Consider the following 54672-nt stretch of genomic DNA (forward strand, 5'->3'; position numbering starts at 1 on the left):
GCTCGGCGCAATCCTGCAGCACCGCAAGGACCAGGTGAACTACGGCGTGCCGAACCTGAACGGCTTCCCGCTCAAGGCGCCGCCCAATACTGCCTATGGCTTCAACGACGACTATACCGAGCAGGACGTCATCGCCCTGCAGAGCCTGATCGAGCACAAGATCTCGCCCAACATGAGCCTTCGCAATCAGACGGAGTTCGTCTGGGTGAATACGTCCGTCCGTGAAACTTCGGGCGGCTTCGTCGGCACGCTCGGCAACGGCAACCGCTTCGTCGCGGCGGCGAACCTCACCGGCAACGTCCCGTACAGCGCCCAGCCACTCGGTAATCTCTGGGTCCGGCAGCTCAGCCGCGACCGCAACATCAACGACATCACGATCGAGAACCAGACCGAGGTCCTGTCCAGGTTCGACACCGGCTCGGTCGGCCATACCTTGCTGATGGGCGTCGACATCAACTACGAATCCTACACCAACCAGCAGATGAGCCGCACGGGCACGTGTTTCGGCAACGCGCTGCCGGCCGGTTCCGTCGGCTGCACGCCGGCGGGCTACACGGTCGGCGCCAATACGCCGGGCAATGTCGCGACGGTTTTCGGAAACTATGCGTCCTCAAACGCCTGGGGCGCGGGCTTCTACGCCAACGACACCATCCAGCTCCTTCCCGAACTGAAGGTCGTCGCCGGACTTCGATGGGATTACTACGCGGCCCAGATCGCCAATTCGATAAATCGCAACAACACGGCCGGCAATACGGCGGTCGCGGGACTGCAGCAAACCGACACGTTCCTGAGCGTCCGTGGCGGCGTCATCTACGAACCGACGCCGGCACAGTCCTACTACGTGTCGTACAGCACCTCGTTCAATCCCTCGCTCGAGCAGCTCACCTCCACGACAGGCACGCAGAACCTGCCGCCGGAGAACAACAAGGGTGTGGAAGCCGGCGTCAAGTACGAGCTGCTCGGCGGCAACCTGTCGCTCAACGGTGCGGTCTTCTCGATCATCAAGAACAACGCCCGCACAGCCAATCCCGACGGCACCTTCTCGCCGGCCGGCAACGTGCAGGTTAGCGGCGCTCGTGCCGGCTTCTCCGGAAGGATCACGCCGGAATGGCAGGTCTTCGGCGGCTACGCCTATCTGAACGGCGTCATCATCCAGGGCCTGAACTACCAGAACGGCCAGGGCAACACGACCGGCAAGGTGCCGCTCAACACGCCGAGGGACACGGCAAACCTCTGGACGACCTATACGTTCAACGAGACCTACGAGGTCGGCGGCGGCTTCTTCTATGTCGGCCAGCGCTACGCCAACAATACCAACACCGTCGTCGTGCCGGCCTACACACGCGTCGACCTGACGGCTGCCTACAAGCAGCCGGCCTACGACGTGCGGCTGAACGTCTACAACCTGTTCAACACGACCTACTACGATGGCGTCATCGCCTCGGACGGCGGCCGCGCGGTCGTCGGCTCCGGGTTGACGGGGATGATCACGCTCAATTACCGCCTGTGATCTGACGGAAGCCGCCGCCCGTCATGCTCGTCTGTGTTCCCAACGTCCTCAACGCCGCGCAGCTCGTCAGTCTGCGCGAGCGGCTGGAGCGCTCGAATGCCTGGGTCGACGGTCGCGTGACCGCCGGCTACCAGGGCGCTCCGGTGAAGTTCAACCAGCAGATCGACGAGCGGTCTGAAACGGCGATCGCGTGCCAGCGCATCGTGGGCGCGGCGCTGGAGGTCCATCCGGTCTTCATCAGTGCAGTGCTGCCGAACGAGATCTACCCGCCTATGTTCAATCGCTACGGCGAGGGGATGAAGTTCGGGGCGCATGTCGACGGCAGCGTGCGCATCAACCCGCATACCGGCCGCAAGCTCAGGACCGATGTCTCGGCCACGTTGTTCCTCAGCAATCCCGAGGACTATGACGGCGGCGAATTGCAGATCGAGGACACGTACGGCCAGCACAGTGTCAAGCTCAAGGCGGGCGACATGGTGGTCTATCCGGCGACCAGCCTGCATTCCGTGGCGCCGATCACACGCGGCGTGCGCACGGCCTGCTTCTTCTGGGCGCAGAGCCTGATTCGCGACGACATCCAGCGATCGGTGCTGCACGACATGGACAACGCCATCCAGCGCCTGAACGAGACCAATGCCGACGAGATGGCGCGCCGCTCGCTGATCGGCTGCTACCACAACCTCGTGCGGCAATGGAGCGAGACCTGATGGCTGTCGCCACAGCCGCGGGCGCGAACCGGGTCAATCGCCGGCTGACCTTCGTGCGCTGGGTCCGCAAGACGCATGGCTGGTTCGGGCTGTGGGGTGCGTTGCTCGGTCTGATGTTCGGCCTGAGCGGCATCTGGCTCAATCATCGCAGCGTGATGAAACTCGAATTGCCCGATCAGAAGCAGGTCAACGCCCAGATCGCCTTGCCCGATCCTGCGCCGGCCAACATCGCGGCGATGAGCCAGTGGCTGAAGGACACGCTGAAGATCGATCGCGGTCCCAACTTGGCGCGGGTCGAGCGGGCGCGTGCGGTACCCTGGACCGAGCGGACTCCCGGGGGCGGCGGTGCGGGCGAGGGCGCTGCCCGGCCCCTGCAACAACCCGAGCGCTGGGTGATGAACTTCGGTGGGCCCAACCATCTGGTTCAGGCCGAGTATTGGGTCGGCAACAAGTCGCTTTCGGTGCGTACCACGCAGAATGGGTTCATCGCGACCCTGGTCAACCTGCACAAGGGCACGGCCATGCCCGTACCGTGGATCCTGTTGATCGACACGTTGGCTGGCAGCATGATCTTCCTGTCGGTCAGCGGCGTGATCCTGTGGTGGGAGACCCACCGCAAGCGTGCGGTCGGCATCACGATTTTCGCGGTGGCCGTGGCCGCAACGGTGGCACTCGCCATCAGCCCGCTCGAGTTGTAGTGAGCGTTTGATGCAAGAGTCCGTGTCTTCCGTTCCGCCGGTGGCCCCCGGCCCACTTGGCCCGTCGCGCGAGCCGCTGTCGTCGACGGCGCGGGTGGCCATCGTGGTCTTCGTGATCTTCTTCCACGTCGGCGGCGGCTGGGCGCTCACCCAGTTCGAGCCGCTGCCGCTGATCGTGGGCGACGTGGCTCCGATGGAAGTGCGGATCGTCCCAGCCGACGCACCGGCCCAGCCCGAGATCGAGGACTCCGAGCCGCCGCCGCCGGTCGACCTGAAACCGCCACCGCCCGAACTGGCCACAATCGTCGAGCCGCCGCCACCCGACCTGCCGCCGCCGGAGTTTCCGCTGGCCAGGATCGACCTGCCGCCGCCGGATGAGCCCCCGCCACCGAACATTCCGCCGCCGGAGAAAAAGCCCGAGCCGAAGCCGCCTGAACCGAAGCCGGTTCAGAAGAGGCCTCCGCAGCCCGCGCGCCCGGCCGCGCCGGTCGATGCGACTCCGCAGCAGGCTGCACCTGCCGCGGCAGCCGGGCCTCGCACGGTCGACGCCTCCCAGCTTGGCTGGCTCGTGTCGCCGAAGCCGGTCTATTCGAACGCCTCACGCCGGGCCAACGAGCAGGGAACGGCCATGGTCCGTGTGCTGGTCGACGTCACCGGCCGCCCCGCCCAGGTCTCGCTCCAGTCCTCGTCGGGCTTTCCGGCGCTTGACCAATCCGCGCTCGCCGCCGTGCGCGCCGCGCAGTTCAAGCCTTACGCACCGGGCGGACTGCCGCAGGCCGTGCTGGTGGTCGTTCCGATCAAGTTCGTGTTGCAGTAGGAGAGTATCGCATGGGCGACGCATCGAGTTTGGGCTTCGGCCATTTCCTCGCGCAGGCCGACATCGTCGCGAAGGTTCTGCTGGGCGTGCTGGCGGTGATGTCGGCGATCTCGTGGTACCTGATCATCTACAAGGGGATCGGGCAGCTCATCCGGCAGGGACGCAGCCGCAGGTTCCTGAACTTCTTCTGGAGCGCGACCTCGCTCGAGGAGGTGCAGAACGAACTCAGCATCCACGGCGTGCAGGAGCCGTTCGGGCATCTCACGGCGCATTCGCTGCACGCGCAGGCGCATCACGCGAAGTTCGGTGCGGCCAAGCTCGAGGAGGCGGGCAGCGAGACCGAGTTCCTGACGCGCACCATCAAGAAGGTGCTCGACGAGGAGACGACGTCGCTGGAGAACGGCCTGACCATGCTGGCCACCATCGGCGCGACCGCGCCGTTCGTCGGCCTGTTCGGCACGGTCTGGGGCATCTATCACGCCCTGATCGCCATCGGCATGTCGGGCTCGGGCATGCTCGACAAGGTGGCCGGTCCGGTCGGCGAGGCGCTGATCATGACCGGCATCGGCCTCGCCGTCGCCCTGCCGGCGGTGATGGGCTACAACTGGCTGACCCGCTCCAACCGCGTGCTGACGGCCAGGCTCGACGCCTTCGCCTTCGAGCTGCTGACCTTCCTGTCGATGGGCCGCGCACTGCAGGCCGGCCGCAAGCCGGGCGTGCCGCTCGCGGCCGTGAACTGAGGGAGCCGGGACATGGCCTTCGGAAGCTTCGAACGCAAATCCTCGTCTTCGCCGATGGCGGAGATCAACATGGTGCCGCTGATCGACGTGGTGCTGGTGCTGCTGGTCATCTTCATCGTGACCGCGCCGCTGCTCACCAACGTGGTCAAGCTCGACCTGCCCAAGGCGACGGCCAACGCCGACCTGCAGAAACCGGAGAAGATCGAGTTCGCGATCGACGCGCAGGGCGCCCTGTACTGGGGCGGCGAGCGGCTGACCCGTGACGAAGCGCTGGAGAAGTTCGCCGAGGCCGGCCGCAAGCGGCCGCAGCCGGAGGTCTATCTCCGCGCCGACGCCACCGTGCCCTACCGCTACGTGATGGAGACGCTGGCCGATGCCTCCAAGGGCGGTCTCTCCAAGATCGCCTTCGTCAGCGAGCCGACGCGCTAGCTCCGCGAGCCGGCGAAGCTCACCGTGGCGACGCCGGCGCCGACCAGCAGGCCGCCGCCCACCTTGTTGACCACGCCGATGGCGCGCGGGTTCGAGGCCAGGCGCCGGGCACGAGAGGCGACCAGCGCGTAGCCAAAGGCATTGGCGAAGGCCAACACCAGGAAGGTCGTCTCGAAGACCAGCATCTGGGTCAGGAAGTCCGCCCTAGGGTCGAGGAAGGCGGGCAGGAAGGCCACGAAGAAGGTGATGCTCTTGGGGTTGAGCGCCGTCACCAACCAGGCATGGCCCAGCATCTTCGCGGCCGATACGGCATCGGTGCGCGGCGGGGCGTCGAGCGTGCCGCCGGCACGCCACAGCTTGATGCCGAGATAGATCAGGTACGCAGCGCCCACCCACTTCAGGATCGTGAACAGGGTGGCCGAGGTGGCGAGCAGGGCGCCGAGACCCAGCATCGAAAGCGTCATGGCCGTGAAGTCGCCCAGCGCCACGCCGACCGCCATCGGCAGGGCCGTCCGCCAACCCTGGCCCAGGGCATACGACACGACCAGCAAGACGGTGGGACCCGGGATCACCAGAAGGATGCTCGACGCCGCGGCAAAGGCGGCCCAGGTTTCAAAGGTCATGCTCACTCCTGAAGGCGAGAACCGATCAAGCCACGCGCGAAGGAAAGCGTCAGCCAGAATTTGGCCTCTTTCCATCGTCAAGATCGAGGTGTATTCGATCTTTCCGGAATTCAGATGAGCCCAGACAAACCGCGAGCCTATCACCACGGCGACCTGCGCGAGGCGCTGGTCGCGTCGGGACGCAAGCTGCTCGAGGAAAAAGGCATCCGCGGCTTCACGCTGCGCGAATGCGCCCGCCGGGCCGAGGTTTCGCATGCCGCGCCCGCGCATCATTTCGCTTCCATGGACGATCTGCTGGCCGAGTTGGTGCGGCGCGGCTTTGCCGAACTCACGGCAACCATGATCACCGAGGCCGAGCGGATCGAGGGCGAGGCGGCGGCGCGCCTGGTGGGACTGGGCGTGGGCTACATGGCCTTCGCGGCCGCCAACCCGGCGCTCTTCCAGCTCATGTTCAGTCGCGAGGCCAACCGCATCGATCTCAAGGACGGCGAAGCGGGGGCCGGTGGCGTCCGCCGCCTGCAGGCCGCCATCGTCGACGAGGCGCTGGCCGACGCTTCGGGAGAGGTCCGGCAACGTATGGCCGACTTCGCCTGGGCCTCCATGCACGGCTTCATAACCCTGGTGCTCGAAGGCGAGATCGGCGGCCGCGATTCCTCCCGGGCGCTGAAGTCGCGCGGGCTGGCGGTGCTGGCGGCGATGGCCGAGACGGTCGTGCGCGCCGCTCGATAGTCAAAGAGCGATGCGGAACAGCAGCGCCTCGGTGCCGCCATGGGCGGCGACCTTGGTGATCCGCTCGACCAGGAAGCCGCCATTGGCCGTGATGACCTTCTGCGACGGCAGATTGTCGGGATCGGTCGTCAGGTCGACATGCGGCAGCCCGTGCCGCGCGACCTCCTTCAGCATCAGGCCGAGCGCCCGGGTGGCGTAGCCGTGCCGCCGCTTCCAGGGCGCCACGGCGTAGCCGATGTGGCCCAGCACATAGGTGGGGAGTTCCGCCGTCCCCGGCTGCCAACGAAAGCCGATCGAGCCGCAGAACGCGCCGTCCCACATCCAGCGACGGTAGCCCGGCATGCGCTTTACCATCGTGCCATCGGGCAGGGTGATGTCGCCGCCTCTGGCCTCCGGGTCGTCGAGCGAGGCCACGAAAGCGGCCGGATCAGCCTGGATGCGCGCCAGCTCCTCCCGGGCCGCCTCGTCGAGTCGCACATTGTCGGGCGACCAGCCGCGGCGCAGCGCATCGGCATAGCCGTCGAGATGGGCGAGGTCGGGAACGATGAGCTGCAACGGACTATCCTTTCGGCACGGCGGGTGCTGTAGCATGGCCGATCATGAGTGCCAGCCCCATCCTCGTCCTCGACATCGACGGCGTCGTCTCGCTCGCGCAGCCGGGCTCGCCCAACCCCTGGTATGCGACCTTGAAGGAGGATTGGGGGCTCGATCACGATACCGAGCTGGCGCCCGGATTCTTTCTCAAGCCCGAATTCATGGAAGTGCTGCGGGGAAGGCTCGATCTCTACGTGGCGCTGCATGAGTATTTCGAGACGAAGGGACTGGCCGACCGGCTGGAGGAGTTCGTTTCCTACTGGTTCGAGAAGGATTCCGACATCGATCGCGGCGTCCTGGCCCAGGCCGACGCCTGGCGCAAGCGTACGGGAGGCCGGGTCTTCGCGGCGACCAACCAGGAGCATCACCGCATCGCCTACTTGCGCGACGAGCTCGGCCTCGGCGCGCATTTCGATGAGATCGTCTATTCGGCGGCGCTGGGCGTCTGCAAGCCCGATCGGGTTTTTTATACGAACGCCCAGGCGCGCATGGGGGTGACCGTCGCGCAGTCGATCCTGTTCGTCGACGACAAGGCGAGCAACGTCGACGGTGCGCGCATGGCCGGCTGGCGCGCGATGCTCTATCGCGGGCCGGAGAGCCTCGAACGGGCGCTGGCCGGCTGGGGCTGAGATTCTCCGCAGGACCGGGAGACGAGGAGCGTGCAGGCCAGCAGGTCGGCGCAGCCGCCGGCCGACAGGTTCCGTTCGACGAAGTTGCGATGCAGCGCCTGTGCCTTTTCGAACCAGCCGTTCCCGCGGCAGCCACCGTCGGCCAGGAATCCCGCCGCCGCCTGGCGCACGAAAGATCCGGCCTCAAGGCCGCCGCGATAGAGAACAGTCGTATCGTCGACCGCCGCCATCAGCGTGAACAGTGTATCGATGCTGGCGGCATTGTCGTCGAGGCCGGCCTGCCGCGCCGCCCTATAAGCGGGGATGCCCGTCTCGAACACGCTGGGGAAGGCGAGGGCCGCTTCCCGGCGTGCACCGTCGCGGCCCGTGCGGCGGCGTACCTCGGCACCATGGCTGGTTGCGCCGTCCCGCGTGGCATGGGCCTGGAGGGAAGCGCCCCACGTATCCTGCAGTACCTCGCGGACGGCGATCGGCGTCACCTCCAACCCGAGCGCCTGCGTTCGCGCGAGGGCTGCAACCATGAGGCCGACCGAGAAGATGGCGCCGCGATGGGTGTTCACGCCGCCCGTGACAGCGAGCATCCCGCGTTCGGCCTCGATCCCGAGCGGCATGAGAGCGTGTTCGAAGCGCTCGGCGGCCCGGCCGGCGGCGGCGAGGGCTGCAAAGGGCTGCAGCAGGGAATCGGCCGACCGGCACATCAGGTCGAAGTCCATGTCGTCATGGGCACCGGTATCGACGGGACTGACGAGTCCGGGCTTCGGGTAAGCCCGCAATTCGTCGCGCATTGCCGCCACGGCGGCCCGGGCGAGAGCCTGGTCTTCCGGGCTCATCGGTTCAGGCGCGCACGGGGCACGAGTTGCAGCGTATCGACCGACTTGAGCAACACCTCGTCCCGATCTTGCAGGATCTCGCGCCACTGGACCTCGCCGAGACCCGGGAAGGAGAGTTCGCCGTCGATGCGGAAGGCGAGACCCTGCTCCTCTCGGGCGAGGAACACGGCGGCATGGTTGGCGGCCTCGAGGCCGGGGACGTCGATCACCACGTCGAGGTCCGAGCCCTCGTGTACGTGGCGCTCGCCAGTCAGGGCCTGCCACATCCAGCTCCCGTAGACGCGGATGTCGAGGCCGGCGCCCATCGCGGCCGCGCGCAGGCGGTCGAAAGAGTCGGCTCGCGCCTGCGCCGCGGGGCAGCGAGCGACCTCGGCGAGGGCGGGTGGGCGCGCCTGCCGGACGATGCGGCCCGCATCCGTCCAGGCCGCGACGCGGCGGGGCCTCAGTTCGGGATGAGCCGCCTCCGTGGTGCAGAATCCCAAGCCGACAGCGGCGCCCTCGTTGCGCCGCCGCGTCACGACGAAGGGGCGCTCCGCCCCGTGCCAGGCCACTGCCCGGGCACGGTCGTCCGGGGTTTCCGTCTCGGGGACCTGCGACAGCCAGACCAGCGTGTGGCGCCGGAGACCGGTCATCGCGCCGATTCGGCGAGGACCTTCTTTCGGATGTCGAGGGCGAGCTTGCGGCCGCCGCGCTTCTTTCCGAGTTCCGCGCGATTGTCCTCGGAGGTCGCCGTAGCGATCGCCTGGGCAAGCTTGGCCTGCACGTCGTCCTTGGCCGACCAGACATCCTGGACCCCGCCCAGCAGCGCGAAGGGCGCGGCGCCGAACTCCAGCGACGGCATGGTCTTCGAGAGCTTCTGAAGCACGGCCGCCGGGATCTTCGTCACCGCCGACATGGCGGCGATGGGCATCAGGCCGACGCTGGCCGAGTCGAGCGCATAGATGCGGTCGGCGAACATGCCGTAGCACAGGAAGGCGCCGCCGACGGCCTGGCCGGTTGCAACGGTGATGAGCTTGTGGCCCTTGCGCCGGGCCAGTTCGAGGCACGACAGGAGATGGCCGAAGTAGCTGGCGAGGCCCAGCATCTCAGCGACGCGATTGGGCTCCTGTCCGGCGCTGTCGACCAGCATGATGATCGGCGTCTTGGGCTGCTTCTCGATGCACTCGATCACGTGCGCGGCGAGGCGCAGCGCGGCGGCGTTGTCGATGTAGGTGCCGTCGCAGGTGCCGATGACGCAGACCTTGCCGCCGCCGACCGTGGCGTAACCGGTCAGCACCGACTTCTCGATCGCGATGCCCTTGGAGGAGGCGCCGAACAGGCGCGCCAGGACGGCGCGGGCAGACGGCTTCTTGGGAGTGGTCTTCTTCATGGCCGGTTACTTCCCACGCTTTGCGAGGGCGGCGAATTCCGGCCCGGAGGCCAGTGACGCAGCCCGGATGTCGCGCACGCCCATGCCTTTCCAGACGGCATCGGGATCGTTGGTCGTGCCGAACTTCTTCAGCCGCTTCTCCAGGTCCTTCTGGCGCGCCTTCACGGAGGCGAGGCTGACCGCGCTCGACTTGGTCAGCAGCCTGGCGATGGCGTCGCGCACGGCTTCGGGCGAGTCGTGCGCGAGTGCGTCGGCATCGCCCAGGAGATACTTGGTCTTACCGCCGCTCGTCTTCCAGACCAGCGCGCGGTTGGCCGAGTCGTAGGCTTTCTTGCCCATCCACTTCTCGATGACAATCGGACCCGAGATACCCAGGCGCCCGTGCTCGGTCATGATCCGGTAGTCGCAGCAGGTCGACAGGATGCCGATGCCGCCGTAGGCACCGATGTCGGTGGCGATGACGGCGATGGTCGGGACCTTCAGGGCGCGGCATTCGAAGATGGCGCGCATCGTTTCGGCAATGGCGATCTCGCCGGACGAGCCTTCGTGCAGGCGCACGCCGCCGCTCTCGATGATGAGGACACAGGGCACCTTGTCGCGCGCCGCGGCCTTGAACAGGCCCGTGAGCTTGGCGCCATGTATCTCGCCGACGGCCCCGCCGACGAACTGACCGACCTGAGCTGCCAGGTAGATCTTCTTGCCGCCGATCTTGGCGTGCCCGATCACGATGCCGTCGTCGAACGACACCGGGATGCCGAGCTGGGCGAGATAGGGGCTGGTGATACGTTCCGGCGGCGGCAGCAGCTCGACGAAGGAGCCCGCATCGGCGAGGCTCGCGATGCGCTGGCGCGCGGTCTGTTCGTGGAAAAGTACGCCGCTCATTTGTCGCCCTTGGTCAGATGGTCGTAGGCCTGGCGCAGGCGGAGATTGACGAGCACGGGCGGAGCGCCCTGGTCGTTGATCGTGACCTTGGTGCCGCCGGCGGGATAGTGGTGGGCGAAGTCGGCGAGGGCCGCGAGCCACGACGCCTTGTAGCCCGGGATCGAGGTCTCGACGTGGCACTGCATCGTGTCCGTGGGCCTGCCACCGCGCTCGACCAGCACTTCGAGATTGCCGGAACCCACCACGCCGGCGAGCGCCCATGGCTTGGCCGTCTTCGAGGGCAAGGGCTTCGACGGGAAAGCCTTGGCGAACTTTTCCATGGTGACGGGTCCTACCAGTCGACGAATTGCGAGGGCGGGTCGTAGAGGCCGTTGGACCAGCGGACGAGGCCCTTGATGTCCTGCGCGGCCAGAAGGCTGCGGCTCGCCTCGGAAGGGCGCACGCCGACATCCTCGGGCAACTGGACGATGCCGCGGGCCCGAAGGTCCTCGGTCTCGCGCTTCTTGCGCTTCAGGCCGACCGGCGTGTAGCCGGCAACCGCGCGAATCGCCGCCTGGCGCTCGGCGATGGAGCGGCAGGCCGCGAGGTTCGCGATGCCTTCCTCGGTAACGACATGGGTGACGTCGTCGCCGTAGATCATCACCGGCGTAACACCATGCAGTGCCTTGCGGATGCTCGGGTCCGTCGCGTCGAGTTCCTCGACGAAGGTCGGCACGCGGCCGGCCTGGAACGTCTCGACCATCTGGACCACGAGCTTGCGGCCGGGCGGCGAGCCGGGGCCGGGGTTGGCTTCCGCGCCGGCCTTGAGCCACGCCTTCGTCGGATGGCGGCGGCCTGTCGGCTGGCAACCCATGTTGGGCGCGCCTCCGAAGCCCGTGATGCGGTTCTTGGAAACCGTCGAGGAGTTGCCGTTGATGTCGATCTGCAGCGACGCGCCGATGAACATGTCGAGTGCGTAATGGCCGGCGAGCTGGCCCATGGCGCGATTGGAATGGAAGCTACCGTCGCGGCCCGTGAAGAACACGTCCGAGCGAGCGGCGGTGTAGCGCTCCATGCCGACCTCGCCGCCGACGGCGAAGACGCTCTCGACCCAGCCGGACTCGATCGCGGGGATCATGGTCGGCAGGGGGTTGACCATCCAGTACTTGCAGATCTTGCCCTTGAGACCGAGCCGCTCGCCGTAGGTCGGCAGCAGCAGCTCGATCGCCGCGGTGTTGAAGCCGACGCCGTGGTTCAGCGACTGCACCTCGTATTTCTCGTAGATGCCGCGCAGCGCGACCATGGCCATCAGCACCTGCACGTCGGTGATGGCGGCGGGATCGCGCGTGAACAGCGCCTGCAGGTGCATCGGGTAGGGGGCTTCGACCACGAGATCGACCTGGTCAGCCGGGATGTCGATGCGGGGCAGCTTGTCGACGATCTCGTTGACCTGGGCGAAGACGATGCCGTCGGAGAAGGCCGTCGGCTCGACGATCGCGGGCGTCTCTTCGGTGTTGGCCGCGAGGAACAGGTTGCCCTTGCGGTCGGCCTGCGCGGCGGCGATCAGCGCGACCCGCGGCGTGAGGTCGATGTAATAGCGCGCGTAGAGTTCGTTGTAGGTATGGATGGCGCCGACGGGGAATTTCTTCGCCTTGACGAGGTCGGCGACGGCGCCTCCCTGCGGGCCGGCGTAGCAGAAGTCGACCTGCTTGATCATGCCCTTCTTGAAGAGCTCGATATGGGCCGGCAGCGTGATGCAGGACATCACGAGATGGATGTCGCGCAGGTCCTTCTTTTCCAGCGTTGCGAGCTGGTTGGCGAGGAAATCCGCCTGCTTCTGGTTGTCGCCTTCGAGGCAGAGGATGTCGCCGGGCTCGATGATGCGCCGGAGGATTTCGGGCACCTTGTCGGGGCTCACGAACTTGCCGCGGGCCAGCTTGCCGACGCGCTCGATCCGCTGGGCCTTGTTCTGGCGGCGCGACGCCGATTTTGCAGTGATCATGTTATCTTTTTCGTCTATCCGTTGCTGTCGGTCAATGCCCGGACCCAGCATCTGGGTCGATACTGCGGCGGACGGTTTTTGCATTCAAAGGAAGCGTGGTAGAGCGAAGTATGTTGATGTTTGAGATACCCTTCGGCACGACCGACTGGGACAGCGTCGAGCGCACCGAGCATCCGGGCGAGACCGGCAAGGCTTTCTGGCGGACCCGGACGTTCAACAACATCCGTGTGCGGATGGTCGAATACACGCCAGGCTACCTCGCCGATCACTGGTGCCAGAAGGGGCATATCCTCCTGGTGCTCGAGGGCGCGCTTTCGACGGAACTGGCCGACGGCACCACGGTGGAGCTGAAGCAGGGCCAGAGCTACCAGGTCGCCGACAACACGCTCGGCCATCGCTCGCGCACGGAAGCGGGCGCCAAACTCTTCATAGTGGACTGACATGACGGACCTGATCGGATTTATCGGCGTCGGTACGATGGGCGAACCCATGTGCCGCAACCTCGCGCGCAAGAGCGGCATGACCGTCCTGGCTGCCGATCGCGACGAGGCGCCCCTGAAGCGGCTTGCCGCCGACGGCGTGAAGGCGGCCTCGGTCGAGGAGATCGGCGATACCTGCCGCACGATTTTCCTCTCCCTGCCGGGCGGCAAGGAAGTCGAGCAGGTCTGCATGGGACCCAACGGCCTCATCTCGAAAGCCAAGCTCGGCTGGACCGTGATCGATCTCAGCACCGCACCGCCAGTGCTGGCTCGCCGGCTCTACGAGGAGTTCCAGGGCAAAGCCTCGGCCTTCGCCGATGCGCCGGTCGCGCGGACGCGACAGGCCGCGATCGATGGGACGCTCTCCATCATGGTGGGGGCCACGACGCCCACCTTCGAACGGATCGAGCCTCTGCTGCGCCACATGGCGAGCGAGGTCACGCATTGCGGCGAAGTCGGCGCCGGGCAGACCGTCAAGATCCTGAACAACATGATCCTGTTCCAGACGGTGGTGGCGCTGGCCGAGGGCCTTTCGATCGCGCGCGCAAACGGCGTGGACGGCAAGGTCCTGTTCGAGACCCTTACCAAGGGCTCGGCGGATTCCTTCGCGTTGCGCAATCACGGCATGAAGGCGCTGCTGCCGGCGGTATTTCCCGAAAGGGCCTTCTCGACGAAATACGCGCTGAAGGACCTGAGCTACGCCATCGACATGGCGGAACAGGCGAAGATTCCGGCGCTCGGCGCCGACGTTGCCCGCGAGGTGATGGAGCGCGCCGTCGAACTGGGACATGGCGAGGAATACTGGCCCGTCCTGCTCAAGGCCATCGAGGATGCGACCGGCAAGGCGTAGATCGGGAGGGGTCAGATCCGAAAACGAAAGCTGGCCCGCGTACCCTCGACGCCCGTGTCGTATTCGACCTTGGACTGGAGATTGGCCGCCATCGCCGTGACGACGCGCGTGCCCAGGCCCGTGCCCTGCGTCGTGCCGGTGCCCTTCCAGCCCACGCCGTCGTCCTCGACCGCAAGCGACACAGTGTCCTCGCCGACCTTCTGCAGGATGACGCGGATCTCGCCGCGCATGCCGGCGGGGTAGGCGTACTTGTAGGCATTGGTCAGCAGTTCGGTGACGATGACGCCGATCGACACCGCCTTGTCGGTGGGGACGCGGATGTCGGCGTCGGCATGCAGGGCCACGACGTTCTTCTTGTCGGCGGCGTCGATGGCCGCGCTCAACTCGTCGACCAGGCTCATCAGATAGGAACCCAGCTCGACGATGCGCACGTCCGACGAGGTATAGAGGCGGCGGTGGATGCCGGCGACCGCCATGATGCGCGCCTGCATTTCCTGCAGCGCGCTGCGGGCGGCTTCGTCTTGCACTGCGTTGGCCTGAAGGCGGGCGAGAGAAGCGACCAGCGCCAGCGAGTTGGCGACACGATGATTGACTTCGTGCAGCAGCAGCTCGGCGCGGTCGCGTTCCTCGCGGATGGTGCGCTGCGCTTCCTCCGCCTCGGCCTTCATCCGCTGCTGCTGCAGGGCCGACCGGATCGCCGCGCCCAGAAGCTCGCGGAAGTGTCCCTGAACGTCCTTCCAGACATAGTCGGCGGCGCCGGCCTTGAGGGCCGCGACCGCGACACGTGCGTCTTCCGAACCCGTGACATAGACCACCGGCAAGTCGACCGTGACGCGCTGGATCCGGGCCAGCACGTCGAGGCCGGTTTCGTTGGTCAGGTTGTGATCGAGTGCGATGGCGTCGAATTTCTCGGCTTCGAGAAGCTTCAGCCCTTCCTCGCCCGAGCCGACGTGATGGATCGAGATTCCGTGCGGCGCCAGCGCGCGCTCCACCAGCCGGCCGATACCCGCATCGTCGTCGATGTAGAGGACCCGGACCTGCTCCATCGTCACTCGGTTGCCGGAACCTGCATCACGGACAGGAAGAGACCGAGTTGCTGGATGGCATTGGCGAAGCTCTCGTAGTTCACCGGCTTGGTGATATAGACGTTGGCGCCGAGATCGTAGCAGCGCTTGATCTCGCGCTGGTCATCGGTCGTCGTGAGCACGATGACAGGCGAACGCTTGAGGTGCGGGTTCGACTTGACCTTCGCCAGGATGTCGACGCCCGTCATGTCGGGGAGGTTGAGGTCCAGCAGGATCAGCAGCGAGCGCGCGCTGCTTTCCTCGCCGCTGCCGTCGGCGCCCAGCAGATAGGTGAGCGCGGACGTGCCGTCCCTGAAGGCGACGATCTCGTTGTTGACTCCGGCGCGACGGATGTTGCGCTCGATCAGTCTTGCATGGCCTTCGTCGTCTTCGACCATGACGATGGAAACGGGCTTCGCGTTCATTCGCCGCCTCTGCCTTGTCTCGAGTTGTCGTTGAGCCTCAGCCGCCGAGGCAAATCTATCCGAAAGGTTGTGCCTCGACCAAGTTCGGACTGCACGGTGATGTCGCCGCCCAGCCGTCGCACGAGGGCGCGGACATGCGCAAGCCCGATGCCCTCGCCGGGACGGTCCTGTGCGCCGGCCCGCCGGAACAGTTCGAAGATGCGCTCGTGGTCCTGCTGGGCGATGCCACGGCCGTTGTCGGTGATGTCTATGTGCACGCGCCGCGCCGTTTCGCCGGCCGTGATGATGATTCGTCCCGGGCGATCGCGCGCCAGATACTTCACGGCATTGTCGACGACATTGCCGACAACCTGCTCAAGGGCCAGCCGGTCGGTCACCAGTGCGGGGGCAGTGGACGGTACGGAGATTTCCGCGCCGACTTCTTCCGTTTGATGTCGAACACTGGCGGCGGCGTTCTCGAACAAGCTGACCAGATTGATCGATTCGGCGTGCAGTTCGCGCCGGCCCTCCCGGGACAGTTTGAGGATGGCGTTGATCAGCCCGTCCATCTTGCTGGTGGAGGCGCGAATGAACCGGAGTGCCTCGGGAATGTCCTCATCCGTGGCCAGTTTCGCTTTGGCGGTCAGGCTGGCATCGCCGGCCACGTAGGGGCCGACGGTCTTCATGGCGGCCTCCAGTTCGCTGGTGAATCCCATGATGTTCACCAGCGGCGACCGCAGGTCGTGGCTGACAATGTAGGCGAAGCGCTGGATTTCCTCGTTGGCACGAGTCAACGCCTCGGTGCGCTCGACCACCCGCTCTTCGAGATTGGCATTCACGCCCTGGAGTTCGACGCGGGCGGCCATCAGCTCACGCGTGTACTGCACGACCGTCCACGAGGCGCCGGCGGCGAAGAGCAGGATCAGTAAGCTGCCGGCCGCGGTCACCCAGGTCAGCAATTCGGCGCCGTCGTTCACCTCCTGCAGCCGCAGCGTTACGCGGCCCTCGGCATTGGCATTGAGAAGGCCAAGCTGCACCCGCGCACGCTCCATCAGCAGGCGACCGCGATCTGAAAGCACGATTTCCATGGCAGCGTCGCGGCGCCCGTTCTTGGCCATTTCGATGGTTTGGTTCAGCTCGGCCATTTTCTGGTCGAGGACGCCCGCGATATCGTTGAGGACGGCCAGCTGCCGGGCGTCGTTGGCCAGCAGCGTACGCAACGAGGCGATGTCGCTGCGCAATCGAGGCTGCGCGCGTTCGAAGGGACCGAGATAGCGCGGCTCTCCCGTCAGCAGGAAACCGCGCTGACCCGTCTCGGCGTCCAGCGTGGCCGCCAGCAGGCTCGTCGCAAGTGAACGGATCTGCCGCTCGACGACAGCCGTTTCGGCATGCTGCGCCGTACGCACAGAGAGCCATCCGGAAGCAGCCACGATCGCCAGCAGGGCGAGCACGCCCGCAGCAAGGAAGGCGATCGTGCGGCGTGCGAATGCTGAACTGAACAGGGGCATGGACTGAACGAAACTCGCAGGGACGGTGTGGACGCGCGCGGGCGTTCAGGTATCGATGCAATAATACGAAAAGAGTGGTTTCAGTCCATGTGCATCGCTCGTCGCGGGCGGTCAGCGCTGGTCGATATCACCGTCGCTCAGTAATCCCGCCCGCAGATCGGCTTCCATCGGGGCATCGAGATGGAAGACGCGTTGTGTGGCGAAACCGGGGAAGCCGTCCGTTGGTTCGGTCTGCGCAAGTGTGGCGAAGGCTGCCGCGTCGGTTTCGGTCTCGAAGGCACAGAGGATCTCGGGGAAGCCGGCGACGCGCGACACCGTCAGGGCGAAGGCGCCGTTCAATGCCACGCCGCCGATGACTCTGTTCAGGAGTTCGCGCAGGCCGCGCAGGCGCCGGCTGCCGATTTCGTCGGCGCCGACGTCGACCGCCACAGCAACCACGAGGTGTCCGTTGGGGAAACTCTTGAGAAAAGATGGCCAGGACAGACTGCTCATGCCGGTCGCAACGCCGGTGTTGCGCAATCGCTGCCTCACAGGCGCGTGTGCGGTCGAATTCGATGATATGGTCTGCCGCCTGTACGAGAGACATTTGGGAGAGGCGGGATGGCGCGTATCGCAGTCGGTGGTTTTCAGCACGAGACGAACACTTTTGCGCCGCAGCAGGCGACCTGGGAGGAATTCGTTCGCGCCGATGCGTGGCCGCCGCTGCTGCGCGGCGCGGAGATGATCCCCGGCGTGGAAGGGTTCAATATTCCCATCGCCGGCGCGGTGAAGAAGCTGGCCGAACTCGGCCATGAGATTGTGCCGCTGGCCTGGGCCGCCGCAGCACCGGCCTCCTACGTGACGGAAGATGCCTTCGAGAAGATGTGGGCGCTGTTCGACGAGGACCTGCGCAAGCTCGGGCCGTTCGACGCGATCTACCTCGACCTGCATGGCGCGATGGTCGCGGAGAACACCGAGGACGGCGAGGGCGAACTGTTGAAGCGCATCCGCGGCATCGTCGGCGACGAGTTGCCGGTCGTGGCGAGCCTCGACTATCACGCCAACCTCACGCCCGACATGGCGAAGCTCGCCACGGCACTGGTCGGGTATCGAACCTATCCCCACATCGACATGGCTGTGACGGGCAAGCGCGCCATCGAGCTCCTGGACAAGCTGCTGCGCGAGAAGCGGCCGGTCTATCGCGCCTACCGCCAGCTCGACTTTCTTATTCCGCTGGTCTGGCAGTGCACCTTCATCGAGCCGGCCAAGGGTATCTTCGACCTCGTGGGCGAACTGGAGGCGGGCGAGAAGAGCCACAACCAGGGCATCGTGAGCGTCACGCACACGCCGGGCTTCCCGCCGGCTGACATCGCCCAGTGCGGTCCCGCGCTGGTCGTCTACGGCCACGACAAGGAAGCGGTCGAGGCCGCAGCCGACAAGCTCGCCGCGACGGTGAAGGCGCAGGAGAAGGCGTTCGACGGCGAACTGCTCGACCCCGACCAGGCCGCGCTGCGCGCCATCGAACTGTCGAAGAAGGCGAGCAGACCGATCGTGCTCGCCGACGTGCAGGACAATCCCGGCGCCGGTGGCACCTCCGACACGGTCGGTCTGCTGGCGGCCCTGATGCGCCACAAGGCCAAGGGCGCGGTCATCGGCATGATCGTCGACGAGGGCGCGGCGAAGGCCGCGGTCGAGACGGGTGAGGGCAACATCATGCGTCGGGGCATCGGCGCGGTGGTCGGCTATGGCGGCGAGAAACCGGTCGAGGCCGACTGGCGCGTGGTGAAAATCGGCAGCGGCGTCTTCACCGGCACGGGCCCGTTCTACGGGGGCGCCAAGTTCCAGATCGGACCGATGGCTCTCGTCACCGACGAAGCCTCCGGCGTGTCGGCCGTGCTGGCCTGCAAGCGCGTGCAGGCGGCCGACCAGGAGATGTTCCGCGCCGTCGGGGTCGAACCCTCGACGGTGCCGATCCTCGGGCTGAAGTCGACGGTGCACTTCCGGGCCGACTTCCAACCCATCGCCGAGACGATCCTGGTCGTGCAGTCGACCGGCGCACACATAACCGACCCGGTGGACATGCCCTACAAGCACCTGCGCAAGGGGATTCGCCTCAAGCCGATGGGACCGGTCTGGCAGGGCGTCTGACCGCCACCCGGTGGCTCAGTCGTTCGCGAAAGCGGGCCTCAGTGCCCACACCATCGGTACCGTGGTGAGGGCAACGCAGGCGACGGCGACGAGGGCCGTCGTCAGGCCAATCACGTCACCCAGCAGGCCGAACAACAGCGGGCCCGTCGCACCGGCCACGGAACCACCCGTATAGAAGACCGCAAAAGCCTTGGTGCGCCGCTCCGGGCTGACGAACTCCGGGATCGTGCCGTAGAGCACCGACGAGGTGCCGTTGAGCATCAGCCCGACGGCCGGCAGCAAAAGCAGAGCGTAGTCGAGCGGCAGCGGCAGGGCCGCGAGGATGAGCAGCGTCGTCGCGATCTCGGTCAGCAGGACAGAGGGCACGACGCCGAGCTTCTGGCCGACCCAGCCCATCACCAGCTTGCCGGCCGCGCCGCCCGCGAAGAGCAGCGACAGGCCGAGGCCGATGGTCGGCAGATCGGCGCCCTTGTTGCGCAGCAGGAACGGCACGAAGATCAGGAAGCCGGTGCGCACCAGGTCGTCGGCGATGTGGATCGAGAAGAGCAGCCAGTAGGCCCACGGCCGATCCTGGCCCGCGACCGCCTTCGACGGTTCGGCCTTGCCGTGCATCACGATGGGCTTCAGCGAGGCGAGGATGATGCCGGAGCCGACGACGGCGAGGGCGGCCATCGCGACGAGTGCCTGCTGCCAGCCGAGGGACGCGGCAACCAGCGCGAAGAGGGCCGGCAGCAGGACCTTCCCGACGTCGCCCGTGAAATTGTAGGTGCCGAGCGCGGTGCGCGAGCGGGGGCCGTGATAGGCGGCGGCCACGAGGCTGGAGCCGATCGGATGCTGGGTACTGGCGCCGAGGCCCGCCAGAATAAGTCCCGCGATCACGCCGTAAAGCGAGCCGCTCATCCCCGCGAGCGCGTAGCCGCCGGCAATCAGCAGCGTGCCGAGGGCGAGGATACGCACGCCGCCGAAGCGCTCGGCCAGCAGGCCCGATGGGATCTGGCCCGTGGCCATGGCCCCGGAGTAGCAGGTCTTGAGCGCACCGATGGCGCCGTAGCTCAGCCCGAACTGCGATTGCAGCAGCGGATAGAGCACATTGAGCAGATCGGTGAAGCCGTCATGCAGGGCATGGGCGCCGCCGCAGACGGTGAGGGTGCGGCGGGCGGTGGCGGTCGGTGAGGAGACAGCGATTGTCATCTCGCTGTCACAATACTACCGGCCTGGGATGCGGGCGAACCAAAAGGCGATCTGCTGCTGGAAATCGCGCTCGGCGAATGCAGTGTCTGTGATGATCGACGGCTTGCCATTGCGGGCGTAGCGCACGCTCTGCAAACGCTTGAAGGCCGTGTCGGCCGAATGCAGCACCAGCACGTCGCCCTGGCGGCGCTGGAAGACGAGCTCGTGGATCTTGCGGATGTTCACCAGGTTCACGACGTAGCGGCCGTCGGGCCCGTCGTCGGCGAGCTGGCGCACCGGGATGTCGCGGCCCTGGTTGGTGATGTCCATCAGCGCAAAGGCTTCCGGCGCCGTCATGTTGTCCTTGCCGGTGGTCTGAATGAGCCAGACCAGCTTGTCGCCGCGCGGCGAGAGCGTGTGCCGGGGAGACGAGGGCGGCGGGGCACAGGCGGCGAGCGGCAGGAGAGACGCCGAGACCAGGAAACCACGGCGCGTCGATGAGAACTGGCTCAAACCTTTTCCTTCTCCATGTCGATCTCGATGGGAGCGATCTCCGCCAGCGCGCCGTTGCGGATCGCACGGAAGAAGCAGTTGTGGCGGCCGGTGTGGCAGGCGACCCCGGTCTGGTCGACCAGCGCCAGCAGCGTGTCGCCGTCGCAATCGATCCGCAGTTCGACCAGCGTCTGGATGTGGCCCGACGTGTCGCCCTTGCGCCAGGGCGCCTTGCGCGAGCGCGACCAGTAGCATGCACGACCCGTGCGCATCGTCTCCGCGACGGCGTCGCGATCCATCCAGGCCATCATCAGGATTTCGCCCGTGTCGTGCTGCTGGGCGATCGCGGGCACGAGGCCCTGCGCGTCGAACTTGATGACGGCAAGGGCGGCGTCGATTTCGGGCTGCTGGTAGGTCGTCTGGGTCGTCATAGGGGCACCGCTGCGGGGTGGGGGCGAGCCTTGGCCTCCGGAAGGAACGGCGCGTATAATCGTCGGGTATTCGGTTGGCAAATCGGAGCCCCGTGAAGAAACAGGCCAAAGCGGCGCCCGCCGGGCACGCCCACGATCACGAGCATTGCGTCGAGGACGCCATCGCCGCGGCCGAGAAACTGTGCGCGGCCAAGGATCTCAGGTTCACGCCGCTGCGCCGCCGGGTGCTCGAACTCGTCTGGTCGAGCCACAAGCCGGTCGGCGCCTATGCATTGCTCGACAGCCTGCGCAACGAGGATCTCGGCTCGGCACCGCCGACCGTCTATCGCGCGCTCGACTTCCTGATCGAGAACGGGCTGATCCATCGCATCGAGCGCATGAACGCCTTCGTCGGCTGCAGCCACCCGGGCGAGGCCCATCGCGGCTTCTTCCTGATCTGCGCCGAGTGCGGCAATGCCGAGGAGATGGAAGGCGAGGGCGTCTCTGCAACCATCGCCGCCGCCGCCTCGAGCCGCGGCTTCACCGCGCGCGAGATGACGCTCGAAGTGACCGGCGTCTGCGCCGAGTGCCAGAAGGCCGCTTAGCGGCCTCCCCAGCAAGAGGTTGGTTTGTCGTGCGTGCTGTGACCCGCCGAGAGCGGATCAGGCGTTGTGCGCCCGGTTGAGGCGCTCGAAACCTTCGGCCAGATCCGTCTTCAGGTCTTCGACGTCTTCCAGGCCGATATGCACGCGCAGCAGCTGCTTGCCCTCGGGCCACGGCACGGCGGTGCGGTACTGGTCGGGATGGGCCGGGATCATGAGGCTCTCGTAGCCGCCCCAGCTTGCGCCCATGCCGAAGATGTCCATGCCGTCGAGCATGGCGGCGACCGCCGGGCGCTTGATGCCGTCGCGCAGCGTGAACGAGAACAGGCCCGACGAGCCTTTGAACTGCTTCTTCCAGTTCTCGTGGCCGGGGCAGTCCGGCAGGGCCGGGTGCAGCACCTTGTCGACCTCGGGCCGGGTCTTCAGCCAGTTGGCGATCTCGAGGCCGCTCTTCTCATGGTGGCGCAGGCGCACGCCCATCGTGCGGAGGCCGCGCAGGGCGAGGTAGCAGTCATCGGGCGCGGCGTGGAAGCCGAACGACTGGCAGGCCGTCTTTGCGATCTCGAACATCTCGCGCGTGGCACAGGAGATGATGCCCATCATCGCGTCGGAGTGACCGACGATGTACTTGGTTCCGGCGTGGATGGAGATATCGCAGCCGTGGTCGAACGGCTTGAAGTAGAGCGGCGTCGCCCAGGTATTATCGATCATGACGGCCGCGCCGGCCTTTTTGGCGACGGCGGCCATGCCGTCGACGTCCTGTACCTCGAAGGTCTGCGAGCCCGGCGCCTCGAGATAGACGACCTTGGTGTTGGGCCGCATCAGCTTGGCGAGGCCTTCGCCGCCGATCATCGGATCGAAGTAGGTGGTCTCGACTCCGAAGCCCTTCAGCGTGGTGTTGGCGAAGCGGCGCGCCGGACCGTAGGCATTGTCGGTCACCAGCATGTGGTCGCCGGTCTTCAGGAAGCCCACGATGGCGCCGGTGACGGCGGCCAGCCCCGACTGCACGGCGATGGAACGATGCGCGCCCTCGATGGCGGCGACGGCGTCTTCCAGCGCCTTCTGCGTCGGCGTGCCGTTGCGTCCATAGCCGTATCCCTCGAACGGGATTCGGTTCTCGAACTTGTCCATCGTCGGCGAGAGGATCGTCGACGCGTGATAGACGGGCGGATTGACGATGCCGAAGTTGTTGTCGGGATCGCGGCCGGAGACGGCCAAAACGGTGTCGGGTCGGGTATAAGTTTTCTTAGAGGTCATGAATCAATTATGGCACAGGCTTCGAGCCGGCGGCCAGTGATAGACCTCAGGGGCCCGTCACGATCGGCGTGTCGGCGCGTCCACCCCATTCGGTCCAGGAGCCGTCATAGACCGCGGCCTCGGGCGCGCCGGTGAGATAAAGGCCGAGCGCGATCACGCAGGCGGTGACGCCGGAGCCGCAGCTCGCCGTGACCTTCTTCGACGGATCGATGCCGGAGGCGGCGATGCGCGCGGCGAGCTTGTCGGCGGGCAGCACCGTGCCGGTCGCCGGATCGAGCAGCTCGTTGTAGGGCAGGTTGAAGGCGCCCGGCATGTGGCCGCCGCGCAGGCCGGCGCGTGGTTCGGGAACCTCACCGCGAAAGCGGTTGGCCGCGCGGGCATCGACGATCTGCTCGCGCTTGCTGTCGATCAGGCCGAACACGTCGTCGACCGAGCGGACCAAGGCGTTGTTGAGGCGGGCCGTGAAGTGGCGCTCGCGCGGCGGCGTCGGATCGTCTGTGACGGGCCGTCCCTCGTTCATCCACTTGGGCAGGCCGCCGTTGAGGATCGCCACGTCCTTGTAGCCCATGGCGCGGAACATCCACCAGACGCGGCAGGCGCCGGTCATCGGCGTGGTGTCGTAGATCACGATCTTGTTGCCGTCGCCCAGGCCAAGCCTGCGGACGCGGGAGGAGAATTTGTCGGGCGGCGGCAGCATGTGCGGCAGTGGGCTCGTCGTGTCCGCGATCTCGTCGATGTCGAAGAACACGGCGCCGGGAATGTGCTGCTGCGCGAATTCGGCCTTGGGATCGCGCTTCTGCGCTGGCAGGTAGAAGGAGCCGTCGACGACACGCACGTCGGGCGCATCGAGGCGGGCGGCCAGCCATTCGGTGCTGACGAGGGCGTCGGGCCTTGCGTATTCCATCGGGTGTTCCTCTTCGTCTCTTATCGGCGTCGCTCAAGGATCCCTCGCTGTGCTCGGGATGACACCGGTTTTTCGATCAGCGCAGCGCGCAAAATCCACCAACCGTGTCATCCTGAGCGAAGCGAAGGATCCTTGTTCTTTCGATCAGGCCAGCGCGATGATGAAGCGCCGGTTCATCTTTCCCTTGTTCTCGATCTTGGTGCATTCGATGCGGCCGATCTCGCCGGTCCGCGCGACATGGGTGCCGCCGCAGGCCTGCAGGTCGACGCCCTCGATCGAGAGCAGCCGCACGCGGCCCGCGCCCATCGGCGGTCGCACGCTCATCGTCTTCACCAGCTCAGGCCGTGCCGTCAGCTCCTCGTCGGTGATCCATTGCGGCGTCACCGGTCGGTCGAGCGCGATCAGCTTGTTGACCTCCTCGGTAACCCACTCCTTGGTCGGCACCTCGCCGTCGAGGTTGAAGTCGAGGCGGCTCTTGTCGGCGCCGACCTGGCCACCGGTGACGCTTCCCTTGATGACGGAAGACATCACATGCATCGCGGTGTGCATGCGCATGTGCAGGTAGCGACGCTCCCAGTCGAGCGTGGTGTGAACTTTTGTGCCGACCTCGGGCCGCGGCGCATCGGGCGCCAGCACATGCAGCACGTCGCCGCCATCGGCCTTCACCGTGTCGACGATTTTCGCCTCGCCGCCGTCCCAGCGCAGGATGCCGGTATCGCCGGGCTGTCCACCGCCGGTGGGATAGAAAATCGAGCGATCGAGTCGCACGCCGCGCTCCTCGGCTGCCGTCACGATGGCGTCGGCTTCGCGAATGTAGGAGTCTTGCCTGAAGAGTTCTTCGACCATGACGGGGATTTAGGCTTTCGCCAGCCGCGCCGCAACTTCCTGGTCGGTCGGCATCGCCGGCGCCGCGCCGAGTCTTTCGACGGAGCAAGAGGCGGCGGCGCTCGCGAAGCGTGCCGCCTCCGTCGGCGTGCGGCCGGCCGCCAGTTGCGAGGCGAGGGCGCCTACGAAGCAGTCGCCGGCACCGGTCGTGTCGGTGACCTTGGTCGGGAAGGCGGAGATGGTATCGACGCCCGTCGCCGTTACGACGACGGCGCCGCGCTCGCCCAGCGTCGCAATGACGGCGCGCGCGCCGCGGTCGCGCAGGACGCCGCAGGCGGCGGCGACGCTCTCCGGCGAACTCGACGCATCGAGCCTCGTGCCCGTCGCCTGTGAGAGCTCGATCTCGTTCAGGACGGCAACATCGACCGACTGCAGAAGATCGGCCGGATGTTCGACGAAGGGCGCGAGGTTGAGGACGGTACGCGCGCCGGCCTCGCGGGCGCGGGCGAGGATTTCCCACGTCGCGGCGACCGGCGTCTCGAACTGGGCGACCCAAACTTCGTCGCGTTGCGGCTCGTGATTCAGCATGGAGGCGTCGAAATGCATGTTGGCGCCCGAGGCGACGGTGATCGAATTGTCCCCGTCGGCCACCTGAATCAACGCGACGCCTGTTGCCGGGCCGTCGACCTCGATTACGCCCGTGCTGTCGACGTCATTGTCGGCCAGAAAACCGCGAAGACTGTTGGCGAAAGCGTCGTTGCCGACGGTGCCGACCATTGCCGTCGGAACTCCGAGGCGTGCACTGGCGATCGCCTGGTTCAGGCCCTTGCCGCCGGGCAGGAACGAGACCTCCGCGCCCACGATCGTCTCGCCACGCTCCGGCAGCCGTGCACTCTGCACGACGACATCCATGTTGAGGCTGCCGCAGACGACGACCCTGCTCATCGGTGAAGCCTCACTGCATCCAGCGCGGCAGCGGCAGGTTCTTTTCGCGCAAGAAAGCAGGATTGAAGAGCTTCGACTGGTAGCGGCTACCGCCGTCGCACAGGATGGTGACGACGGTCTTGCCCGGCCCCAGCTCGCGCGCGAGGCGCATGGCGCCCACGATGTTGATGGCGGTCGAGCCCCCCAGCACCAGCCCCTCATGCTCGATCAGGTCGAACAGGACGGGCAGGGCTTCCTCGTCGGTGATCTGGTAGGCCATGTCGATCTGCGTGCCTTCGAGGTTCGCCGTGACGCGACCCTGGCCGATGCCCTCGGTGACCGAATTGCCTTCGGCCTTCAGCTCGCCCTTGGTGTGCCAGTTGAACAGGGCCGAACCCATCGGATCGCTGAGCGCGATCTTGACGTCGGGATTGCGCTCCTTCAGCGCGCGCGAGATTCCGGCCAGGGTGCCGCCGCTGCCGACGGAGCAGGTGAAGCCGTCGACCTTGCCCTCGGTCTGGTTCCAGATTTCGGGGCCGGTCGTCCGGTAGTGACCGTCGCGGTTGGCGGTGTTGTCGAACTGGTTGGCCCAGACCGCGCCGGCCGGTTCCTTGGCCGCCAGTTCCTCGGCGAGCCTGCCCGAGAAACGGACATAGTTGTTCGGATTGGAATAGGGCGCTGCCGGGACGAGTCGGAGGTCGGCGCCGCACAGGCGCAGCATGTCCTTCTTCTCCTGGCTCTGCGTCTCCGGCATCACGATGACCGAGCGGTAGCCGCGTGCGTTGGCCACCAGCGCGATGCCGATGCCCGTATTGCCGGCCGTGCCTTCGACAATGACGCCGCCCGGCCTGAGCCTGCCGCTCTTTTCCGCGTCTTCGATGATGGCGAGCGCCGCGCGGTCCTTTACGGAGCCGCCCGGATTGAGGAATTCCGCCTTGCCGTAGATGTTGCAGCCGGTTGCCTCGGAGGCTGCGCGCAGCTTGATCAGCGGCGTGTTGCCGATGCTATCGATGAAACCCGAACGGACGTTCATGAACTGCTCACCTTGCCTGACCCTGCGCGCTTCCCGGGCGCGACGGTAGACAGGGAGCAGGGGGCCACGCAACCCGCGCTTTGGCGTTCTACCGCCAGCGGTCTCGCATCTCGTCGCGATGCAGGGCGAGCCACTGCAAACCCATGACTGCAACGGCGTTGTCGATCTCACCACGGTCGAGCAGGGCGCGCGCTTCGGCGAATGGCATGGCCTTCACGAGGATGTTCTCGTTTTCCGATTCCAGTCCGAAGATACCACCGGCACCGGTCGCATCGACACGTCCCACGAAGCTGGTGCAGGTCTCGGAGCTGGCACCGGGACTGAGCAGCACACTGTGCATGGGAAAGAGATCGAGCATCTGCAGGGACGCTTCCTCCGCCGCTTCGCGACGGGCTACGTCCGCAGGCGTTTCGCCCTCCTCGATGATGCCGGCGACGATCTCCCAACTCCAGGGATGGCGATCGGCGACGAAGGAGCCGGCACGGAACTGCCGGATCAGGACGACCTCGTCGCGGATCGGATCGTAGGGCAGCACGGCCGCGGCCTGACCGCGCTCGAAGACCTCGCGCTTGATCTCGCCGCTCTGGCCTCCCTGGTACAGGCTGTGCCGGAAAAGGTAGCGCGCGATGCGGAAATAGCCCTGGAAGGCCACGGTGCGCTCGATCAGTTCGGCCTTTTCGCCGGACAGGGGAACGGACGGCATGATGCACTCCACAAGCAAAAAGGGCCGTCCTCTTTCGAGAACGGCCCCAATTGGCTCCGGAGGTAGGAATCGAACCTACGGCCAGGCGATTAACAGTCGCCTGCTCTACCGCTGAGCTACTCCGGAATAAACTCGGTGCGACGGCGGTACGTCGGCCGCGAAGGCGCGGTCTTGTGACAGAGCGTGTCGGCTCATGCAAGACCTGTCGCTTGTGCATTCGTGGAGGCCCGGGCCGGAGTCGAACCGGCCTGGAAGGATTTGCAGTCCTCTGCATAGCCGCTTTGCTACCGGGCCGCACGAAAGCGCGCGGTGCTATACTCACGGTGTGACGGACCGGTCAAGCCGGGCGCGACGGAGAGACCTTTGACGCTGTCGTCCGCTGCCGCCTATATAGCGACCGCTACATCTAGGGGGCAGGCTATGACGGATTTCGCGCTCGCGCGCCGCAACATGGTGGAAGGCCAGCTCCGGCCCAACCGGGTCAACAATGCCGGATTGCTGGCGATCCTGGCCGACCTTCCGCGGGAGCGCTTCCTGCCGGAGGCGCTGCGCTCGGTCGCCTATGCCGACGATGACGTGCCCCTGGGCAATGGCCGTTTCATGATGGAACCGATGGTGCTGGCCCGCCTGATCCAGATCCTGCAGCCGCAGGCCGAGGACAAGGCGATGGTCGTGGCCGCCGGGCTGGGCTATGGCGCGGCGATCCTCGCGCGCCTGACCAAGTCGGTTGCCGCCGTCGAGACCGACGCCGCGATGGCCGCCGCCGCCCGGCAGACCCTGAGCGATCTCGGCCTTTCGGGCATCGAACAGGTGGCCGGTCAGGCCGAGCAGGGCGCCCCGGCCGATGCGCCCTACGATGTCATCCTGATCGAGGGGGCGGTCCGTGAAGTGCCGAAAGCCATCTCCGACCAGTTGGCCGAGGGCGGCCGGTTGGCGACCGTGATCGCCGACCCGAGCGGTGCACTGGGGGTGGCACATCTGTTCGTGAAGCAGGGCGGGGTCGTGTCCGGGCGGCCGCTTTTCGACGCCGGCTCGCCGGCACTGCCCGGCTTCGCGCCTCCCGCCCGTTTCACCTTCTGAGCCGGATCCGGCATTTGCCATGCTCGGGGCTACCCATGCTGTTCCGCCTGATGTTAGGGTACCGTCTACAGATGAGGGTAGAACGATGCGTATCCGGCCCAGCTTGAAGCGCGCCCGCGCCGCGGCAGCGTGCATCCTGGCGGTCGGGCTCGGTGGGGCGTCGAGTGCGTGGTCACAGAGCCTGATCGAGGCGCTTGCGACCACCTACAACAGCAACCCCGACTTGCTGGCGAGCCGGGCCATCCTGCGCCAGACCGACGAGACGCTGTCGCAGGCGGTCGCCAACTGGCGCCCTCGCGTCACGCTGAACGTCGAGTACAACAAGGTCGAGCAGGATTCCTATTCGCAGCGCACGGCGCCGACCTTCTACGCGTTGAACGGCAGATTCACGACTCTGCAGATGGTCCAGCCGCTGTTCCGCGGCGGCAAGACGATCGCTGAGACCAAGCAGGCGCAGTCCAACATCCAGGCGCAGCGCGCCCAGCTCGCAGATACCGAGCAGAACGTCCTGCTGGCGGCCGTAACTTCCTACGCCGACCTCGTCCAGAACATCGGTATCGCCGATGCCCGCCGCAACAACGTGCGCGTGCTGGTGCAGCAGCTCGACGCGACCCGCGAGCGGTTCCGGGTCGGCGAATTGACGATCACCGACGTGTCGCAGTCCGAGGCGCGCCTCGAACTGGCCAAGGCCGATCTGGTCCAGGCCGAGACCAACGTCCGCATCGCCGAGGCGGCCTTCCAGCGCACGATCGGCAAGAAGCCGGGCCGGCTGGGCGAAATCCCGCTGATCGGCGGCCTGCCGTCGTCGGAAGAGGAAGCCATCGGCCTGGCGATGGATGCCGGCCCCCGCGCCGTCACGGCCGCCCACCGCATCACGGCCGCCAACTACGGCGTGAATTCGGCCGTCGGCGATCTGCTGCCGCAGGTCAACCTGGTGGGCGCCCTGCAGCAGCAGTTCGACCTGCAGGTCCCGAACGACAAGTATTACAACTATGCCGTCCGCGTTCAGGCGGTGATCCCGATCTTCCAGAACGGCAGCGAATGGTCGCGTATCCGTTCGGCGCGTGAGCTTGTCGGGCAGCGGCGCAACGAACTCGACAGCGCCCGCCGCGCGGTGGCCGAGAACGTCATCCGGGCCTGGAGACAGCTCGATTCTTCACGCTCGCGCGTGACGTCGTTCGAGTCGCAGGTTCGCGCCAACGAAGTCGCGCTGAACGGCGTGCGCCAGGAAGCGCTGGTCGGTTCGCGCACCACCCTCGACGTGTTGAACGCCGAGCAGGAACTGCTGAACTCGCAGGTCAACCTGATCCAGGCACGCCACGACGTGCAGGTGTCCTACTACGGCGTACTCTCGGGCATCGGCCGTCTCACCGCGCGCACGCTTGCCCTGCCGGTCGAGTATTACGACGAGGAGCGCTACTACAAGGACGTCGGCTCCCGCTGGATCGGCTGGGGCAGCAGCGGCGAATCGGGTACGGGCATCATCCCGCCGTCCACGTCCCCGGCAGGCGTCGCGGGGAGCGCCCCTGCCGGGAGCAGCGGTAAATGACCGACGCCAAGGGCGGCCCAAACAAAGAGCCGTCGATGGACGACATCCTGGCGTCCATCCGCAAGATCATTTCCGACGACGAGGCCCGTGCGCAGGGTGCGGGCCCGCGGCCGGCCGTGGTGCCACCCGTGATCGTCCCGCCCTCCATGACGTCGCCGTCGCGTACCCCCTCGAACGAGGACGTTCTCCTTCTCACCGATATCGTCGAAGAGCCGAAATCCATGTCGAACGTAGAGCCCGCGAATCCAGCGGAGATGCCGCAACCGTCGACCGAACTGGCAGCCCCGCCGAAGGCAGATGCCCTGGTCGGCGCCGGGGTGGCGGGCGTCGCCAGTTCCGCCTTCGCGCGCCTGAACCAGGCCGTGCAGGACAGCGTGCCGGCTCCAGCGGCGACCAATCCCGGCCCGTCGGTCGGCGGGCAGACCATCGAGGAGCTGGTCAAGGAAATGCTGCGCCCGATGCTGAAGGACTGGTTGGACACCAACCTCCCGCCAATGGTCGAGCGCTATGTCGAACGCGAGATCGCGCGGCTGACCCGCCGCTGACCCCAGGCGCCACCCCAAATCATCGCCACGGTGTCGCAACCGTGGCGTTTTTCGTTTAAGGCCAAGAGATGCTCGACAAGACCTACGACCCCAAGGAAATCGAGGCCCGCCGCTACCCCGAATGGGAGAACGCCGGTGCCTTTCGCGCCCATCCGGAGTCGCCGAAGCAGCCCTATTGCATCGTCATCCCGCCACCGAACGTCACGGGCAGCCTGCACATGGGCCACGCGCTCGACAACACGCTGCAGGACGTGCTGATCCGCTGGCGCCGCATGAAAGGCGACGACGTGCTGTGGCAGCCCGGTACCGACCATGCGGGCATCGCTACGCAGATGGTGGTGGTGCGAAATCTCGAGCAGGAAGGCATCGGCCTCGCGGTCGAGGGCGCAGCCAAGACGGACGCCAACAAGAAACTGCTGAACCGCGAGGAGTTCCTCGCGAAGGTCTGGGAGTGGAAGGCCTATTCCGGCGGCACGATCACAGGCCAGCTTCGCCGGCTCGGCGCCTCGTGCGACTGGAGCCGCGAGCGCTTCACCATGGACGAGGGCCTGTCGAAGGCCGTGCTCAAGGTGTTCGTCGAACTCTACAAGCAGGGCCTAATCTACAAGGACCTGCGGTTGGTCAACTGGGACCCCAAGATGCTGACCGCGATCTCCGACCTCGAGGTCGAATCGCGCGAGGTGAAGGGTCATCTCTGGTACTTCAAGTATCCGATCGAGGGCAGCCCCGACGAATTCATCGTGGTCGCCACGACGCGGCCGGAGACGATGCTGGGCGATACCGGCATCGCGGTTCATCCCGATGATCCCAAGTGGAAGCACCTGATCGGCAAGCACGCCGTGCTGCCGCTGGTGGGCCGCCGGATCGCGATCGTGGGTGACGAATATTCCGATCCGGAGAAGGGGTCAGGCGCGGTGAAGATCACGCCGGCGCACGACTTCAACGATTTCGAGGTCGGACGGCGGCACAATCTCGAGGCCATCAACATCTTCGACAAGTTCGCGAGGGTGAACGACGAGGCGCCCGAGAAGTATCGCGGCCTCGACCGGTTCGACGCCCGCAAGAAGATCGTGGCCGAGATGGAGGAGCTGGGGCTGGTCGAGAAGATCGAGCCGCACACCCATGCGGTGCCCTACGGCGACCGCGGCGGCGTGCCGGTCGAACCCTATCTCACCGAGCAATGGTACGCCGATGCCAAGAAGCTGGCCGAGGCGCCGCTGGCGGCGGCGCGCGACGGCCGCGTGAAGTTCGTGCCCGAGCGCGGGCGCGAGGATTTCTTCCGCTGGATGGAGAACATCGAGCCATGGTGCGTGTCGCGCCAGCTCTGGTGGGGCCATCAGATCCCGGCCTGGTACGGCCCGAACAAGAAGGTCTTCGTGGCATTGTCGGAGGACGAGGCCCGGGAAGAGGCGCGCGCGCATTACGGCAAGGATGTCGCGCTGGAGCGTGATCCCGACGTTCTCGACACCTGGTTCAGCTCGGCCTTGTGGCCGTTCTCGACGCTGGGCTGGCCCGACCAGACGCCGGAACTCGCGAAATACTATCCGACCAGCACGCTCGTCACCGGCTGGGACATCCTGTTCTTCTGGGTCGCCCGCATGATGATGATGGGCATGCACTTCATGAAGGACGTGCCGTTCCGCACCGTCTATCTGCACGGTCTCGTCACCGACGAGAAGGGGCAAAAGATGTCGAAGTCCAAGGGGAACGTGATCGATCCCCTGGAGCTGATCGACAAATACGGCGCCGACGCGCTGCGCTTCACCATGACATCACTCGCGGCCTCGCAGGCCGGCCGGCTGCGGCTGGCGCCGGCCCGCGTCGAGGGCGCGCGCAACTTCGCGACCAAGCTGTGGAACGCGACGCGCTTCGCCGAGATGAATGGGGCAGCCCTGCCGCCGGGCTTCGATCCGGCGACGGCGAGGCTCACCGTCAACAGGTGGATGCTGGGCGAACTGGCCCGCGCCAATCAGGCGATCGACAAGGCGCTCACCGACTTCCGGCTGAACGAGGCCGCCACGACGCTCTACGAATTCGTGTGGGGCGTGGTCTGCGACTGGTATGTCGAGCTCACCAAGCCGATCGTGCAGGGCGCGGATGGATCCGAGAAGGACGAGACGCGCGCCGTCACGGCCTTCGTGCTGCGCGAGACCGTGAAGCTCATGCACCCGGTGATGCCTTTCATCACCGAGGAGCTTTGGGACAAGCTCGGCCATCGCGCCGAGCACGGCCCGCTGATCGGCCAGCCCTGGCCCGCGCCGGCGACCGTCGATGCGGCGGCCGATGCCGAGATGGGCTGGCTGGTGAAGCTGATCTCCGACATCCGCTCGGCCCGCGCCGAACTCAACGTGCCGGCCGGCGCCAAGCTCAGGCTGCTGGTGATCGGTGGCAACGACACGACGGCAGCCCGTATCGAGACCCATCGTGCCGCCATCGAGCGGCTGGCCCGCATCGAGGGTGTCGAGGCCGCCGCGTCGGCACCCAGGGCATCGCTGCAGATCGTGGTTGGGGAGGCGACCTATGCCTTGCCGGTCGGTGAAGTGATCGATCTCAAGGCCGAAAGCGCGCGCCTGCAGAAGGAAATCAAGAAGCTCGCCGACGAGGTCGGGAAGATCGACGCCAAGCTCGCCAACGCCGCCTTCGTCGCACGAGCGCCCGAAGAGGTGGTCGAGGAACAGCGCGAGCGGCGCGCACAGGCCGAACAGACCGCCGCGCGGCTCAGCGCGGCGCTGGAACGGCTGGGCGCGTAGCGAGATCAGGCGGCGCTCCTTCGAGACGGAGCGGCTCGCAGAGCGAATGGCGAGGGTGGTGAGGAGATGATCTCCACTGCGCTATTGTGGGAATATTGATCCCCCAATGGAGGAAACGATGACCTATACCCTCGAGCAACTGAGCGCCGACATCGGGAAGGCACTCAAGGCCGATTCCGGAACCGCGGGCAAGCAGGCCGTGTGCAAGCTGGTGTCGAAGGTGCTGCTCGACGATGAGTTCGTTGCCAAGCACCTGACCGCCGAGGAATGCCGCCCGCGCAAGGTCCTGTACGAGGATCCGGAACTGGGTTTCTGCATCTGCGGGCATGTGTACGAGACGGCCGCGCACGGAGCGCCTCATGACCACGGTACCAGTTGGGCGATCTACGGGCTGGCCACCGGCGATACGGAGATGACCGATTGGCGCATCGTCAAGAAGGGCGAAGGCGGCGAGCCGACCCTGGTCGAGCCCGCCAACACCTACGTCCTGAAGCCCGGCGATAGTCACTTCTACGATGTCGGCGTCGTCCACTCGCCGAAGCGCGACGGCTTGACCAAGCTGGTGCGCATCGAGGGCGCCAATCTCGATCGCATCAAGCGCTCGAACATCAAGGCGGCCTGAGGACGGCTGCATAGAAGGAATGCCGCCGGCCTGGGCGCGGCGAAGGACCTCACGGGCGGCCAGAGCACGTTGTGGTTAACGAGAGACTCTGCGCTTCGCTCAGGATGACGCTGTGGGTAGCTGCTGTTCCGGCAGCTATCGCTTGATCTGCATCGACAGATATTTCGCCAGCCCCGTGCCATAGGGCGGCCGGAGCATGCGCAACGGCGCCAGGTCCCATTTGATCTGGTGGTAGATCGACTTGCGATGGCTGAATTCGCGGAAGCCATCGTGGCCGTGATAGGCGCCCATGCCGGCCGGGCCGATGCCGCCGAATGGCAGCTCCTCCTGCGCCACGTGCATCACCACGTCGTTGACGGTGACGCCGCCGGAGGTCGTGCCGTTCAACACCCGGTCGCGCTCCGCGTCGTCGCTGCCGAAATAGTAGAGGCCGAGCGGGCGGTCGTGGGCGTTGATGTAGTCCATCGCCTCCTGCACGTCGCGGTAGGCCTTCACCGGAAGCAGCGGCCCGAAGATCTCCTCCTGCATGACCTTCATGTCGTCGGTCGGGTTCAGGATCAGGGTCGGCGCGATGCGGCGATGCGGCTGCTGGCGCAGGTCCTCGGCCGCCGGATTGATCTCGACGAGTTCGGCGCCCTTGGCACGCGCATCGTCGAGATAGGACATGAGGCGCGCATAGTGGCGGTCGGAGACGACCGCGGTGTAGTCGGGGCTCTCGCGAATGCTCGGGAACATGCGGCCGACGGAAGCCTTGGCTTCGGCCACGAAGTCGCCGACGCGATCGGCGGGCGCCAGCACGTAATCCGGCGCGAGGCAGATCTGGCCGGCGTTGAGCGTCTTGCCGTTCATGATCCTCGCCGCGGCCACGGCCATGTCGGCGGAGCGGCCCACCACGACCGGGCTCTTGCCACCCAGCTCGAGCGTCACCGGGACGAGATTTTCGGCGGCGGCCCGCATCACATGCCGCCCGATCGAGGTCGCACCGGTGAAGATCATGTGATCGAAGGCGAGGGCGGAGAAGGCCTGACCGACCTCGGGACCGCCCGTCACCACGGCGATCTCGCTTTCGTCGAAGGCGCTGGCGAACATCTGTTTCAGGAGCTCAGACGTCGCCGGTGTCGTCTCGGACGGCTTGATCATCGCCCGGTTGCCGGCGGCAAGGACCCCGGCGAGCGGCGCGAAGGTAAGGTTCACGGGGAAGTTCCAGGGGCTGATGACACCGACCACGCCCTTGGGCTGGTGGCGGATCTCGGCCCGGGCGCCGAGGAAACCCAGGATGCGCGGTGTGGTGCGCCGCCGCTCGGTCTTCATCCAGCTTCGGACATTGTCGCGCGCATGCTTCAGCGGTCCGATCGAACTGGCGACATCGGCGAAGGCCGTCACCACGGCCGAACGCGCGCCGAAGTCGGCCGACAGCGCCGCTTCGATGTCGCGCCGCCGGTCGACCAGGAGGCCGATACAGCGGTTGAGGCGGTCGATGCGGATCTCGGCGGACGGCGCGCCGTCCTTGAGCTGGGCGTTGCGCTGTTTCGCGAGGATTTCGTTCAATCCGAAGTCTGTCATGTCGGTCACGATGCCTTCCGGAGGTCCGGCACGTAGGGTTTTCTGGTGAAATGCTCCTGCCCATCGCCGCGGGCGAAGCGCAGGCCGGCGCGGCGGATCGCGTCGTCGTCGACCGGTTCGAGCGGCACGTAGTAGCGGTCGTCGACCTTGGTGAAAGTGTCGTTGTCGACGCGATTGTAGCAGATCAGCAGCGTCCAGCGCCGGTTGGGCGAGCGGTTGGCGTCGGACCGGTGGATCGCATTGCAATGGAAGATCAGCGCGTCGCCGGCCTCCAGTTCGCAATACTCGACCGGGCATTTCTCCAGGATGTGCGCCATGCGGCTGGGATCGACCTCGTTCTGGGTCGGCGACAGCGGCGTATGGTCGATGCGGCCGAGCTTGTGCGAGCCTGTGGCGATCTGCAGGCAACCGTTCTCGCGGGTGGTGCGGTCGAGCCCGATCATGATCGAGAGCATGTCGGGGCGCAGGCAGCCATTGTAGTACCAGTAGCCATAATCCTGGTGCCATTCCCAGGCGCCGCCGACCTCGGGCTCCTTGGCGGTCAGCTTGGACTGGTAGTGATAGACCGGCCCGCCCAGCAACGCCGCCGACGTATCGACCATGCGCCGGACGCGGGCGGCGAGACCGTAGACGCTGTCGCCGGCCCGGTTCCAGAGCGCGATGCGCGTCGAGCGGCCCTCTCCATCGCGGCGGTCGAGGATGCTGTCGCGCACGGCAGGATCTTCCTCCATCGCGCGGGTCAGCAGCTTCACCTCGTCGGGCGAGAACAGGCCGCGCGCATAAGTGAAACCCTTCTCCTCGAATTCGGCGCTCTGCGCCGCGTTCAGCACGTTCGGCATGGTTTCCTCGCCTTAAGGAGAAAGGTCCTTCGCTTCGCTCAGGATGACAACTCCACCGGCAAGGACGCAGTGCGCCGATGAACAAGAAGGTGTCATCCTGAGCGAAGCAAAGGACCCTTGAATCATATGCAACCGCTTCAGACAGGGCGGAAGACGTTGCGGCCGCCCAACTCGGAGACCGAGACCTTACGCCCGAGCTGTTCGCGCGTCAGCATGTCGGCGACCAGGGCGGGATCGTCCGGTGTCATGGCGACGAAGCGGTCGCCCGAGCCGTCGAGGCGGCCCAGGATATAGCCGCGCTCCGGCGCGTCCTTGCCGTAGGTGACGCAGTACGTCTCGATCGTGCCGGTGCCCGTGGGCTTGGTTTCGACCCGGCGCTTGGGAAGGGCGTCGAGTTCGGCCTGGAACTTCTTGGGATCCTCGCGCTTCCACGCTCCCTTGGTCGGCTCGGTCGAATAGAGGCCGGCCGAATGCTTGGTGAGGTAGTTGCCGTTGGCCGTCACCATGCCGAACGAGCCGGGTTTGGCGCGTACCACGTTCATCATCTCGGCGATCGAGTGAGTGACGTAGTTGTTGCCGGGACCGCCGAAGAAGGGGAGGCCGCCGGTCACGCTGATCGGGCGCGGATCGTTCTCGGGGATGCCGATCTCGGTCATCGCGACTTCGACGGCGGAGGGGAAGCAGCTGTAGAGGTCGAAGGCGTCGACGTCGGAGACCTTCTTGCCTGCCATGTCGAGGGCGATGCGGGCGCAGCCGCGGATCGCGGGTGACGAGTCGAGCTTCTCGCGCTCGGACACGACCCAGGTGTCGGTGCCGTCGGCGCAGCCGTGCAGGAACACCCAGCGGTCCTGCGGGATGCCCCATTCGCGGGCCTTCTCGACCGAGGTGACCAGCACGGCCGCCGCCTGGTCGATGATCGCATTGGCGTTCATCAGCCGTGGATAGGGGAAACAGATCCAGCGATTGTCGGGCGAGATCGTCGACAGGGCCTCGGCGCTGTAGCCTTCGCGGCGCGTCGCCAGCGGGTTGGCTTTGGCCACGGCGGCGAGGCGCTCGAACAGGCGGCCCATCGCCTTCATGTGACGGTCGACGTCACGCTTCAGCCCGCCGCGAATGGCGTTCTCAAGCAGTGGATAGAAGTGGATGGCGGCGCGCAGCTCGTGGCGTGCCTCTTCCTCGCTGAAGCCGAAGCGCGGATCGCCGATGCGCGTCGGCTCGCCGCCGCCGGGGTCCTCGTTCCAGTCGATCTTCATGCCGGCGCGGCGGGCGTTCTGCGTGCTGCGCAGCAGCTCGGCGCCGCAGATCAAGGCCAACTCGGTCTCGCCCTTGGCGATCTGCTCGGCGAACTTGTTCACCAGGTACTGGGGCATGTTGCCGCCCGAGTGCGTGTAGAGGAGCTGTTTCGGATCGGCATGCAGCCGGTTGGCGACGCTCTTCGGCGGATTGCTCGACCGGCCGTAGGGCGAGGCGAAGCGCGGGCTGATGTCGCTGAAGAACTCCATCACGGCGATGGCGTCGACCCTGTGGCCGAGCGCATGCCCGCCGATGGCGGCCTTGGTGTCCTCCAGCGCCGCGTTGGCGGCCTCGGTGCAGAAGGCCACGCGCGAGCGCTCGCTCGACGGCTTGCCGACCGTGTCGGTGATCTGGCCGGCGCCGACCAGGATGGGGGTACGCGGATCGATCATTTGACGAGGGCCTCGATCTCGGAGGGCGTGAGGCCGGCCTGAGCCAACACGGTCTTCGTATCCTCGCCGAGGGCGGCGACCTTGGGGCCACTCTGCAACGGTGAGCCGGAGAAGCGAAAGGGCGGGGCCGGCGACTTGTAGCTGCCGCCGCCGTCCTCGATGGTGCAGAGCGAGCCGCGATGCTCGACCTGCGGGTCCTTCAATGCCTCGGTCACGGTGAGGTAGGGCGAGCAGGGCACGCCCTGCTTCTCCAGCGCGGCGACCACCTCCTTGACGCTCATCTTCTTCGACCACTCTTCGAGTTCGTCAACGAGAAGGCCCCAGTTCATTCGGCGGTTCTGGTACTTCTCGAAGCGCGGATCGGTCAGCCAGTCGCGGCGGCCGGCGGCGGTCGCCATGTCCTGGAAGGTCTTCTCGCTGGCAGTCGCCAGCATGACGTAGCCGTCGCTGGCCTCGATCGGCCCGTACATCGGGCGCGAGGGCATCTCGAAGTCGAACTGCGCGCGATTGACCTCGCCCAGCAGCATGCCGACCAGGGTTTCGAACATCGAGACGTCGATCATCTGGCCCTTGCCGGTCGCATGGCGCTGATGGACGGCGGCGAGGATCGCGCCCATCGCATAGGCGCCGCTCGCGTAGTCCGCGACGAAGATGCCGCAATTGTCGGGACGCTCGCGGCCCTGCTGGTAGAAGAGATGGGCCATGTCGTAGCCGGTCGAAGCATGGATCACCGGCGCATAGGCGGGACGGCCGGCGCCGGGGCCGGTCTGGCCGTAGCCCGAGATCGCGCAGTAGATCAGACGCGGATTGACCTTCGCCAGTTCGGCATAGTCGAGGCCCAGCCGCTTCATGACACCGGGCCGGTAGTTCTCGACCAGGATGTCGACCGTTGCGATCAGCTTCTTGATGGCGGCCACGGACTCGGGCTTCTTGAGGTCAAGAACGATGGATTTCTTGCCGGCGTTGAGCTGGCCGAACATCGTGCTGAATCCGTCGCGCTGGACCGGGCGCGAACGCATCAGGTCGCCTTCGGCCGATTCCACCTTCACGACCTCGGCGCCCATGTCGGCGAGCAGGCGGCTGCAATGCGGGCCCGCGATGGTGGTCGAGAAATCGAGGATGCGCAGGCCGTCGAGTGGCCGGGACATTTCGGTCATGTTTTCACCGGGTTACAAGGATGAGGACGACGCCGCCGACCACGAGGATGCTGCCGATCCACTCGCCGAGGGACGGCCGCTCCTTGAGGATGAGGCGGGAGGAGATGAAGGTGAAGACCAACTCGATCTGGCCGACCGCGCGCACCAGCGCCGCGTTCTCGAGGGTCATGGCCAGCGCCCAGCCGGCCGATCCCAGCACGCTGAAGATGCCGACCCAGATCGAGGACCGCCAGTTGAACCAGACCTTCGAGAGCTGCGGCCGGTCGCGCCGGAACAGGTAGAGGCCCATCAGCACGACCTGGATCGTGTTCATGCAGGCGAGCACGGTGATGCCGCGCACCATGAAGTCGCCCTCGGGCAAGAGCTTCGAAGCCTCGCGGATCGTCCCCGCGGCGATCGCGAAAATCGCTCCGGAGAGGATGCCGAACAGCGCGCCCTTGTGCGTGAGGTCGGCCAGTACGCCGCGCACGTCGGAGAACTTGCCGCGCACGCTCAGGATGGCGACGCCGCCCAGGCAGACCAGGATACCCGCCCAGGCGCCGAGCTTCAGCGGCTCTCCCGCGATGAAGGTCGCGAACAAGGCGACGAACACCGTCTCGGTCTTGGAATAGACCGTGCCGACGGCGAAGTTTCGCAGCGAGAATGCGTGGATCATCAGCGAGGTCGCCACGATCTGGGCGACCCCCGCGATGGTCACCAGCAGCAGGAAATGCAGCGAGATCGAGGGGACGTGCCGGCCGGTCACGAACACCAGGAAGGCCAGCATGCCCAGTGCCAGCGGCGCGCCGTAGAGATAGCGGACGAAGTTTGCGCCATCGACGCTCAGGATGCCGCGAATCTTCTGCTGCATCGTCGTGCGGATGTTCTGGCACAGAGCGGCAGCGACGGTGATCGGTATCCAGAGCGGCACGGCGTTTTATCTCCCTGCCGGGAGTGTATGGCGTCAATAGCCCCGCGTCTGCGGTTTAGATTTCCGCGATGCAGCAGGCAGGTGACACCCTAACGCCGAACGTCTGCCCCGACTGCATCGGAGACCGACGAGAAGCCGTCGCGGGCCAGCAGGGCCGCCAGTTCGTCCTTGATGCGACGGATGAGCGGCGGGCCCTCATAGACCATGGCCGAATAGAGCTGCACCAGGGCCGCGCCCGCCCGGATCTTGGCATAGGCATCGGCCCCGGAGCCGATTCCGCCGCAACCGATCAGGGGGAACTGGCGCTCCGTCCGTTGCGCGGTCTTGCGCAGGACTTCCGTCGACAGGGCCGTGAGCGGTGCGCCCGACAGGCCGCCGGTCTCACCCCGGCGCTGCGACCGCAGCGTGGGCGGCCGCGACAGGGTGGTGTTGCCGATGATGATGCCGTCGAGCTTGAGGTCGCGGCAGACGAAGACGATGTCGTCAAGATCGTCGTCGCTCGCGTCGGGCGCGATCTTCACGACCAGCGGCACCGGCTTGGCCGCGATCGCGTCCTGCACGCGCTTCAGCAGGCCGGCGAGTTCCATCCGACCCTGCAGATTGCGCAGGCCCGGCGTGTTGGGTGAGGAAACGTTGCAGACGAGGTAATCGGCATAGGGCGCGAGTGCCACGCAGCCGGTCACGTAGTCGGCGGCACGGTCGGTACTGTCCTTGTTGGCGCCGATATTGACGCCGACGAAGCCGCGCCGGGGGCGGGCGGCGAGGCGGGCGCGGGCGGCCTCCAGGCCGTGGCCGGGAAAGCCCATGCGGTTGATGACGCCGCGATCCTCCGGCAGCCGGAACAGACGGGGGCGCGGATTGCCTTCCTGCGGCCGCGGCGTGACGCTGCCGATTTCCACCAGACCGAAGCCCTGTGCGAGCATGGCGTCGGCCACCTCGGCATTCTTGTCGAAACCGGCGGCGAGGCCGATCGGATTGGGCAGGGAGCGGCCCCAGATCTTCGTCGTCAGAGATGGCGGATCGGCGCGCCGGTCGCCCGGCAACAGCCCGCTTTTCAGGGCACGGATCGCCAGGCCGTGCGCGGCCTCTGCGTCGAGACGGGAGAGGGCGAGATCGAGGAGCGGGTACCAGACGGCCATTGCCGTCTGGTTAGCAGAGGTTCCCTGTGGAGCGCTTGGGTGAGAGCGCGGCCCGCTAGAAGCGGCCCATACCGCCACCCTGGTTGGGCCGCAGGGACGGGGAGTCTGAGAAGATGACCATGAACAACTCGCGGAAGAGCTGGCCGATCCGCGGATCGTCGGGACCGGACGCCGGGGTCCAGGCGGTGGTCTCCGACATCGTCATGTCGTTGCGGCAATAGATGGCATAGACGTTGAAGACGCCGGGCTTGCCCGGCTTGAAACGCGTGGTGCCCCTGCAAACCGAGTCGCTATTGAGATCGTTCGCGGGGTCGAAGACCAGCATGAGCCGGTAGTCGGGACGCGGCTTCTCAGGCGGGGTCTCGTAGGTGAAGGTGAGGCGGGGCATGGGCTTTGCGGCCTGCATCATCGGCAGCAGGTCGCGGGCCACGATCGCCGGATCGGTCCCGGGGAACGGATTGCCGTGGATGACGACCTGGAAGTTCTTGCCGTCCGTCGCGGCGAAGAACTCGCGATAGTCATACTGTACCGCATAGAAGGTGCCACCGATGGTAGCGGCGTAGACGGCGGCGGGAAGGGCGGCGACCGCAAGCAGCGCGGCAGCGATCTTGGACCTGAAACGCATTGGCAAACTCCTCCGCGGATTATCCGGCTATCGTACGCCCTGGAAGGGCTCCGGGAATGTCACATTTCTGCGCGTGGCGCGTAACCCCGGCGTAAGCCGGCTCACACGTCGAGATCGCGTGCGAACTTGGCGTTATCCTGGATGAAGGCGTAGCGCTTCTCGGGCTTTCGGCCCATCAGGTCCTCGACCAGGGTCCGGGTCCGCATCTCCTCGCGCCGGTCGTCCGGGTCCGGCCCGGACGCCGTCGGCACGTCGACCTTCAGCAGCACCCGCTTGGTCGGATCCATGGTGGTCTCCCGCAGATGCACCGACTGCATCTCGCCCAGCCCCTTGAAGCGGGTGATGTCGGCCTTGCCGTTGAACACCGTGCGGACCAGCTCGTCCTTCTGCGCGTCGTCCTGCGCATATTCCGTGCGGCCACCCTTGCTCAGGCGGAACAGCGGCGGCTGGGCGAGGAACAAGTGGCCGTTCTCGATCAGCTTCGGCATCTCGCGATAGAAGAACGTCATCAGCAGCGAGGCGATGTGGGCGCCGTCGACGTCGGCGTCGGTCATGATGATGACCCGCTCGTAACGCAGGCGGTCGTTGTTGTAGTTCGCGCCGGCACCGCAACCCAGCGCCAGAATGAGATCCTGGATCTCCTGGTTCTCGCGCATCTTGTCGGAGGTGGCGCTGGCCACGTTCAGGATCTTGCCGCGCAGCGGCAGGATGGCCTGGGTCTCCCGGTTCCGTGCGGCCTTGGCCGAGCCGCCGGCCGAGTCGCCCTCGACCAGGAAGATTTCGGTACCGACGGAAGAGGAACTCGAGCAGTCGGCCAGCTTGCCCGGCAGACGAAGCTTGCGGGTGGCGGTCTTGCGCTGTTGCTCGCGATCCTGGCGGCGGCGCAGGCGCTCGTCGGCCTTGGAGATCACGTGTTCCAGCAGAACGTTACCGGCTTCCTTGTCGCCGATCAGCCAGTGCTCGAAATTGTCGCCGACGATCGTCTCGACGACCTTGGTCGCCTCGACGCTGACCAGCTTTTCCTTGGTCTGGCCCTGGAACTGCGGTTGTTCGATGAAGACCGAGACGAGGGCTAGAGAGCCCTCGATGACGTCGTCGGCCGTGATGATCGAGCCCTTGCGGTTGCCGGTCAGCTCGGCATAGCGTTTGAGGCCGCGTACCAGCGCACTGCGGAAGCCCGATTCGTGCGTGCCGCCTTCGGACGTCGGCACGGTGTTGCAGTAGGAGCGGACGAAGCCTTCCTCGTCGTTCGGCCACCACACCGCCCATTCGACCTTGCCGTTTCCTTCGCCCTTGGCCTCGCCGGCAAAAGGCTGTGGGACGACGGTGCCACGCTGGCCGATCTCGGAGGTGACATAGTCCTTGAGGCCGCCGGGGAAATGGAACGTTTCTTCCTCGGGAATCTCGCCGCTTTTCGGGAGCAGGGACTTGTCGCACTTCCATCGGATCTCGACGCCACGGAACAGGTAGGCCTTGGAGCGCACCATGCGGTAGAGGCGCTCGGGCACAAACTGCTGCTTGCCGAAGATCTCGGCGTCTGGATGGAAGGTGACTGTGGTGCCGCGACGGTTGGAAGCGGCGCCCATCGGCTTCAGTTTCGACACCGGAAGGCCGCGCGAGAAGTTCTGGGCCCAGGCCTGGCGGTCGCGGGCAACTTCGACCAGGAGGTCGTCGGACAGCGCATTGACGACCGAGATGCCGACACCGTGCAGACCGCCTGACGTGGCGTAGACCTTGCCGTTGAACTTGCCGCCGGAATGCAGCGTGGTGAGGATGACTTCGAGGGCCGACTTGTTCTTGAATTTGGGGTGCGGATCGACCGGGATGCCGCGGCCGTTGTCGCGCACCAGGATCTTGTTGCCCGGCAGCATCTCCAGCCAGATCGTGTCGGCGTGGCCGGCGACGGCCTCGTCCATCGAATTGTCCAGCACCTCGGCCACGAGATGATGCATGGCCCGTTCATCGGTGCCGCCGATATACATGCCGGGGCGCTTGCGGACGGGCTCCAGGCCCTCCAGCACCTCAATGTCCTGCGCCGTGTAGGAATTATCCTTCGGACCCGCGGCACGCTTGCCGCCGCCAGACCGATCGAACAGATCGCCGTTTCGTGCCATGCCTGCTTCTTGTCTTTCCGCGGCCGCGCGAGGGGATCGCTTGGTGACCGGTTGGGCATGGGTATGGTAGCAAAACCGCGCGAAATCAACCACATCCGGTGAGGAATCGATGTCCGAAAGTCGCCGCGATCCGATCGTAAGGACCGTTCCCCAGCCTGCCGACATGAACGGAAATGGCGACATTTTCGGCGGTTGGGTGCTGAGCCAGATGGATATCGCGGGCGGCTCGCTCGCGGCCCGGGTGGCGAAGGGGCGGGTGGCGACGGTCGCCATTACGGCCATGACCTTCGTCGAGCCGATCAAGGTGGGAGACATGGTGTCGATCTATGGAGAAGTCGTGAAGGTTGGCCGCACGTCGATAACCATCGGCCTCGAAACCGTCGTCCAGCGCCGCCATGAGGAGACCGACATCCGGGTTACGCACGGCACCTTCGTGTTCGTGGCGATCGACGGCGACGGCAATCCGCGCCCGGTGCCGCAGGACGGACCCGCCCAGGTCGCCGTCGCATGAGACGGCTGCTGGCCCCGATCGTGGCCTTGCTGGCGATGCTGGCGCCGGCCATGGCCTTCGCCCACCCGCACATCGTCGTGCAGCAGGTGGTCCGCATGATCGCCAAGGACGGCAAGTACACGCATGTCGAGATCGAATGGCGCTTCGATCCGTTCTCCAGCGAGGTCGAGATCCCGCTGATCGACGAGGACAAGAACGGCAAGTTCTCCGCCCGCGAGACCAAGCTCCTGTCTGACGAGATGATGCCGGAGCTGGGCAAGTACGGCTACCTGAGCTGGATCAACACCGGCGCCAAGGATTTCAGGCCGCCCAAGCCGCCGCAATTCTCCGCCCGCATCGATGATCCCGCGACGTTCATTCCGCCGGAATGGGATCGCAATGCCGGCGACAATGCGGGCATGCCGATGCCGCCGAACAAGCGCGCCGACGGCGCGCAGGGCCCGCGCAAGCAGGGCCCGCGCAACCTCGTCTACGTCATGCGCTTCGCACTGCCCGAACCGTCCAAGCTCGTGTCGATCGCCACGTTCGATCCCGAGGACTTCATCCGCATCGAGGTCGACAAGGCCTCGGTTCCGGCCAACTGCACGCTCGGCAAGCATCCGACCCACAAGGCCGAGTTCGTGCGCGGCTATCCCATCTTTGCCGACGTGGTGACATGCCAGCTTCCGTGAAATCCTCCGCCTTGCGCTCGCCTTTCCTGTGGCTGGGAATCGTCCTGCTGATCGCCCTGGGCGGAGCGCTGGTGTTCAGCGACAGCGTCGCAGAGTTGGCCCGTTACTCCGCCGAGTACCAGCGACGCATCAACCAGGTTCTCTCCACGTCGCTGCGGGACGTGCAGTCCGGTACGGGCTCGCTCGCTCTGTGGACCCTCGTCACCGTCTGCTTCGGCTATGGCGTCGTTCACACACTGGGACCGGGCCACGGCAAGGCCGTGGTCGTGGCTTACTTCCTCGACAGCTCGCGCCCGCGCGCCTGGATCGAGGGTATCTTCGCCGGTGGCTGGATCGCCTTCACCCACACGCTGGCGGCGCTCCTGCTGGCGGGCGCGCTCAAGCTCTCCTCCACGGTCGGCCTGTTCGGCGCGATGCGCGAGGTCCGCAACGTCGAGATCGTGTCGTACACGCTCATCCTGCTGGTGGGCCTGTGGCGGCTGTGGGCCGGAATCACGGGGCGCGTGCACGAGCACTGGCACGGCGATCATGACCATGGCCCTGAGCATGGACACGGTCACGGACATTCCCACGGCCACGACCATGCACATGGCCACGACCACGGGCATCATCATCACCACGACCATGAGCCGCCGCAGCGGACGATCGCGGGCTGGCTGCTGCTGACCGCGGCCGGCATCGCGCCCTGCGCCGGCGCCCTGGTCATCATCCTGCTGTCGATCGCGCTCGACGTGCTGTGGGCCGGCGTCGTCGGTGTCATCGCCATCGCCATCGGCATGGCGGTCACGCTGGCCGCCATCGGCATGGCCTCAATGGTGGCGCACCGGCTGATCATCGGCGACGGCCGCTCGCAGGAGATCGGGCGCTTCACCGCCATCGCCGCCTCGCTGATCGTCATCGCAACGGCCGGTACGCTGCTGCTGGGCTCGCTCGAACGCTTCTTCCGCTGAGATCGCGAGTGGCCGAGATCAAGGCGCCCAGCCGGACTTCGAGACCCCTGCTGGGCGTGCTCTTCATGTGCACGGCCTGCGCGCTGTTCCCGATCATGAACGGGCTGGTGAAGCTGCTGGCCGCCACCTACGACCCTCAGGAGATCGTCTGGTTCCGGATCATCCTGCATCTGGTGCTGGTGGCCGCGGTGTTCATGCCGCGCATGGGGCTCGGCCTGCTGCGCACGCGCCGTATCGGCACGCAATTCGTCAGCTCCGTGATGATGATGCTCTCGACCCTTTTTTTCTTCTCGGCGGTGAAATCCATACCGGTCGCGGAGGCCATCGCCGTCACCTTCGTGGCACCGCTGGCGGTCGTGCTGCTGGCCTGGCCGCTGCTGGGCGAGCGCATCACTTTCTTCCGGATGGCCGCGGTGATCGTGGGCTTCGCCGGAGTCCTGATCGTAATCCGGCCGGGCAGCGCGGTCTTTCAGTGGCAGTCGTTGCTGCTGCTCGGGAGCGCCGTCTGCTACGCGATGTACCAGATCCTGATCCGGCGTCTCGCGGGCATCGACGCGCCGGCCACCTCGATCTTCTACAGCGTGCTGCTGGGCGCGATCATCATGTCGGCCTGGCTGCCCTTCCACTGGAAGACGCCGACGGGCTGGATCGACTGGGCACTGCTCTGTTCGCTGGGGGCCCTGGGCGCGCTGGGGCATTACTGTGTCGCCAAGGCCATGACCTATGCCTCGGCGAATTTCGTGGCCCCGTTCAACTATACGCAGATGATCGGCTCGGTCATCGTGGGTTACCTAATGTTCGCCGAGGTGCCGGATTTCTACACCTGGCTCGGGACGGCCGTGGTGGTCGGCGCCGGCTTGATGGTGGGCTGGCACGGGCGCAAGCCGCAAAAGAGCTGATGGGGAGAGAGCATGCCGTATCTCGTTGCTGCCGACCTGCCGGTCGAGCCGGCTGGAATCCGCTTCCGTAGCCTGCTCGAACGGCCGCAGATCCTGCGCATGCCGGGGACGCACAATGGCATCGCGGCCCTCCAGGCGGAGCGCGCCGGGTTCGAAGCGCTCTACCTCTCTGGCGCCGCGATGTCGTCCTCCATGGGCCTGCCCGATCTCGGTGTCATCACGGTCGACGAGGTCTGCTTCTTCATCCGCCAGGTGGCGCGCTCCTCGGGCCTTCCGGTCCTGGTCGATGGCGATACCGGCTACGGAGAGGCGCTGAACGTCATGCACATGGTGCGGGCCTTCGAGGAGGCGGGCGCGGCGGCCGTCCATCTCGAGGACCAGCTCCTGCCGAAGAAGTGCGGCCACCTCAACAACAAGAAGCTGGCCGAGCCGCACGACATGGCGGCCAAGGTCGCTGCCGCTGCCAAGGCCCGCCGGAACCTCTTCGTCATCGCTCGCACCGATGCGGCGGCAAGCGAAGGCATCGATGGTGCCGTGGCGCGGGCGAAGCTCTACATGGAAGCCGGCGCCGACGCGATTTTTCCCGAGGCCCTGCACAGTGCCGAGATGTTCCGTGCTTTCGCCAAGGCGATGCCCGGCGTGAAGCTGCTGGCCAACATGACCGAGTTCGGCCGCACGCCGTTCTTCACCGCGTCGGAGTTCGAGGCGATGGGCTACAGCATGGTGATCTGGCCGGTCTCGGCCCTGCGTGCGGCGAACAAGGCGCAGGAGGGCGTCTACGCGGCCATCCAGCGCGACGGCGGCACGCAGAACGCGATCGACCGCATGCAGACGCGGCAGGAACTCTACGACACGATCCGCTACCACGAATACGAGGCGCTCGACGCATCGCTGGTGAAGACGGTGGTGCCGCAGGGCATGCCGCAGCGGGACTAATCAGCGAAGGGTCCCTCGCTTTCGCTCGGGATGACACCGGTTTTGTTGTTGCGGCTTCGTGCCAAGCGCACGGGGTCAGCTACAACAAAATTGTCATCGCGAGCGAAAGCGAGGGACCTTTCGCTTTTCTCTTACAGACCCAGCGCCGACAGGTCGGGCGCGCGCTTGTGGAAGTCGGTCGCGTCCTGCAGGGCCTTGCCGATTTTCAGCACCGTGCCCTCTGCGTAAGGCTTGCCGAGAAGCTGGATGCCGACGGGCAATCCCTTGGAGAAGCCGTTCGGCAGCGACAGGCCGCAGAGGCCGAGATAGTTGCCGGGGCGCGTCATCAGAGAAATCGCGGGAGACAGTTCGTCGACCTCGGCGACCGGAATCGCACCCGAGGCCAGCGCCGGCGTGAGCAGCGCATCGTAGGGCGCCATCCACGCGTTGAAGGCGGCACGGCGCTCGGCCATGCGGCGCAACTCCTCGGCATAGAGGGCCGGGGCGAAGGTCTTGGCGGCCATCGCGCGGCCGCGGACGCCCGCACCGATCGGCTGGTTCATGTCTTCGATCCAGCCGCGATGCAGCGACCACAGTTCCGAGGCCGAGATCGATCCCGCGCCGACGCCGAGATTGAAATACCATTCGGGAATCTTCACCGGTTCGACGATGGCGCCGAGCTGCTCCAGAGTCCGGGCCGAGGCCAGCCAGGCATCGATCACGTCGGTATTGCAGGCAGGCAGCGCCGAGGCGTCGGGCAGGGCGATGCGCATGCCCTTGATCGATCCGCCTCTGGTCGCGGCGGTGAAATCCTCGAGCGGCTGATGCAGCGTCGTCGGATCGCGCGGATCGGGCGCGGCGAGGGCGTTGAGCATGAGCGCGCAATCCTCGACCGAGCGTGTCATCGGGCCGATCGAATCGAGCGTCCACGACAGCAGCATCGTGCCGTGCAGGCTGATCCGGCCGAACGTGACTTTCAGGCCGACCAGCCCGTTGAAGGCGCAGGGGATGCGCACCGAGCCGCCGGTGTCGCTGCCGATGCCCGCGGGCGTCAGCCGCGCGGCCACGGCGACGCCGGTGCCGCTCGAGGAGCCGCCGGGCGTGCGATGGGTCTTGAGGTCCCACGGGTTCCACGGCGTGCCCATCAGCGGGTTGGTGCCCCAGCCACCGAACGCGAACTCGACCATGTGCAGCTTGCCAAGCGGGATCATGCCGGCCGCGGTAAGCCGCTCCACGGTGTTGGAGGTCTCGGTCGCGACGCGCTTCTCCCACATCTTCGAGCCGCCGGTGCCGATGCGGCCGGCGATGTCGCAGAGATCCTTGTAGGCGATGGGCAGGCCTTGCAGCGGCGGCAGCGGAAAGCCGGAGGCGCGGGCGGTGTCGGCGCCGTCGGCCAGCCCGCGCGCTTCCTCCGCATAGACCTCGTTGAAAGCGTGCAGCTTGCCGTCCGCCTTCTCGATGCGGGCCAGCAGCGCCTCGACGATCTCGCGCGAGGAGAAGCGCCTGGCCGCGAGGCCGGCGGAGAGTTCCGTCAGGGTGAGTTCATGCAGAGACATCAGTAGGTTGCCCGTCCACCAGAGAGATCGAAAACTGCGCCCGTCGCGAATGTGCAGTGAGAGGAGGCGAGCCATGCGACCATCTCGGCCACTTCCTCGACCTCGCCGAAGCGGTTCATCGGGATTTTCGAGAGCATGTAGTTGATATGCTGCTCGGTCATCTGGCTGAACAACTCCGTTTTCACGACCGCTGGCGCGACGCAGTTGACCAGCACGCCGCTCGTAGCAAGTTCCTTGCCGAGCGACTTGGTGAGGCCGATGACCCCGGCCTTCGAGGCGGAGTAGGCGGAGGCGTTCGGATTGCCTTCCTTGCCGGCCACCGAGGCGATGTTGACGATGCGACCCCAGCCGCGCTGCACCATGCCCTCGACCACGACGCGGTTGGTCAGGAACACGCCGGTCAGGTTGATGTCGATCACCTGTCGCCAGGCATCGACCGGATACTTGGCCACGGTGGTATTCGGGCCGGTGATGCCGGCGCTGGCGACGAGAATGTCGGGCGGCGCGAGCAGTTTCTCGGTCTCGGCGAGGGCCTTGGCGACCTCCGCCTCGCTGGTCACGTCGACCGCGACGGCAACGGCGCCCTTCAGCGCGGCGGCGGACTGCCTGGTGCGGTCTAGGTCTCGGTCCCACAGGGCCACGCGCCCGCCGCCGGCGGCGATTTTCGCAGCGCAGGCCAGGCCGATTCCCCGCGCGCCGCCGGTCACGATGGCGGTCCGGCCCGCGAACAACCCATCCTCCATGACATCCTCCCAAATCCTTGAATTATCTTGCGATTCCTACCATATCGGCGGGCTGGACCATCCGCTACACTGGCACTCCAGCGATCCCTCGCGTTTTCCGGGAGTTTCATGCCTTCGCCCATGCCGGCGTCCATCGACGCCACCGTCGAGCTGCTGAAGGGCGGCGACTATATCGCCGACCGCAGCCTCGCCACCGTCCTCTATCTCGCCCTCAAGCTGGGGCGGCCGTTGTTCTGCGAAGGTGAGGCGGGTGTCGGCAAGACCGAGATCGCCAAGGTCCTGGCGGAAACCCTTAAGCGGCCCTTGATCCGCCTGCAGTGCTACGAGGGGCTCGACGTCGCCTCGGCAGTGTACGAGTGGAACTATGCCCGCCAGATGATCGAGATTCGCCTGGCCGAGGCGCAGGGCGTGCACGACCGCGGCGAACTCGCCGCCGACATCTTCGACGAGCGCTTCCTGATCCGCCGTCCGCTGCTCGAGGCGCTGCAGCCGCATGTCGGCGGGGCGCCGATCCTGCTGATCGACGAGCTGGATCGCACCGACGAGCCGTTCGAGGCCTATCTGCTCGAAGTCCTCTCGGACTTCCAGGTGACGATTCCCGAACTCGGCACGATCAAGGCGGCGGAACGGCCGATCGTCATCATCACGTCGAACCGTACGCGCGAGATCCATGACGCGCTGAAGCGGCGCTGCTTCTACCACTGGGTCGACTATCCCGACCTCAAGCGCGAGCTCGAAATCCTCAAGGTCAAGGCGCCGGGCGCCAGCGAGCGTCTGTCGCGCCAGGTCGTTGGCTTCGTGCAGGAGCTGCGCAAGCTCGACCTGTTCAAGGCGCCGGGCGTCGCCGAGACGATCGACTGGTCGACGGCGCTTTCGGAACTCGACGTGCTCGACCTCGACCCGCGGACGATCAACGACACGCTCGGCGTGCTGCTCAAGTACCAGGACGACATCCAGCGCCTGCAGGGCTCGGAAGCGGCCGAAATCCTGCGCAAGGTGAAGTCCGACATCGCCGCCCAGCCGCTCGGCTGAGCGGGAGGATGGACGCGCTTCCCGATACGCCGCCGGCACCGGCCCCCGGGCCGGGGCCCCGCGGCGGCAAGCTCGCCAGCAACATCGTGCACTTCGCGCGGACCTTGCGCACGGCGGGCCTGCGCGTCGGGCCGGGGCAGATCCTGCGCGCCATCGAGGCGGTCGAGGCTGCCGGCATCCGCAACCGCGACGACTTCTACTGGACGCTTCATTCGGTCTTCGTGAACCGCCGCGACCAGCGCGAGATCTTCGATCAGGCATTCCACGTCTACTGGCGCAATCCGCGCCTGCTCGAGAAGATGATGGACATGCTTCTACCGCAGATCGGCGTGCCGGCCGAGCAGGACAAGGGCAAGCAGCTCAGCCGCCGCCTGCAGGAAGCCCTGCAGCCTGGGCAGGGCGAAGCGCCGGAGCAGTCGGAGGAGCCGCCGGAAGTCGAGGTCGAGGCGACCTTCACCGTGTCGGACCGCGAGGTCCTGCAGACGCGCGACTTCGAGCAGATGTCGCAGGCCGAGATCGACGCCGCCCTGCGCGCCATCGCCCGCCTGCGCCTGCCGGTGCCGGAGCGCCGCACCCGCCGCTACCAGTCGGCCCGCCGGGGCCCGCGCATCGACTTCCGCGCCTCCCTGCGTCGGGCCATGCGGCCGGAAGGGCTGACGGAGCTGTCACGGCGCGAACCGCGCCGCCGGCCGCCGCCGCTGGTCATCCTGTGCGACATCTCCGGCTCGATGGCCCGCTATACGCGGATGTTCCTGCATTTCATGCACGCCATCACCAACGACCGCGACCGGGTTTATTGCTTCACGTTCGGCACGCGCCTGTCGAACGTGACGCGGGCGCTGCGCAACCGCGACGTCGACGTCGCCTTGCAGAAGGCCTCGGCGCAGGTCGAGGACTGGTCGGGCGGCACGCGCATCGGCCAGGCGCTGCACGAGTTCAACAACAGGTGGTCGCGCCGCGTGCTGGGGCAGGGGGCGGTCGTTCTCCTCATCACCGACGGGCTGGATCGCGAGGGCGCGTCCGGCCTGGATGAGGAAATGGAACGCTTGCATAAGTCCTGCTCACGCATGATCTGGCTCAACCCGCTCTTGCGGTACGGCGGTTACGAGCCCAAGTCTCAAGGCAACAAGGCGATGCTGCCGCATGTCGACGAGTTCAGGCCCGTCCATAATCTGGAGAGCCTGTCGGGTCTCATCGAGGCCCTGGGATCGCGCACCGTCGGCGCCGACCGGCGCCTGGCGGGATGGCAGACCGACCTTCGCAAGGAGTAGACCATGAGCGACGCGCTGGAAGTTCTCGATCAGGTCGGCAAGTGGAAGGCCGACGGCAAGGGTGTCGCCGTCGCCACCGTGATCGTCACCTGGGGATCCTCGCCACGACCCGTAGGCAGCCAACTCGGCGTCGACGACAAGGGAAACATGGTCGGCTCGGTCTCCGGCGGCTGCATCGAAGGCGCGGTCGTCAGGGAAGCGCTCGACGCCATCAAGGACGGCAAGCCGCGGCTGCTCGATTTCGGCGTCACCGACGAGCAGGCCTGGGATGTCGGCCTCGCCTGCGGCGGCAAGGTCCAGGTCTTCGTCGAAAAGGTGAACTGATGAAGACCGAGACTCTCGCCGCGCTGCAGGAAGCTCGCGCCAACCGGCGGGCGGTGACGCTCGCCACCCGCCTCAGCGATGCCGCCGAAGCACTTGTTTATCGCGACGGCGCCAAGGGCGAACTCGCGGGTGAGGGCGCGCTCGTCGCGGCCGCGCAGCGCGCCATGGATATCGGCAAGAGCGAGACGGTCGAGATCGCGGACGACAAGATATTCCTGAACGTCTACGTGCCTCCGCCACGGCTGATCATCGTGGGTGCGGTGCATATCGCGCAGTCGCTGGCACCGATGGCGGCCATGCTCGAGTTCGACGTCACGGTCGTCGATCCGCGCGGCGCCTGGGCCACGACCCAGCGTTTCCCCGGCGTGAAAGTGATCCAGGATTGGGCGGACGAGGCCTTCCAGGCGATGGGCCTCGACGGCTCGACCGCCGTCGTGACCTTGACGCACGATCCCAAGCTCGACGATCCGGCGCTCGAATCGGCGCTGAAGTCAGACGTCTTCTATATCGGCGCGCTGGGCAGCCGGCGGACCCACGCCAAGCGCAAGGAGCGTCTGGCCGAGGTCGGGATTACCGAGGAGATGTTCGCCCGCGTCCATGGGCCGGTTGGCCTCAACATCGGCGCCAAGTCGCCGGCCGAGATCGCCGTGTCGATCCTCGGCCAGATTATCGAGGTGCGGGCGCGGCGCCTCGAAGCGCTGTCGGCGCCGAAGGTCGCGGCAGCGTGAGATTCGGCGAGACACCGATCGACGAGGCGGCCGGCGCTATCCTGGCGCACAGCCGGCGCGCTGACGGCGTCAATTTCTCGAAGGGCCGCATCCTCTCGGATGAGGATATCGCGCGCCTGAAGCAAGCCGGTGTCTCGACCGTGGTCGCCGCGCGGCTGGGCTCCGACGACGTGCACGAGGACGAGGCGGCCGCGACGGTCGCCAAGGCGCTGGCGGGCGAGGGGATCGACGTCACCGCGCCCTTCACCGGCCGCTGCAATCATTTCGCCCGCGAGGCTGGACTGGCCGTGCTCGACCAGGAGCGCATCGACGCGCTGAACGAACTGGACGAGTCCGTGACGGTCGCGACCCTGCCGCCCTTCGCCCGGGTCGAACCGCGCCAGATGGTGGCGACGGTGAAGATCATTCCCTACGGCGCGCCGAAAGCCGCCGTGGCCCGCGCCGTCGATGTCGCGAAGGCCGCGAACCGGCCGATGATCTCGGTGGCGCCGTTCCACGCGATGCGCGCGGGTCTCGTACAGACGAAGCTCCCGGGCACGCGCGACAAGGTTCTCGACAAGGCCGTGGGCACGACGACCAAGCGCCTGACCTCACTCGGCAGCACGCTGAACGGCGAGCGCCGCGTCGCTCACGATGCAAAGGCTATCGCGGGCGCCCTGGCGGAACTGAAGGCTGAGGGCTGCGACCTCTTTCTGATCGCCGGCGCGTCGGCCATCGTCGATCGAAACGATGTCGTGCCGGCCGGCATCGAGGCGGCGGGCGGCAATGTCATCCACTTCGGCATGCCGGTCGATCCCGGCAATCTGCTCCTCACGGCGGAACTGGACGGCAAACCGGTGCTCGGCCTGCCGGGCTGCGCCAAGTCGCCGAAGTACAACGGCTTCGACATGGTGCTGGAGCGGCTTGCCGCGCGCCTGCCGGTCGGCCGCGCCGAGATCGTGCGCATGGGCTCGGGCGGCCTGCTGGCGGAAATTCCCAGCCGGCCGCAGCCGCGCGACGAGACGGACTCCGAGGATACCGGTCCGCAGCAGGCGCCGCGCGTGGCGGTGTTGGTGCTGGCGGCCGGCCGCTCGACGCGCATGGGCGGGCCGAACAAGCTGCTGGCCGAAGCCGAAGGTGCGCCGCTGGTCGTCCATGCGGTGAAGGCGGCGCTTGCTTCGCAGGCGGTCGAGGTCGTCGTGGTGCTGGGCCACATGGCCGACGA

General features: G+C 66.5%; 58 protein-coding genes and 2 tRNA genes (2 of these 60 only partly in view). 27 read left to right on the forward strand and 33 right to left on the reverse strand.

Annotated features, from left to right (window positions below):
* The 6 genes in view from KQ910_RS24560 to KQ910_RS24585 are tightly spaced (at most 23 nt apart) and all read left to right on the forward strand, a layout consistent with a single transcriptional unit that may run on beyond the window.
* A protein-coding gene (locus KQ910_RS24560; RefSeq protein WP_216966282.1) for a TonB-dependent receptor crosses the window boundary here: on the forward strand, positions 1-1510 show its 3' portion. The gene continues 779 nt to the left of window position 1, outside the view; only the last 1510 of its 2289 coding nucleotides appear in the window; its start codon lies beyond the left edge, outside the window; it ends in the stop codon at positions 1508-1510.
* A gap of 23 nt (positions 1511-1533) precedes the next feature.
* Positions 1534-2217 carry a Fe2+-dependent dioxygenase gene (locus KQ910_RS24565; RefSeq protein WP_216966284.1) on the forward strand — a complete coding sequence of 228 codons (684 nt, stop codon included), beginning with the start codon at positions 1534-1536 and terminating at the stop codon, positions 2215-2217.
* Positions 2217-2915 (forward strand): PepSY-associated TM helix domain-containing protein, encoded by a 699-nt coding sequence (locus tag KQ910_RS24570; protein ID WP_216966286.1) that lies wholly within the window; start codon positions 2217-2219, stop codon positions 2913-2915. Before KQ910_RS24565 ends, KQ910_RS24570 begins: the two co-directional genes overlap by 1 nt.
* 22 nt (positions 2916-2937) lie before the next feature.
* On the forward strand, positions 2938-3732 hold the full coding sequence (locus tag KQ910_RS27110) for an energy transducer TonB (protein ID WP_216966288.1): 795 nt from the start codon (positions 2938-2940) through the stop codon (positions 3730-3732).
* An 11-nt stretch (positions 3733-3743) separates the two neighbouring features.
* On the forward strand, positions 3744-4472 hold the full coding sequence (locus KQ910_RS24580) for a MotA/TolQ/ExbB proton channel family protein (RefSeq protein ID WP_216966290.1): 729 nt from the start codon (positions 3744-3746) through the stop codon (positions 4470-4472).
* A gap of 12 nt (positions 4473-4484) precedes the next feature.
* Positions 4485-4901, forward strand: coding sequence for an ExbD/TolR family protein (locus tag KQ910_RS24585; protein ID WP_216966292.1), 417 nt, complete (start codon positions 4485-4487; stop codon positions 4899-4901).
* On the opposite strand, the gene KQ910_RS24590 is transcribed toward KQ910_RS24585, so the two are convergent.
* Positions 4898-5524 (reverse strand): LysE family translocator, encoded by a 627-nt coding sequence (locus KQ910_RS24590; protein WP_216966294.1) that lies wholly within the window; start codon positions 5522-5524, stop codon positions 4898-4900. The genes KQ910_RS24585 and KQ910_RS24590 overlap by 4 nt on opposite strands.
* Positions 5525-5638: 114 nt before the next feature.
* Here KQ910_RS24590 and KQ910_RS24595 point away from each other — a divergent pair, with 114 nt between their 5' ends.
* Positions 5639-6253 (forward strand): TetR/AcrR family transcriptional regulator, encoded by a 615-nt coding sequence (locus KQ910_RS24595; protein ID WP_216966296.1) that lies wholly within the window; start codon positions 5639-5641, stop codon positions 6251-6253.
* On the opposite strand, the gene KQ910_RS24600 is transcribed toward KQ910_RS24595, so the two are convergent.
* Positions 6254-6808: a GNAT family N-acetyltransferase gene (locus tag KQ910_RS24600; RefSeq protein WP_229600962.1), complete on the reverse strand. Its 555-nt coding sequence runs from the start codon at positions 6806-6808 to the stop codon at positions 6254-6256.
* Positions 6809-6852: 44 nt separating this feature from the next.
* Between KQ910_RS24600 and KQ910_RS24605 the strand changes: the two genes are divergently transcribed.
* Positions 6853-7476, forward strand: coding sequence for an HAD-IA family hydrolase (locus tag KQ910_RS24605; protein ID WP_216966300.1), 624 nt, complete (start codon positions 6853-6855; stop codon positions 7474-7476).
* Here KQ910_RS24605 and mdcB read toward each other — a convergent pair.
* From mdcB to mdcA, 6 genes are read right to left on the reverse strand one after another with little or no spacing between them, the layout of a single operon-like run.
* The gene (gene mdcB / locus KQ910_RS24610; RefSeq protein WP_216966302.1) at positions 7428-8306 is read right to left on the reverse strand and encodes a triphosphoribosyl-dephospho-CoA synthase MdcB; all 879 of its coding nucleotides are present in this window, start codon (positions 8304-8306) and stop codon (positions 7428-7430) included. The two genes, KQ910_RS24605 and mdcB, sit on opposite strands and share 49 nt — an antisense overlap.
* The gene (gene mdcG / locus KQ910_RS24615) at positions 8303-8938 is read right to left on the reverse strand and encodes a malonate decarboxylase holo-[acyl-carrier-protein] synthase (protein ID WP_216966304.1); all 636 of its coding nucleotides are present in this window, start codon (positions 8936-8938) and stop codon (positions 8303-8305) included. The genes mdcB and mdcG overlap by 4 nt, the downstream gene beginning before the upstream one ends.
* The gene (locus KQ910_RS24620) at positions 8935-9675 is read right to left on the reverse strand and encodes a biotin-independent malonate decarboxylase subunit gamma (protein ID WP_216966306.1); all 741 of its coding nucleotides are present in this window, start codon (positions 9673-9675) and stop codon (positions 8935-8937) included. The genes mdcG and KQ910_RS24620 overlap by 4 nt, the downstream gene beginning before the upstream one ends.
* A 6-nt stretch (positions 9676-9681) precedes the next feature.
* On the reverse strand, positions 9682-10557 hold the full coding sequence (locus KQ910_RS24625; RefSeq protein ID WP_216966308.1) for a biotin-independent malonate decarboxylase subunit beta: 876 nt from the start codon (positions 10555-10557) through the stop codon (positions 9682-9684).
* Positions 10554-10877, reverse strand: a complete 324-nt coding sequence (locus KQ910_RS24630; protein ID WP_216966310.1) for a malonate decarboxylase acyl carrier protein — start codon at positions 10875-10877, stop codon at positions 10554-10556. Before KQ910_RS24630 ends, KQ910_RS24625 begins: the two co-directional genes overlap by 4 nt.
* An 11-nt stretch (positions 10878-10888) precedes the next feature.
* Positions 10889-12538, reverse strand: a complete 1650-nt coding sequence (gene mdcA / locus KQ910_RS24635) for a malonate decarboxylase subunit alpha (RefSeq protein ID WP_216966311.1) — start codon at positions 12536-12538, stop codon at positions 10889-10891.
* Between the two features lie 110 nt (positions 12539-12648).
* Here mdcA and KQ910_RS24640 point away from each other — a divergent pair, with 110 nt between their 5' ends.
* Both KQ910_RS24640 and KQ910_RS24645 read left to right on the forward strand, forming a co-directional pair.
* Positions 12649-12978, forward strand: coding sequence for a DHCW motif cupin fold protein (locus KQ910_RS24640; protein ID WP_216966314.1), 330 nt, complete (start codon positions 12649-12651; stop codon positions 12976-12978).
* A gap of 1 nt (position 12979) precedes the next feature.
* A complete protein-coding gene (locus KQ910_RS24645) occupies positions 12980-13867 on the forward strand; it encodes an NAD(P)-dependent oxidoreductase (RefSeq protein WP_216966316.1) in 888 nt (295 codons plus the stop codon).
* Between the two features lie 11 nt (positions 13868-13878).
* On the opposite strand, the gene KQ910_RS24650 is transcribed toward KQ910_RS24645, so the two are convergent.
* The 4 genes from KQ910_RS24650 to KQ910_RS24665 all read right to left on the reverse strand — a co-directional run bounded on the left by KQ910_RS24650 (position 13879) and on the right by KQ910_RS24665 (position 17362).
* A complete protein-coding gene (locus KQ910_RS24650; RefSeq protein WP_216966317.1) occupies positions 13879-14913 on the reverse strand; it encodes a histidine kinase dimerization/phosphoacceptor domain -containing protein in 1035 nt (344 codons plus the stop codon).
* Positions 14914-14915: 2 nt separating this feature from the next.
* Positions 14916-15356 (reverse strand): response regulator, encoded by a 441-nt coding sequence (locus KQ910_RS24655; protein WP_229600963.1) that lies wholly within the window; start codon positions 15354-15356, stop codon positions 14916-14918.
* Positions 15353-16843 (reverse strand): sensor histidine kinase, encoded by a 1491-nt coding sequence (locus KQ910_RS24660; RefSeq protein WP_216966319.1) that lies wholly within the window; start codon positions 16841-16843, stop codon positions 15353-15355. Before KQ910_RS24660 ends, KQ910_RS24655 begins: the two co-directional genes overlap by 4 nt.
* Before the next feature lie 111 nt (positions 16844-16954).
* Positions 16955-17362 carry a hypothetical protein gene (locus KQ910_RS24665; RefSeq protein WP_216966321.1) on the reverse strand — a complete coding sequence of 136 codons (408 nt, stop codon included), beginning with the start codon at positions 17360-17362 and terminating at the stop codon, positions 16955-16957.
* Positions 17363-17443: 81 nt separating this feature from the next.
* On the opposite strand from KQ910_RS24665, the gene KQ910_RS24670 reads away from it, so the two are divergent.
* Positions 17444-18970, forward strand: coding sequence for a M81 family metallopeptidase (locus KQ910_RS24670; RefSeq protein ID WP_216966323.1), 1527 nt, complete (start codon positions 17444-17446; stop codon positions 18968-18970).
* Between the two features lie 15 nt (positions 18971-18985).
* On the opposite strand, the gene KQ910_RS24675 is transcribed toward KQ910_RS24670, so the two are convergent.
* Genes KQ910_RS24675 through hisI form a run of 3 tightly spaced genes read right to left on the reverse strand, consistent with a single transcriptional unit; the run spans position 18986 to position 21063 of the window.
* A complete protein-coding gene (locus tag KQ910_RS24675) occupies positions 18986-20161 on the reverse strand; it encodes an MFS transporter (RefSeq protein WP_216966325.1) in 1176 nt (391 codons plus the stop codon).
* Positions 20162-20176: 15 nt separating this feature from the next.
* On the reverse strand, positions 20177-20653 hold the full coding sequence (locus KQ910_RS24680) for a hypothetical protein (protein WP_216966328.1): 477 nt from the start codon (positions 20651-20653) through the stop codon (positions 20177-20179).
* A complete protein-coding gene (gene hisI / locus KQ910_RS24685; protein WP_216966330.1) occupies positions 20650-21063 on the reverse strand; it encodes a phosphoribosyl-AMP cyclohydrolase in 414 nt (137 codons plus the stop codon). The genes KQ910_RS24680 and hisI overlap by 4 nt, the downstream gene beginning before the upstream one ends.
* A 92-nt stretch (positions 21064-21155) precedes the next feature.
* On the opposite strand from hisI, the gene KQ910_RS24690 reads away from it, so the two are divergent.
* Positions 21156-21647, forward strand: coding sequence for a Fur family transcriptional regulator (locus KQ910_RS24690; protein ID WP_216966332.1), 492 nt, complete (start codon positions 21156-21158; stop codon positions 21645-21647).
* 57 nt (positions 21648-21704) lie between these two features.
* Here the strand turns inward: KQ910_RS24690 and metC are convergent, their stop codons facing one another.
* From metC to KQ910_RS24730, 8 genes are all read right to left on the reverse strand, one after another.
* The gene (metC, locus tag KQ910_RS24695; protein WP_216966333.1) at positions 21705-22901 is read right to left on the reverse strand and encodes a cystathionine beta-lyase; all 1197 of its coding nucleotides are present in this window, start codon (positions 22899-22901) and stop codon (positions 21705-21707) included.
* 46 nt (positions 22902-22947) lie between these two features.
* Positions 22948-23805: a 3-mercaptopyruvate sulfurtransferase gene (gene sseA, locus KQ910_RS24700; RefSeq protein WP_216966335.1), complete on the reverse strand. Its 858-nt coding sequence runs from the start codon at positions 23803-23805 to the stop codon at positions 22948-22950.
* A 144-nt stretch (positions 23806-23949) separates the two neighbouring features.
* A complete protein-coding gene (locus tag KQ910_RS24705) occupies positions 23950-24651 on the reverse strand; it encodes an alanyl-tRNA editing protein (protein WP_216966337.1) in 702 nt (233 codons plus the stop codon).
* 9 nt (positions 24652-24660) lie between these two features.
* Positions 24661-25575: a ribokinase gene (locus tag KQ910_RS24710; protein ID WP_216966339.1), complete on the reverse strand. Its 915-nt coding sequence runs from the start codon at positions 25573-25575 to the stop codon at positions 24661-24663.
* Positions 25576-25585: 10 nt separating this feature from the next.
* Positions 25586-26587 (reverse strand): cysteine synthase A, encoded by a 1002-nt coding sequence (locus tag KQ910_RS24715; RefSeq protein ID WP_216966341.1) that lies wholly within the window; start codon positions 26585-26587, stop codon positions 25586-25588.
* An 88-nt stretch (positions 26588-26675) separates the two neighbouring features.
* Positions 26676-27290, reverse strand: a complete 615-nt coding sequence (locus tag KQ910_RS24720; protein WP_216966343.1) for an NUDIX domain-containing protein — start codon at positions 27288-27290, stop codon at positions 26676-26678.
* A gap of 51 nt (positions 27291-27341) precedes the next feature.
* A tRNA-Asn gene (locus KQ910_RS24725) sits at positions 27342-27416 on the reverse strand.
* 94 nt (positions 27417-27510) lie between these two features.
* Positions 27511-27584 (reverse strand) — tRNA-Cys (locus KQ910_RS24730).
* Positions 27585-27710: 126 nt separating this feature from the next.
* On the opposite strand from KQ910_RS24730, the gene KQ910_RS24735 reads away from it, so the two are divergent.
* From KQ910_RS24735 to KQ910_RS24755, 5 genes are all read left to right on the forward strand, one after another.
* A complete protein-coding gene (locus tag KQ910_RS24735; protein ID WP_216966345.1) occupies positions 27711-28370 on the forward strand; it encodes a protein-L-isoaspartate O-methyltransferase family protein in 660 nt (219 codons plus the stop codon).
* A gap of 85 nt (positions 28371-28455) precedes the next feature.
* Positions 28456-29919 (forward strand): TolC family outer membrane protein, encoded by a 1464-nt coding sequence (locus KQ910_RS24740; protein WP_216966347.1) that lies wholly within the window; start codon positions 28456-28458, stop codon positions 29917-29919.
* Complete coding sequence (locus KQ910_RS24745) at positions 29916-30464, forward strand: DUF2497 domain-containing protein (protein WP_216966349.1); 549 nt, start codon at positions 29916-29918, stop codon at positions 30462-30464. The genes KQ910_RS24740 and KQ910_RS24745 overlap by 4 nt, the downstream gene beginning before the upstream one ends.
* Positions 30465-30532: 68 nt before the next feature.
* Complete coding sequence (locus KQ910_RS24750) at positions 30533-33214, forward strand: valine--tRNA ligase (RefSeq protein WP_216966350.1); 2682 nt, start codon at positions 30533-30535, stop codon at positions 33212-33214.
* Between the two features lie 118 nt (positions 33215-33332).
* Positions 33333-33836: a cupin domain-containing protein gene (locus KQ910_RS24755; RefSeq protein ID WP_216966352.1), complete on the forward strand. Its 504-nt coding sequence runs from the start codon at positions 33333-33335 to the stop codon at positions 33834-33836.
* A gap of 135 nt (positions 33837-33971) precedes the next feature.
* On the opposite strand, the gene KQ910_RS24760 is transcribed toward KQ910_RS24755, so the two are convergent.
* The 8 genes from KQ910_RS24760 to parE form a co-directional block, all read right to left on the reverse strand.
* Positions 33972-35399, reverse strand: a complete 1428-nt coding sequence (locus KQ910_RS24760; RefSeq protein ID WP_216966754.1) for a coniferyl aldehyde dehydrogenase — start codon at positions 35397-35399, stop codon at positions 33972-33974.
* Positions 35400-35404: 5 nt separating this feature from the next.
* Positions 35405-36238 carry a phytanoyl-CoA dioxygenase family protein gene (locus KQ910_RS24765; RefSeq protein ID WP_216966355.1) on the reverse strand — a complete coding sequence of 278 codons (834 nt, stop codon included), beginning with the start codon at positions 36236-36238 and terminating at the stop codon, positions 35405-35407.
* 137 nt (positions 36239-36375) lie between these two features.
* Positions 36376-37923, reverse strand: a complete 1548-nt coding sequence (locus KQ910_RS24770; protein ID WP_216966357.1) for an acetyl-CoA acetyltransferase — start codon at positions 37921-37923, stop codon at positions 36376-36378.
* On the reverse strand, positions 37920-39080 hold the full coding sequence (locus KQ910_RS24775; RefSeq protein ID WP_229600965.1) for a CaiB/BaiF CoA transferase family protein: 1161 nt from the start codon (positions 39078-39080) through the stop codon (positions 37920-37922). The genes KQ910_RS24770 and KQ910_RS24775 overlap by 4 nt, the downstream gene beginning before the upstream one ends.
* A 4-nt stretch (positions 39081-39084) precedes the next feature.
* On the reverse strand, positions 39085-39990 hold the full coding sequence (locus KQ910_RS27310; RefSeq protein ID WP_216966358.1) for a DMT family transporter: 906 nt from the start codon (positions 39988-39990) through the stop codon (positions 39085-39087).
* 89 nt (positions 39991-40079) lie between these two features.
* On the reverse strand, positions 40080-41129 hold the full coding sequence (locus KQ910_RS24785; RefSeq protein ID WP_216966360.1) for a quinone-dependent dihydroorotate dehydrogenase: 1050 nt from the start codon (positions 41127-41129) through the stop codon (positions 40080-40082).
* Positions 41130-41184: 55 nt separating this feature from the next.
* Entirely contained in the window at positions 41185-41754 is a 570-nt protein-coding gene (locus KQ910_RS24790; protein WP_216966362.1) for a hypothetical protein, read from the reverse strand.
* A 101-nt stretch (positions 41755-41855) separates the two neighbouring features.
* Positions 41856-43868 carry a DNA topoisomerase IV subunit B gene (gene parE / locus KQ910_RS24795; RefSeq protein ID WP_216966364.1) on the reverse strand — a complete coding sequence of 671 codons (2013 nt, stop codon included), beginning with the start codon at positions 43866-43868 and terminating at the stop codon, positions 41856-41858.
* Positions 43869-43977: 109 nt separating this feature from the next.
* Between parE and KQ910_RS24800 the strand changes: the two genes are divergently transcribed.
* From KQ910_RS24800 to prpB, 5 genes are read left to right on the forward strand one after another with little or no spacing between them, the layout of a single operon-like run.
* Complete coding sequence (locus KQ910_RS24800) at positions 43978-44379, forward strand: acyl-CoA thioesterase (protein ID WP_216966366.1); 402 nt, start codon at positions 43978-43980, stop codon at positions 44377-44379.
* Entirely contained in the window at positions 44376-45050 is a 675-nt protein-coding gene (locus KQ910_RS24805; RefSeq protein WP_216966368.1) for a DUF1007 family protein, read from the forward strand. Before KQ910_RS24800 ends, KQ910_RS24805 begins: the two co-directional genes overlap by 4 nt.
* Positions 45047-46000, forward strand: a complete 954-nt coding sequence (locus KQ910_RS24810; RefSeq protein WP_216966371.1) for a HoxN/HupN/NixA family nickel/cobalt transporter — start codon at positions 45047-45049, stop codon at positions 45998-46000. The genes KQ910_RS24805 and KQ910_RS24810 overlap by 4 nt, the downstream gene beginning before the upstream one ends.
* A gap of 8 nt (positions 46001-46008) precedes the next feature.
* Positions 46009-46899, forward strand: coding sequence for a DMT family transporter (locus tag KQ910_RS24815; RefSeq protein WP_216966373.1), 891 nt, complete (start codon positions 46009-46011; stop codon positions 46897-46899).
* 12 nt (positions 46900-46911) lie between these two features.
* Positions 46912-47835, forward strand: a complete 924-nt coding sequence (prpB, locus tag KQ910_RS24820) for a methylisocitrate lyase (RefSeq protein WP_216966375.1) — start codon at positions 46912-46914, stop codon at positions 47833-47835.
* 131 nt (positions 47836-47966) lie between these two features.
* On the opposite strand, the gene KQ910_RS24825 is transcribed toward prpB, so the two are convergent.
* A complete protein-coding gene (locus KQ910_RS24825) occupies positions 47967-49370 on the reverse strand; it encodes an amidase (protein ID WP_216966377.1) in 1404 nt (467 codons plus the stop codon).
* Positions 49370-50113: an SDR family NAD(P)-dependent oxidoreductase gene (locus KQ910_RS24830; RefSeq protein WP_216966379.1), complete on the reverse strand. Its 744-nt coding sequence runs from the start codon at positions 50111-50113 to the stop codon at positions 49370-49372. The genes KQ910_RS24825 and KQ910_RS24830 overlap by 1 nt, the downstream gene beginning before the upstream one ends.
* Before the next feature lie 108 nt (positions 50114-50221).
* Here KQ910_RS24830 and KQ910_RS24835 point away from each other — a divergent pair, with 108 nt between their 5' ends.
* The 5 genes in view from KQ910_RS24835 to KQ910_RS24855 are tightly spaced (at most 8 nt apart) and all read left to right on the forward strand, a layout consistent with a single transcriptional unit that may run on beyond the window.
* On the forward strand, positions 50222-51145 hold the full coding sequence (locus KQ910_RS24835; RefSeq protein ID WP_229600967.1) for an AAA family ATPase: 924 nt from the start codon (positions 50222-50224) through the stop codon (positions 51143-51145).
* Positions 51146-51153: 8 nt separating this feature from the next.
* Entirely contained in the window at positions 51154-52416 is a 1263-nt protein-coding gene (locus tag KQ910_RS24840) for a vWA domain-containing protein (RefSeq protein ID WP_216966381.1), read from the forward strand.
* A gap of 3 nt (positions 52417-52419) precedes the next feature.
* A complete protein-coding gene (locus KQ910_RS24845) occupies positions 52420-52740 on the forward strand; it encodes an XdhC family protein (protein WP_216966384.1) in 321 nt (106 codons plus the stop codon).
* Positions 52740-53468, forward strand: a complete 729-nt coding sequence (locus KQ910_RS24850) for an XdhC family protein (RefSeq protein ID WP_216966386.1) — start codon at positions 52740-52742, stop codon at positions 53466-53468. The genes KQ910_RS24845 and KQ910_RS24850 overlap by 1 nt, the downstream gene beginning before the upstream one ends.
* Positions 53465-54672, forward strand: partial view of an NTP transferase domain-containing protein gene (locus tag KQ910_RS24855; RefSeq protein WP_216966388.1) — the 5' portion only. 445 nt of this gene lie beyond the right edge of the window; only the first 1208 of its 1653 coding nucleotides appear in the window; the start codon lies at positions 53465-53467; its stop codon lies beyond the right edge, outside the window. The genes KQ910_RS24850 and KQ910_RS24855 overlap by 4 nt, the downstream gene beginning before the upstream one ends.

This window comes from Reyranella humidisoli, from assembly GCF_019039055.1.
GTDB classification, from domain to species: domain Bacteria; phylum Pseudomonadota; class Alphaproteobacteria; order Reyranellales; family Reyranellaceae; genus Reyranella; species Reyranella humidisoli.

Coding starts and splice junctions, on each gene's coding strand:
- KQ910_RS24765 (WP_216966355.1), bottom strand. CDS start 36,238: ATGCCGAACGTGCTGAACGCGGCGCAGAGCGCCGAATTCGAGGAGAAG.
- KQ910_RS24675 (WP_216966325.1), bottom strand. CDS start 20,161: ATGACAATCGCTGTCTCCTCACCGACCGCCACCGCCCGCCGCACCCTC.
- KQ910_RS24785 (WP_216966360.1), bottom strand. CDS start 41,129: ATGGCCGTCTGGTACCCGCTCCTCGATCTCGCCCTCTCCCGTCTCGAC.
- KQ910_RS24840 (WP_216966381.1), top strand. CDS start 51,154: ATGGACGCGCTTCCCGATACGCCGCCGGCACCGGCCCCCGGGCCGGGG.
- KQ910_RS24595 (WP_216966296.1), top strand. CDS start 5,639: ATGAGCCCAGACAAACCGCGAGCCTATCACCACGGCGACCTGCGCGAG.
- KQ910_RS24620 (WP_216966306.1), bottom strand. CDS start 9,675: ATGAAGAAGACCACTCCCAAGAAGCCGTCTGCCCGCGCCGTCCTGGCG.
- KQ910_RS24705 (WP_216966337.1), bottom strand. CDS start 24,651: ATGGTCGAAGAACTCTTCAGGCAAGACTCCTACATTCGCGAAGCCGAC.
- KQ910_RS24790 (WP_216966362.1), bottom strand. CDS start 41,754: ATGCGTTTCAGGTCCAAGATCGCTGCCGCGCTGCTTGCGGTCGCCGCC.
- KQ910_RS24740 (WP_216966347.1), top strand. CDS start 28,456: ATGCGTATCCGGCCCAGCTTGAAGCGCGCCCGCGCCGCGGCAGCGTGC.
- hisI (WP_216966330.1), bottom strand. CDS start 21,063: ATGACGACCCAGACGACCTACCAGCAGCCCGAAATCGACGCCGCCCTT.
- mdcA (WP_216966311.1), bottom strand. CDS start 12,538: ATGATCACTGCAAAATCGGCGTCGCGCCGCCAGAACAAGGCCCAGCGG.
- KQ910_RS24645 (WP_216966316.1), top strand. CDS start 12,980: ATGACGGACCTGATCGGATTTATCGGCGTCGGTACGATGGGCGAACCC.
- KQ910_RS24565 (WP_216966284.1), top strand. CDS start 1,534: ATGCTCGTCTGTGTTCCCAACGTCCTCAACGCCGCGCAGCTCGTCAGT.
- KQ910_RS24750 (WP_216966350.1), top strand. CDS start 30,533: ATGCTCGACAAGACCTACGACCCCAAGGAAATCGAGGCCCGCCGCTAC.
- KQ910_RS24625 (WP_216966308.1), bottom strand. CDS start 10,557: ATGAGCGGCGTACTTTTCCACGAACAGACCGCGCGCCAGCGCATCGCG.
- mdcB (WP_216966302.1), bottom strand. CDS start 8,306: ATGAGCCCGGAAGACCAGGCTCTCGCCCGGGCCGCCGTGGCGGCAATG.
- parE (WP_216966364.1), bottom strand. CDS start 43,868: ATGGCACGAAACGGCGATCTGTTCGATCGGTCTGGCGGCGGCAAGCGT.
- mdcG (WP_216966304.1), bottom strand. CDS start 8,938: ATGACCGGTCTCCGGCGCCACACGCTGGTCTGGCTGTCGCAGGTCCCC.
- KQ910_RS24720 (WP_216966343.1), bottom strand. CDS start 27,290: ATGCCGTCCGTTCCCCTGTCCGGCGAAAAGGCCGAACTGATCGAGCGC.
- KQ910_RS24745 (WP_216966349.1), top strand. CDS start 29,916: ATGACCGACGCCAAGGGCGGCCCAAACAAAGAGCCGTCGATGGACGAC.
- KQ910_RS24670 (WP_216966323.1), top strand. CDS start 17,444: ATGGCGCGTATCGCAGTCGGTGGTTTTCAGCACGAGACGAACACTTTT.
- metC (WP_216966333.1), bottom strand. CDS start 22,901: ATGACCTCTAAGAAAACTTATACCCGACCCGACACCGTTTTGGCCGTC.
- KQ910_RS24775 (WP_229600965.1), bottom strand. CDS start 39,080: ATGACCGAAATGTCCCGGCCACTCGACGGCCTGCGCATCCTCGATTTC.
- prpB (WP_216966375.1), top strand. CDS start 46,912: ATGCCGTATCTCGTTGCTGCCGACCTGCCGGTCGAGCCGGCTGGAATC.
- KQ910_RS24825 (WP_216966377.1), bottom strand. CDS start 49,370: ATGTCTCTGCATGAACTCACCCTGACGGAACTCTCCGCCGGCCTCGCG.
- KQ910_RS24830 (WP_216966379.1), bottom strand. CDS start 50,113: ATGGAGGATGGGTTGTTCGCGGGCCGGACCGCCATCGTGACCGGCGGC.
- sseA (WP_216966335.1), bottom strand. CDS start 23,805: ATGGAATACGCAAGGCCCGACGCCCTCGTCAGCACCGAATGGCTGGCC.
- KQ910_RS24585 (WP_216966292.1), top strand. CDS start 4,485: ATGGCCTTCGGAAGCTTCGAACGCAAATCCTCGTCTTCGCCGATGGCG.
- KQ910_RS24570 (WP_216966286.1), top strand. CDS start 2,217: ATGGCTGTCGCCACAGCCGCGGGCGCGAACCGGGTCAATCGCCGGCTG.
- KQ910_RS24800 (WP_216966366.1), top strand. CDS start 43,978: ATGTCCGAAAGTCGCCGCGATCCGATCGTAAGGACCGTTCCCCAGCCT.
- KQ910_RS24760 (WP_216966754.1), bottom strand. CDS start 35,399: ATGACAGACTTCGGATTGAACGAAATCCTCGCGAAACAGCGCAACGCC.
- KQ910_RS24710 (WP_216966339.1), bottom strand. CDS start 25,575: ATGAGCAGGGTCGTCGTCTGCGGCAGCCTCAACATGGATGTCGTCGTG.
- KQ910_RS24850 (WP_216966386.1), top strand. CDS start 52,740: ATGAAGACCGAGACTCTCGCCGCGCTGCAGGAAGCTCGCGCCAACCGG.
- KQ910_RS24580 (WP_216966290.1), top strand. CDS start 3,744: ATGGGCGACGCATCGAGTTTGGGCTTCGGCCATTTCCTCGCGCAGGCC.
- KQ910_RS24845 (WP_216966384.1), top strand. CDS start 52,420: ATGAGCGACGCGCTGGAAGTTCTCGATCAGGTCGGCAAGTGGAAGGCC.
- KQ910_RS24605 (WP_216966300.1), top strand. CDS start 6,853: ATGAGTGCCAGCCCCATCCTCGTCCTCGACATCGACGGCGTCGTCTCG.
- KQ910_RS24590 (WP_216966294.1), bottom strand. CDS start 5,524: ATGACCTTTGAAACCTGGGCCGCCTTTGCCGCGGCGTCGAGCATCCTT.
- KQ910_RS24655 (WP_229600963.1), bottom strand. CDS start 15,356: ATGAACGCGAAGCCCGTTTCCATCGTCATGGTCGAAGACGACGAAGGC.
- KQ910_RS24755 (WP_216966352.1), top strand. CDS start 33,333: ATGACCTATACCCTCGAGCAACTGAGCGCCGACATCGGGAAGGCACTC.
- KQ910_RS24660 (WP_216966319.1), bottom strand. CDS start 16,843: ATGCCCCTGTTCAGTTCAGCATTCGCACGCCGCACGATCGCCTTCCTT.
- KQ910_RS24630 (WP_216966310.1), bottom strand. CDS start 10,877: ATGGAAAAGTTCGCCAAGGCTTTCCCGTCGAAGCCCTTGCCCTCGAAG.
- KQ910_RS24835 (WP_229600967.1), top strand. CDS start 50,222: ATGCCTTCGCCCATGCCGGCGTCCATCGACGCCACCGTCGAGCTGCTG.
- KQ910_RS24770 (WP_216966357.1), bottom strand. CDS start 37,923: ATGATCGATCCGCGTACCCCCATCCTGGTCGGCGCCGGCCAGATCACC.
- KQ910_RS24650 (WP_216966317.1), bottom strand. CDS start 14,913: ATGGAGCAGGTCCGGGTCCTCTACATCGACGACGATGCGGGTATCGGC.
- KQ910_RS24715 (WP_216966341.1), bottom strand. CDS start 26,587: ATGAACGTCCGTTCGGGTTTCATCGATAGCATCGGCAACACGCCGCTG.
- KQ910_RS24735 (WP_216966345.1), top strand. CDS start 27,711: ATGACGGATTTCGCGCTCGCGCGCCGCAACATGGTGGAAGGCCAGCTC.
- KQ910_RS24805 (WP_216966368.1), top strand. CDS start 44,376: ATGAGACGGCTGCTGGCCCCGATCGTGGCCTTGCTGGCGATGCTGGCG.
- KQ910_RS24640 (WP_216966314.1), top strand. CDS start 12,649: ATGTTGATGTTTGAGATACCCTTCGGCACGACCGACTGGGACAGCGTC.